The following is a 56224-nucleotide window of genomic DNA, read 5'->3' on the forward strand; positions in this document are numbered from 1 at the left end:
GCGCATCGCAAGGTATTGGATCTACGAATGAACTTTTGAATCGGGCTCTGAGAAATACGAAAGAAAAACAATCCCTTCCGAAATAGCCCTCGACAATTCCATGCTCGAACCTCCCTCACGAATCAGAGGCTTCACACAGATTCACAGATTTCAGACGTTGTCTGCCGTTAACTCACCCGATTGCCCTGCCAACCACCCTCCACCCCATTGAATCCTTATCCCGCTTCCGCTAAGAGACCGCCAAATTCCACCGATCGCGGCGGATGAAAAATTTGGCATGCCTGGATTTTCAGCATGCGCGAGACCGGAACGACAGAAGCATGGCACGCATCGTGATGAAATTCGGCGGCACGTCGGTCGCCAATCTGGAACGCATTCATAACGTTGCCCGTCATGTCAAACGTGAAGTCGAGGCTGGCCATGAGGTCGCGGTCGTGGTTTCGGCCATGTCCGGCAAGACCAATGAACTGGTCGCATGGGTGCAGGACACGCCGAAGACGGTTGGCGGCAACTCGCCTTTCTACGACGCGCGCGAATATGACGCCGTGGTCGCCTCCGGCGAACAGGTGACATCCGGCCTGGTCGCCATCGCGCTGCAATCCATGGGCATCAATGCCCGCTCCTGGCAGGGCTGGCAGATCCCGATCCGCACCGACAATGCCCATGGCGCCGCCCGCATCATGGATATCGACGGCACCGAACTGATCCGTCGCATGGGCGAAGGCCAGGTGGCCGTGGTTGCCGGTTTCCAGGGCCTCGGCCCGGACAATCGCGTCGCCACGCTGGGCCGCGGCGGCTCCGACACGTCGGCCGTGGCCATCGCCGCCGCCGTCAAGGCGGATCGCTGCGATATCTATACCGATGTCGATGGCGTATACACGACCGACCCGCGCATCGAGCCCAAGGCCCGCCGCCTCAAGAAGGTGGTGTTCGAGGAAATGCTGGAAATGGCATCGCTCGGCTCGAAGGTTCTGCAGGTCCGTTCGGTCGAGCTCGCCATGGTATTCAAGGTCCGCACCTTCGTGCGGTCGTCATTCGAGGATCCCGATGCGCCGGGCATGGGCGATTTCGAAAATCCCCCCGGCACGTTGATTTGTGATGAGGAAGAAGTCGTGGAACAGGAAGTCGTAACCGGCATCGCCTTTGCCAAGGATGAAGCGCAGATCTCGCTCAGGCGCGTCGCCGACCGTCCAGGCGTCTCGGCCGCGATCTTCGGGCCGCTGGCGGAATCGCATATCAATGTCGACATGATCGTGCAGAACATTTCCGAAGACGGTTCGCGCACCGACATGACCTTCACCGTGCCGACCGGCGACCTGGAAAAGGCGCTGCGGGTGCTCGACGGCCAGAAGGAAAAGGTCGGCTTCGATGTCATCCAGTCCGAATCGGGCCTGGTGAAAGTCTCCGTGATCGGCATCGGCATGCGCAGCCATGCCGGCGTCGCCGCCCAGGCCTTCTCGGCGCTTGCTGAAAAGGGCATCAATATCAAGGCGATCACGACATCTGAAATCAAGATTTCAATTTTGATCGATGGCGCCTATGGAGAACTGGCCGTTCGCACTTTGCATTCGGCCTATGGACTCGATAAGAAATAATAACGGCCGGGGGGCTGCGACAGTGGGTTGATTCTCTTGATCTGCAGCAGGCTCTTTCGGAATTGGAATTCAGAAGGGCGCTTTAGTGGTCAGAGACCTCGCACATGGTCCGCGCATCCTGCTGAGACGTTTGAGGGAGCTGTCGGCCGAGCCGCTGGAGCCGCAGGAGCGGCTTGACCGCATCGTCCGCCAGATTGCCGCCAACATGGTGGCCGAAGTCTGCTCGGTCTATGTGCTGCGCGCCGACGGCGTGCTCGAACTCTACGCCACCGAAGGCCTGAACAAGGAATCGGTCCATACCGCCCAATTGAAAATGGGCGAAGGTCTGGTCGGTACCATCGCTGCCTCCGCCCAGCCGCTCAATCTCTCCGACGCTCAAAGTCACCCCGCCTTTGCCTACCTGGTGAGCGGCGAAGAATTGTTCCACTCCTTCATGGGCGTGCCGATCCTGCGCGCCGGCCGCGCGCTCGGCGTGCTCACGGTGCAGAACCGCGCGCAGCGGCATTATTCCGACGACGAGGTCGAAGCCCTCGAAACCGTGTCCATGCTGCTGGCCGAAATGGTGGCCAGCGGCGGCCTGAAAAAGCTGACCAGGCCTGGCGAGGAACTCGATCTCACCAGACCCGTCATGGTGGACGGCGAAGCCTATGGCGACGGTATAGGCCTCGGCTATGTCGTGCTGCACGACCCGCGCGTGGTCGTCACCAACCTGCTGAACGACGATGTCGATCTCGAGCTCAACCGGCTCGGCGAAGCGCTGGGCTCGCTGCGCATTCACATCGATGACATGCTGTCGCGCCGTGAAGTTTCGATGGAAGGCGAGCATCGGCAGGTGCTGGAAGCCTACCGCATGTTCGCGCATGACCGCGGCTGGGTGCGCAAGCTCGAAGAAGCGATCCGCAACGGCCTGACCGCCGAGGCGGCCGTCGAGCGTGTGCAGAGCGAGACCCGCGCCCGCATGATGCGGCTGACCGACCCCTATCTGCGCGAGCGGATGCACGATTTCGACGATCTCGCCAATCGCCTGCTGCGACAGTTAGCCGGCTTCGGCGCCCACACCGCGACCGCCGACAAGTTCCCCAACGACGCGATCATCATTGCCCGCAACATGGGCGCGGCGGAACTGCTCGACTATCCGCGCGCCAATGTCCGCGGCCTGGTGCTCGAAGAGGGTGCGGTCACCAGCCATATCGTCATTGTCGCCAAGGCCATGGGCATTCCGGTCGTCGGCCAGGCGGCGGGTGTCGTGGCGCTGGCTGAAAAGGGCGACGCCGTGATCATCGACGGCGAGGATGGCAAGGTTCATCTCCGTCCCGCCCAGGATGTACAGAAAGCCTATGAGGAAAAGGTCCGTTTCCGCGCCCGCCGGCAGGAGCAGTTCCGGGCGCTCAGGTCGGTCGAGCCGCTGACGCGCGACGGCAAGCGCATCAGCCTCAACATGAATGCCGGCCTGCTGGTCGACCTGCCGCAATTGGCCGAATCCGGTGCCGAGGGCATTGGCCTGTTCCGCACCGAACTGCAGTTCATGATCGCCTCGACCATGCCGAAGGGCGAGGAACAGGAAGATTTCTATCGCAATGTCATCAAGCAGGCAGGCAACCGTCCCGTCACATTCCGCACGCTCGACATCGGCTCCGACAAGGTCGTCCCCTATTTCCAGGCGATCAAGGAAGAGAATCCGGCGCTCGGCTGGCGGGCAATCCGCCTTGCGCTCGACCGGCCCGGTCTGCTCAGGACCCAGTTGCGTGCGCTGCTGAAAGCCGCAGGGGGTACCGAGCTCAAGATCATGATCCCGATGGTCACCGAGGTCGAGGAGATGCGCAAGGTACGGGCGCTGATCCAGAAAGAGGTCCAACATCTCTCCAAGTTCGGCCATCAGCTGCCGCGCAAGCTGCAATATGGCGCCATGCTGGAAGTGCCGTCGCTGCTCTGGCAGCTCGACGAGCTGATGATGGAAGCGGATTTCGTCTCCGTCGGCTCCAACGACCTGTTCCAGTTCGCCATGGCCGTGGATCGCGGCAATCAGCGGGTTTCCGATCGTTTCGACAATCTGGGCAAGCCCTTCCTCAGGCTGCTGCGCGACATCGTCCGCGCCGGCGAACGCAATGGCACGCCGGTGACGCTGTGCGGCGAGATGGCCGGCAAGCCGATCTCGGCCATGGCGCTGATCGGCATCGGCTTCCGCTCGGTGTCGATGTCGCCGGCCTCGATCGGTCCGGTCAAGGCGATGCTGCTCGGCCTCGATGCCGGGGCGCTATCGCGCACGCTCAACGAGGTGCTGGACGACAAGACGTCCAACATACCGGTGCGGGATATCCTCAAGCGCTTTGCTGAATCGCACAATATTCCACTTTAGCTCCTGGATTTCCCTTGGCCACTTTACCCGTCGACAAGATGAAGGAACTCGAACGCCGTTTTGCGGAGGTCGAGGCGCGCATGGGCGAAGGCCCGGCGGCGGATGTCTATGTCAAGCTGGCCGCCGAATATGCCGAAAATGGAACTGCCTGACGTGCAGGAGCGCATCGAAGCGCTTGAAAAGGACCTGCTGATCGCGCTGCTGCCCAAGGATGCCGCCGACGAACGCAGCGCGATCCTCGAAATCCGCGCCGGCACCGGCGGCAACGAAGCGGCTTTGTTTGCCGGCGACCTGTTCCGCATGTATGAGCGCTATGCCTCCACCCATGGTTGGAAGGTCGAAATCCTCTCCGAAAGCGAGGGCGAAGCCGGTGGCTACAAGGAAATTATCGCCGAGATTTCCGGCCGCGGCGTGTTCTCCAAGCTGAAATTCGAATCCGGCGTGCACCGCGTCCAGCGCGTGCCGGAGACCGAATCGCAGGGCCGTATCCACACCTCCGCCGCCACCGTCGCCGTGCTTCCAGAGGCCGAGGATATCGATATCGAGGTCCGCGCCGAGGATATCCGCATCGACACCATGCGCTCCTCCGGCGCCGGCGGCCAGCACGTCAACACCACCGATTCGGCCGTGCGCATCACCCATCTGCCGACCGGCATCGTCGTCACCAGTTCGGAAAAGTCGCAGCATCAGAACCGCGCCAAGGCCATGGCGGTGCTGCGCTCACGGCTCTACGACATGGAACGCCAGCGCGCCGACAGCGCCCGTTCGGCCGACCGCAAATCGCAGGTCGGCTCCGGCGACCGGTCGGAGCGCATCCGCACCTATAATTTCCCGCAGGGACGGCTGACCGACCACCGCATCAACCTCACCCTCTATTCGCTCGACCGGATCATCGCAGGCGAGCTCGACGACGTCGTCGACGCCCTGATCGCAGACTATCAGGCAGCCGAACTCGCCCGGCTCGGCTCGGACGCATGACGACGCTCGACGAGATGATGGCGCATATCCGCAACCGCTTCGCGGTGGCGGGGATAGAGGATCCGGCAGCGGAGGCGCGCATCATTGTCGGTGGATTGCTGGACCTGGAGCGCGTCGATTTCATCACCAGGGGTGATGAACATCTTGCTTTGCAGGACGAGACCCGCATCCATGAGGCCGTCGGCCGCCGTGTAAGTGGTGAGCCGCCCTATCGCATTCTCGGCAGGCGGTCCTTCTACGGGCTGGAATTCAAGCTGAGCAAGGACACGCTCGAACCGCGTCCCGACACCGAGATTCTGGTCGACGCCGTGCTGGATGCGCTGAAAGGCCGCGAGGCCGAGCCGCTGTCCATCATCGATCTCGGCACCGGCACGGGCGCTATCGTGCTGGCGCTCCTGTCGCAATTGCCCCATGCCCGCGGCACCGGCGTCGATCTTTCGCCGGCTGCACTGGCCACAGCTAAGGAAAACGCTGCACTCAACGGCCTCGCCGACCGTTTCGAGGTGCGGCAAAGTGACTGGTTCGAAAATATTTTCGGCACCTATGATGTAATTGTCTCCAACCCCCCCTACATTGCGGGCAAGGTTATTCCATCGCTCGATCGCGAGGTGCGTGATTTCGATCCGCTTCTCGCATTGGATGGCGGCGAAGACGGGCTTGATGCCTATCGTGCGATCGCTTCCGCAGCGAAACCGTTTCTCAAGGAAAATGCGCTGGTTGCGGTAGAAACCGGGTTTGACCAGCGCCGTTCCGTCGAGGAGATTTTCCAGAATCGCGGTTTTGTCCTGACAAAAGCGTCGAAGGACTATGGCGGCAATGACCGAGCGCAGGTTTTCCGGACGGGATAGTTGAAATGACGGCGGAAAAACCTGCTTTTTTGGAGCTCTGCCGGAAGAAAGGGCTTGGAATTACCAAAAAAGCGGTCTAGGTTCCCGATCAAGCACCGGGCGGCCATCCCATGAATCTTCAAGTGGAAGAGGGATCGCCGGTTTGGGTTACCTCAGCAAATTGCCGGTTTTTTCAGGTTCGGTGCGGGACTCTGGATTTTTGGAGATTATTCCGGGATCAGCGGCGTCCAGCGGCGCTCAGGCGAAGTCTGTGCATTGGAATGAGCGAATGCGGGCAAACGCAAAATGAACATCTACATATAGGTGAGTGGATTGATGAGGCCTGGTCAACAGAAGCAGCGCAGCCGCGGCCGTAGTAACAACGGCAGCAGCGGCGGTGGCAACAACCATAACAATAACAACAACAATATGAACCGGAAGGGCCAGAATCCGCTGACGCGGACCTATGACAGTTCTGGTCCGGACGTGAAGATTCGCGGCACCGCGCAGACGATCGCCGAGAAATACATGGCGCTGGCCCGCGATGCTTCCAGCTCCGGCGACCGCGTCATGGCCGAGAACTATCTTCAGCATGCCGAGCACTACAACCGCATCATCGCCGCCGCCCAGGCCATGTACCAGGAACGGTACCAGCAAAACGACCGGCAGGATTACAGCGATCGCGACGAGGACGATACGGACGGTCAGGGCAACGATTCGTCGGGCGCCGATATGGGGCAGCCGCATATCGAGCAGCCGCAGCCGCAGATGCAGCAGTCCCGCGAGCGCGATCAGCAGCGTCAGTCGGACCGTCCGCAGCAAAACGAGCGGCCGCAGCAGCACGAACGTCAGCCTCAGCATGAGCGCCCGCCCCAACAGCAGCATGAGCAGCGCCCGCCGCGCGAACCGCGCCCGCCACGTGACAATCAGCAGCCGCGCCAGCCGCGTGAGGAGCGTCAGCCGCGCGAGGTCGTCCAGGCCGCCGAAGCGCAGCCGCAGCCCATTGTCGTCGAGCAGCCGCGCATGGAACAGCCGCGTGTGGTGGTGATCGACGAATCGACGCCGCAGCCGGTGATCGAAGGCACCCCCGCCGAAGTGCAGATCGAGGCCGAAACCTCGACGCAGGAAGCAGCCGCCGCAACGCCCGCGCGGCGCCGTGCCGCCGGCCGCCCACGCCGCACGCCGCGCGCCGCAGCCGACAAGGCCGAGGCCGCCTCGGAGACCCCGGCGGAAGTGCCGGCCGAACCGGCTGAGTAACGGACCCCCTATACTATCGGATAAAGGGCCGCGTCGCTAAGACGCGGCCCTTTGCATTTCCGGTGGGCCGTTGCCATGATCCTCCGATCCAAGGCAATCGCATGGGAGGAATGATGATGGTGACCGCCGATCTGAAAGCACTCTATACCGGGAGTGACGCGCTCGACCTGGCCGCACTGGTCAAGTCGCGAAAGGTTTCGCCGGCGGAGATGGTCGAGACGGCGATCGCGCTGATCGAAGAACACGACCCGAAACTCAATGCTGTCGTCATTCGAACCTTCGACATGGCGCGTCAGGCGGCAGTCAATCCGCCTGCGGGACCATTCTCCGGCGTGCCCTTCCTGCTCAAGAATATCGGCTCGCTGTGGAAGGATACCCCGCTGACGGCCGGTTTTCCTTTCCTGCGTGACTATCGCTGCCCGGAAGACAGCGAGCTCTCGCGTCGCATCAAAGCGGCCGGCTTCCTGCTGCTCGGCCGCACCAACACGCCCGAGGGCGGCTGGTGCATCGGTTCGGAGCCGAAAATGTATGGCCCGACGAAGAATCCCTGGAACGAGGCGATCACGCCGGGCGGATCGAGCGGCGGCGCCGCTTCCGCCGTGGCGGCACGGCTCGTTCCGCTCGCGGAGGGTTCGGATGGCGGCGGCTCGATCCGCGTGCCGTCGTCCTGTTGCGGCCTGGTCGGCCTGAAACCGTCACGCGGCCGGATCACGCTCGGCCCGCAGGTCGCTGATGCTCTCCATGGCGGCGCGCTGACCTTCTGCATCACGCGGACGGTGCGCGACGCAGCGGCCTATCTCGACGCCACCGCCGGTGGCCTGCCGGGCGATCCCTATGATGCAGCCAGGCCCGCCGCCGCATGGCTCAGCCAGATCGCCGGCGGCCCCGGTCGGCTGCGAATCGGCTATACGCTGAAACCCGCCTGGGGTGCGTCCCTCGCGCCGGAGGTAGCCGATACGCTGCTGTCGAGCTTGCGCCTCCTCGAAAACCTCGGACATATCGTCGAGGAGCATGATCTCGGCATCGAGCTCAAGCCGGTCTGGGATGACTATAACATCGTCGTCGCCGGCGAGTTGGCCGCCGAATATGAACAATTCCCGTCCATGGCCGGTCGTGACATCGCGCTCGAGGAATACGCGCTAATCAACCGCGCCATTGTCGAACGCGGCAGGGCACTTTCTGCAATCGGCCTGTCTAAGGCGATCGCCGCCAATCGGCTTGCCACGATACGGATCGCCGCCGACCTCGCGCCCTATGACATCTTCCTGACGCCGACGCTGACGCAATTGCCGCGCCCGCTCGGCTATTGGTCGATGGAGGCGGCCGATCTCGATGATTATCTCGACCGCTGGCAGGACGCCGGCTACATGTTCGCCTTCAACATCTCCGGCCTGCCGGCCATGTCGCTGCCGATGGCGGTGACTGAGAAGAATATTCCCGTCGGCATGCAGATCGTCGGCCGCCATGGCGACGAATCGACCCTGCTACGCCTGGCCCAGCAGATGGAAACCGAAGTCCAATGGCACAAACGCCGGCCACCAGGATACTGAAACGCAAAATCCCCCGCAGACGATCCCGCGAGGGATTTTGAAACAGGCTGCTATGTCGATCAGGCCGCGATGGCTTCCTGGTCGTGGAACATCTTGGCGAGGTTGAGGAAGCAGATCATGCCGTTGTCGCGAGCGATGATGCCGTCCGTGTAAGCCTTGTCGAACGAGGTGGTGATTTCGGGCGCCGGCTGCACTTCCGAACTCTTGATCGTCAGGATATCCGAAACGCGGTCGACCAGCATGCCGATGATCATGCTGCGAACCTCGGTGACGACGATGGCCGAGCGCTCGTTGGCGGCCGTCGATGGCATGCCGAGCTTATAGGCAAGATCGATAATCGGGATGACCGTGCCGCGCAGGTTCATGACGCCGACGACATCTTTCGGTGCATGTGGGATCGGCGTCGACGGCGCCCAGCCGCGGATTTCGCGGATCGTCGTCGTCTTGACGCAGAATTCCTGGTCGTGCAGACGGAACGCGATGATTTCAAGCGTATCGGTTTCGAAAATCGCGGTCGAATTCGCGTTGGCCATTCCTAAAACTCCTCCCAGCTCTCGGCTGTGTGAGCGATTGCGGCATTGCCACGGCTGGCAAGTGCCCGTGCGGGTTTCTGCGGCTTCGGCCGGGCGGGTACCGCGGCCGGCTTGGCGTCCTGTCGCATTGGGTCGGGTGCAGCTTTCAGTGGCTCGCCGGTCCTGGACGTTGCGAGCAACCGGTTGAGCGCGTCGACCTCGGTCGCCAGATTATGGCTCGCGGCGGTCGATTCTTCCACCATGGCGGCATTCTGCTGTGTGCCTCGGTCCATAGTTATAACAGCTTCGTTAATTTCCTTTAAACCGGCGGCCTGTTCGCGGGTCGATTCGACCATTGCGGCCGATATCCTGCACCTGGGCAAGCGCGCGCACTTCCTGGGCGACGGCGGCAAAGCCCCTTTTAAACTTTTCAAGCGCCCAAAATCATAAAGGGCTCGATTCGCACGCGAATCGAGCCCCTTCGTATTTTATTCCGTTCGAGCGTCGCTCAGTAGCGGACGACGACCCGGGTGCGGGCACGCCAGCCGGGCGGGCAATCGTCGATATATTTCCGGCCCCAACGGTCGCGGTAGTAGCACTGGCCCGGCTGGGCTGTCACCGCGCCGAGCACGCCGCCGATGGCGGCCCCGAGTGCGGCGCTGCGGACGTTGTTGCCAAGCAGACCGCCGATGATCGCGCCCGAAGTGGCGCCCACTGCGGCACCCTGTTCCGTCTGCGTGCAGCCCGCGACCGTCAAAGCCGCGAGAAGAACTGCAATTGCCTTATACATATAGAATGCCTCCGTCTGAATGCCGCCCACCGGACGGCTCAGGATAAGTCCCTTCTGCCCCGATCTCTCAAGTCGCCGAAGCCCAGACGCGAGCGCTAGTGAGCAAAAAAGGTCAGAATGTGAAATTGTTTCGAGGCAATAGACAAATATTTCATTAACCTTAAGGAAACGTAAACCCGAGCCCCGCATGATTGGCCGGGCGACAGGCGCCGATGTCTGGCCCCTACCCCCCGAATAGCCATGTTCATTGCGCCGTCTTGATGTCGGTCAAAGCGGCGCAGCCTTATGTATTCCAGACATAGTATGGGCTTCACCGCATATTGATGCGTTGTTACGCCGCGGAAGAGGATGAATTCATCGGGCAGGGGTTGACCGTTGGAATGATTCCAAACAAAACAGTCGGTGAATTTTGGAGACTGAGATGGAATTCGAAGCATTTTTCAAGGACGCGCTCGACGGCCTGCATAAGGAAGGCCGCTATCGTGTCTTTGCCGATCTCGAACGCAAGGCAGGGCAATTTCCCAAGGCAGTGCGCCACACCGAGAACGGCCAGCAGGAAGTGACCGTCTGGTGCTCCAATGACTATCTCGGCATGGGCCAGCATCCCAAAGTGATCGCGGCCATGAAAGAGGCGATCGATGCCTGCGGCGCCGGCGCCGGCGGCACCCGCAACATATCCGGCACGAATCACTATCACGTTCTGCTCGAACGCGAGCTTGCCGACCTGCACGGCAAGGAAGCGGCCCTGCTGTTCAATTCCGGCTATATGTCCAACTGGACCACGCTTTCGACCCTCTGTTCGAAGATTCCGGGAACAATCGTGTTCTCGGACGCCGGCAACCACGCTTCGATGATCGAAGGTATCCGCCATTCGAAATGCGAGCGCGTGATCTTCAAGCACAATGATCTCAACGACCTCGCGGAAAAACTCGCTGCCGCTGATCCCAGGGCACCGAAGATCATCGCCTTCGAATCGGTCTATTCGATGGATGGCGACATCGCCCCGATCAAGGCGATCTGCGACATCGCCGATCAATTCGGTGCAATGACCTATCTCGACGAAGTCCACGCCGTCGGTCTGTACGGCCCGCGCGGCGGCGGCATTGCCGAGCGCGACGGCCAGATGCATCGGCTTACCGTCATCGAAGGCACGCTCGGCAAGGCTTTCGGCGTCATGGGTGGCTATATTACCGGCTCGGCGGCACTCTGCGACTTCATCCGCTCGTTCGCGTCCGGCTTCATCTTCACCACCTCGCTGCCGCCGGCGATCGCTGCCGGCGCACTGGCCTCGATCCAGCATCTCAAGGCAAGCCCGTTCGAGCGCGCCCGACATCAGGACCGGGTTCGCAGGCTGCGCGCTTCGCTCGATGCTGCCGGCATTCCGCACCTCGTCAATCCGAGCCATATCGTGCCGGTCATGGTCAAGGATGCGGCCAAGTGCAAATGGATCTCCGACCTGCTGCTCGACAATTTCGGCGTCTATGTCCAGCCGATCAATTATCCGACAGTGCCGAAGAAGACCGAGCGGCTGCGCATCACGCCGGCCCCCTATCATTCAGACGCGGATATAGAACACCTCGTCAACGCGCTCCATTCACTGTGGTCGCAATGCGCGCTGGCTCGCGCCGTCGCCTGACGAAAAGAGCCTTTCATGGCTGGTGAAAGGCTCTGAGGCCGGCTTGCCTTCCGAGTGCGGATCGTCTTGAGATGATCCGCATTTTGTTTGTGGGGCAAGCATGGAATACCGCATCAATCAACTCATCGATCATGCGCTCGCGGCGAACCGCGTTACAGGCACCGTGGTCCTCGTTTATCGCGACGGCGAACCCGTCTTTCGCCGCGCCGCCGGCTTTGCCGACCGCGAGGCTAGCAAACCTGTCGGCTTCGACAGCATCTTCCGGCTCGCCTCGGTGACCAAGCCGCTGGTCGCAGCGACCGCGCTCGCCATGGTCGAACGCGGTCTGCTCAGCCTTTCGGACACGGCAGCCAGTCACTTACCATGGTTTCATCCACGCCTCGAAACCGGCGAAGTGCCTGATATCACCGTCCATAATCTCCTCACCCACACATCCGGCCTGACCTACAATCCGGCGCTCGAACGACTGCCGCCGGACATGGCGGTCAGTCTCGGCCTTTCTGACACCGACCTCGATTTCGAGGCGAATTTCAGCCGCTTGAATGCCGTGCCCCTACCCTTCCGGCCCGGCAACCAATGGGCTTACGGGCCATCGATCGACGTGCTGGGCGCCATCATTGCCAAGCTCCATGGCGGCAGCCTGGAAGAGGCTGTGGTGCACTATGTCTGCAACCCACTTGGCCTCGCCGACACCCGCTTCCATGTCACCGACCCCGAACGGCTGGCGGTGCCCTATGCCGATGCCGTTCCTGCCCCGATCCGCATGCCCGATCCCTGGACGTCGGCAGACGCCGATGGCTGGACGATTGCCTTCTCGCCGTCACGCATCTTCAATCCGAAGGCCTATCAATCCGGCGGCGCCGGCATGGCGGGCACAGCCGGCGAGATCATGACCTTCCTCGAAGCCCTGCGGCTCGGCGGCCGCGGCATCCTCAAGACCGAGACTGTGGACATGGCTTTCACCAACCGGATCGGCGCGGTCAATCGCGACGAACCCGGTGTGAAATTCGGCTATTTCGGCGCGGTGGTCGAGGACCCGACGGCGGCTGGCACACCGCAATCAAGAGGCACCATTTGCTGGGGCGGCGTCTATGGCCTCAACTGGTTCATCGACAGGGAAAATGCGCTGAGCGTGCTGTCGGTCACCAACAATGCGCTGGAAGGCTGCATGGGGGAGTTTCCGGCGCGGATCACAGAGGCGGTGTATGGGGTTTGATGGCCGGGCAACAGAGTGCGGCGTTGTGCTTGCGGCGGATCCTTCGAGGCCTAATTCCGCTTCGCGTCATTAGGCACCTCAGGATGAGGGCGTGGGTGTGGCGCTGCAGGCGCCCCAATCTCAGCTTGCCGTAAGGGTGCTTGTGGCACTCCGGTCGCCCCACTCTCCCCTAACCCTGGGCACTCTTGCGGCGCAGCCGGAAAAGCCTCGAAGGGTCCTGCCCCAGATTCCCCGGCATTCGACTCAAATCTCGCACCAGCGCGTCGGGCCTTCAGGCCGCAGCAGCCGTCCTCTCGACGATCTCACCCGCCAGCCGCCGTGCCTCTGCATCAACGGCAAACACATCCTCCATCGAGGACGCCGCTTCCACCGACACCATCGCCTCCATCACGCTCTCGGTGATCTCGGCCATGTCGAGAAAGCCCGTTCGGCCATCGATGAACGCCTCCAGCGCCACTTCCTTGGCGGCATTGAGCACCGCACCCTGCACACCACCGCGGCGCATCGCCACGCGGGCGAGCCGCATGGCCGGGAAGCGCGCCTCGTCCGGCGCCTCGAAATCGAGCCGCGCCAGCCTGGCGAAATCGAGCCGTTCGACGGCAAGGTTCGGCCGGCGTGGATGGCTGAGCGCATAGCCGATCGCGGTGCGCATATCCGGACAGCCGAGCTGCGCCAATACCGAGCCATCGGTATAGCCGACCATGGAATGGATGACCGATTGCGGATGCACGATCACCTCGATCTGCTCCGGCGCGACGGCAAACAGGTGCTTTGCCTCGATCATCTCCAGCGCCTTGTTGAACATCGAGGCGGAATCAATCGAGATCTTCAGGCCCATCGACCAGTTGGGATGGGCGCGTGCGGTCGCCGCCGTGACATTGGCCATCTGCTCGCGGCTCCAGGTGCGGAACGGCCCGCCGGAAGCAGTGAGCACGATCCGCTCCAGCGCATGCCGCTGGTTTTCCTCAAGCACCTGGAAAATCGCATTGTGTTCACTGTCGACCGGGATCAGCTTGCCGCCGCCGGCTTGGACCGCCTTCAGGAAGAGGTCCCCGGCGGAGACCAGACATTCCTTGTTGGCAAGCGCAATGTCCGCCCCGCGCTTGGTCGCGGCCAGCGTCGGCGCCAGCCCGGCCGTGCCGACGATCGCCGCCATCACCCAGTCGGACTGCATCTCCGCCGCCTCGACCAGGCCGTTCCTGCCGGCAGCAACCGCGATATCGGTGTCGCTCAAAGCATCCTTGAGATCGTGATAGCGACTGTCGTCGGCAGTAACCACAAGGCGGGCGCCCGACACCCGCGCCTGGGCAGCCAGCAGTGCGATATTGCCGTTGCCGGTGAGTGCCGCGACCTCGATCCGGTCGTCGCCCTTGAGCTGGGAGAGCACGTCGAGCGTGCTGCAGCCGATCGAGCCGGTGGAACCGAGAATGGTGATCGTGCGCGCGCTCATGTTCCCGATTGCCTTTTCGCGTCCGTCATTGCGCCCTCTCTACAGAAGCTTGCTCCGGACGGCAAGGCGGGATGCGATCACGCCGCCTTGAGCGAATCACGCCTCGATGTCGACTTGCCTGGTTTCCTTGCCGAGCAAGAGCGCGATCAGCGTCAACACCGCCATGGCGGAGAGATAGACGCCGACCCAGAACGGGCTGCCCCCGCCCATCTTCCACAGCGCTATGGCGATGAACGGCGCCACGGCGGCACCGAGGATCGACGAGACATTGTAGGAAATGCCCGAGCCCGTATAGCGGACATTGGACGGGAAGAGTTCCGGCAGCAGCGCGCCCATCGGCCCGAAGGTAATGCCCATCAGCGAAAAGCCGATGATCAGCCAGGCCATGACGCCGAACGTGCCGAGTTTCAGCAAGGGCACCCAGAGGAGGCCGAAAAGGATGATGCCGAGCGTGACATAGATCAGCGTCTTGCGGCGCCCCCATTTCTCGGCCCAGGGGCCGGAGACATAGGTGAAGATGCCGAAGAACACCACGCCGATGATCATCATCAGCACGAAGGTCGTATAGTCGTAGCCGAGGCCCGGCATTGCCGGCACCGCCGGCGGCTGCACCGCTGGCGGGTTGACTGGCGCGCGACCATAGGCCAGCGAGAACGTCGTCATCAGGTAGAAGAGAACATAGGTCGCCAGCATGTAGAACGTGCCGAGGATGACCTCCGTCGTATGGGTGGAGAACACCGCGGTGAACGGCACCTTCCTGACCTGGCCGGTGCGCACCGTCTTCTCGAAGGCAGTGCTTTCAACCAGACTCAGGCGCACCCAGAGACCGATCACCACCATGACGGCGGAGAACAGGAAGGGCACGCGCCAGCCCCAGGAGAGGAAGGCGGCAGACGGCAGAGCCGGATTGTCGGATGGCAATATGGCCGCAATGATGAGGAAGAGACCATTGGCGATGATGAAGCCGATCGGCGCGCCTAGCTGCGGAAACGTGCCGTATATGGCGCGTTTTCCCTTGGGCGCATTCTCCGTCGCCACCAGCGCCGCCCCGCTCCATTCGCCACCGAGCGCAAAGCCCTGGGCGATGCGCAGGATGACCAGCAGCAGCGGCGCGAACCAGCCGACACTCGGATAGGTCGGCAGCGTGCCGATCAGGAACGTGGCGATGCCCATGGTCAGCAGCGCGCCGACCAGCGTCGCCTTGCGTCCGTGGCGGTCGCCGAGATGGCCGAAGAAGATGGCGCCAAGCGGCCGCGCCACCATGGCCGCGCCGAACACGGCGAAGGAGGCGAGCAGCGCCGTCGTCTCATTGCCCTTCGGAAAGAACAGATGCGGGAAAACCAGCACTGCCGCCGTCGCATAGACATAGAAATCATAGAATTCGATGGTCGTGCCGATCAGGCTCGCCAGGATGACGCGCGACCGCGTATTGGCCGGAACGGCGACCGATCTCGCCGCCTCAGAAACCGATGCCATAGGCTCCCTCCATATTTTCTTGTTTAAATCTGGCCTATACCAAACGGCGAGATTGCAAAAGCGGAAATATAAGCGACCAAACAGGGCAGGCCTTCATCAACCAAAAATGCACCGAAATCCGACAAAGGCTTGATCACGGTCAAATCCCGTAACCTTCCGGGATGCTTCACCTTGTATAAGTGCTGCAAACGCGCCAATTTGAACGGCGCGGCTGAAGGGAAAGAGAGTGATGGGCCTGGGACATTATGCGGGATTTCTGAGCGGCGTCCTGCTCCTGCTGCTGATGCCGGGGCCGACCAACACGCTGATCATGACGGCCGGCGCCACCCAGCCGCTGCGGCGCATGCTGCCGATGCAGCTTGCCGAAGTCACGGCCTATAGTATCGCGGTGTCGCTGCTGCTCCTGCTTGAGGCGGCGCTGGGCAATTGGCGCTCGCTTGGCGCCGTCACCCTGAAATCGATCGCAATCGCCATCATCCTGCTGCTCGCTTACCGGCTCTGGCATCGGCGCAAATTGGCGGCAGCCGATTCCGGCACGCTGATCACGCCGAAAGCGATCTTCTTCGTCACACTCTTCAACCCGAAAAGCCTGGTCTTCGCCTTCGCCATTTTCACCCCGATCCAGACCGTCTCCGACTGGGCCGTCAAGCAGGCGCTGTTCGCCGTGCTGGTGATCGTCTGCGGCTGGGCCTGGATCGGCGCCGGCCATCTGCTGGCGACCGGCCGGCTGCGCGGCAGCAGTTTTATCCCGGCATTGTCGGCCGTGGCGCTGTGTTGCTTCGCCCTTTATCTCGGCAGCACGGTGGTCGCCGATGCTGCCGCGATAGCGGGTTGAGCTGGGAAGGATATCATTTGCCTCGCACGATCCTGACAAGCCGTGCCGTCGGCTTGCCCGCTGCGGCGTCTCTATAGTCCTGATAAGTCAGGCGACCGCTGAGATAGGCTCGCTCCATGCGACGGCAAAAGCTTTGCGGCAAGATAGCAGCGTTCATGTCGAACATCGCCGCCATGGCCTCGCGCCGATCGCCCTGATACCGGTTCATGTCGTTGATGCACTTTGCCATCACTTTGGCGCGAACATCCGGCCTCGTTCTGGCAATTTCCCTATACTTGACGAACTGCGGTTCGCTGACGACGCAGCCGGCAAGGCTCAGAGACAGGGTCGCAATGGCGACCACGTTCAAAATTCTCATCAAAAATCCCCCGATGGACATCCTCGTCTATCGGCTGCGGCTATAACGCGCAACGTGTTTGCAGAACGCGCTACACCTTTCAAAACAGGTGCGGCATTTCAGCCACCGTAAGACGAGCCAGCAGATCGGCCAAGGTTGTCGCCTCGCCGTCGCTCAGTTTCAGGCCCACGGACCGTTCCACGGCCGCAGCATAGACTGGCCACATCTGTCGGCGCAAAGCGCGCCCTTCGTCGGTGATCTCAAGCAGTTGCCCGCGTTTGTCGTCTTCACAGGGCATGCTGGCGACGAGGCCTGTCTCTCTCATGCGATCAAGCAGGCGCGATAGGTTATACTGCGCGAGCAGCAGTTTCGCTTGCAGATCGCGCGGACGCATGGGCCTGCCGCGCTCCAACTCCAACAAGACATCATACCATTCGAGCGGCGGGAGATCCGCGGCCTTCAGCGCCGTCTGCACACTGCCCATGGCAACCGCGTGGGCGCGGACCAGGCGGGTCCAGGCGAGGATCGTGACATCTGACGGTTTTGACATAGGCGCAGGATAACAGATCAATGCAATTACATCAACATTGACATATCGATGCAATTGCATCAATATACAGACAACCGGATTGAAAGGAGAAGAAGATGTCCCGACTGCCATTGCTGGTGAGCCACCACCTCTGCCCCTATGTTCAGCGCGCGGCGATCGTTGCTGCGGAGAAGGGCGTGGTGCTCGATCGTCAGGCGATTGATCTCGCCGCCAAGCCCGACTGGTTTCTGGCGCTGTCGCCGACCGGCAAGACTCCGCTGCTCCTGGTCGTTGATCGCGATGGATGCGAGCATCCGCTGTTCGAGAGCGCCGCCATAGCGGAATATCTCGACGAGACGGGCGAAGGTCCGGCGCTCATGCCCGCGGATTCGATCGCACGTGCTCGGACGCGCGCCTGGGTCGAATTCGCTTCAGCCGTTCTTGCCGACATAGCCGGATTTTATTCGGCCAGCGATCAGGCTGCGTTCGAGGCAAAACGCGAAGCGATAGTGAAGCGATTTCGCCACATCGAGCGTGAGGTCGTCGGGCCTTGGTTTGCCGGTGACCAGTTCGGCCTCGTCGATGCAGCCTTTGGTCCGGTATTTCGCTATCTCGATGCCTTCGAAACGCTGGCCGACATCTATCTTGCGGACGGTCAGCCGAAATTGGCGGAGTGGCGCAAGGGTCTGGCCAGGCGGCCAGCCGTCGCGACCGCAGTTGCCGCAGACTATCCGGAACGGCTGCGCACGTTCCTGCTCGCGCGCGGCTCGCAGCTTTCGCGCCTGATCGCCGGAGCCATGGCTTCAACGGCACTGTGACCCTGCCCGATCCCCGCCGGCATCGCCGCCTGCAGCTGCGTCGAGACGACACGCCTCATGCCTGGCGGGTCGAGCAGGTGTCGATGTCGATCGCGTCCATTCGCTTCAGCCACTGAAGGCCGTCAGCGGTTGATAAAGTTCCGGCCGCCGGTCGCGAAAAAGGCCCCAGCCGCGCCGCTTGCGCTCGACCGCATCGAGGTCGAAGGTCGCCGTCAGCACCGTTTCGCTCGCCCGATCCGCCTCGGCAACCTTTGCGCCGGTCGGATCGGCGATGAAGGAGGATCCGTAGAAGGTGATCTCGGTATTGCGTTTTCCCGCTTCGATGCCAATGCGGTTGGAGGCGATGAGCGGCACCATATTGGCGCCGGCATGGCCCTGCATCACCCGCTGCCAGTGGTCACGGGAATCGATCTCCGGATCGAGCGGTTCCGAGCCGATCGCCGTCGGATAGAAGAGGATTTCCGCACCCTTGAGCGCCATGGCGCGCGCCGCTTCCGGAAACCACTGGTCCCAGCAGATGCCGACGCCGATCGTGGCAAACCGCGTCTTCCAGGTCCTGAAGCCGGTATCGCCTGGCGAGAAATAGAATTTTTCCGTATAGCCCGGTCCGTCCGGGATGTGGCTCTTGCGATAATTGCCAAGCACCGCGCCGTCGGCATCGATGATCGCCACGGAATTGAAATAAGCCTTGCCGGCCTGCTCGAAATAGCTGACCGGAAGCACCACGCCGAGTTCGGCAGCGAGTTTGGCAAAGCGGGCGATGATCGGATTGCCATCGAACGGTTTTGCGATATCGAAAAAATCGGCGATCTGGTCCTGGCAGAAATAGGGCGTGGCGAACAGTTCCTGGATCAGCACGATCTTGGCGCCGCGCGCCGCCGCCTCCCGCACCAGCCGCTCGGCCTTGGCGAAATTGTCCTCGATATCCCAGGTGCAGGACATCTGAGTGGCGGCGACGGTGACATTGCGCATCGAATTCTCCCGGTTACCCGGCGATCTTAGGGCAGCAGCCGGCCAAGCTCAAGACGGCCAGCCCTTCCGGCGCCATGACCGACCATCTTGAAAACCTTGGCGGAATTCCTATTTCGAACGGCGAGAGGACGACCTTTCGCTTCCCCCACATTCCCGGGACGGCCCGGCTTAAAGGAGATCAAGCCGTGGCTTGGATCATTCTCGTTTGCGCAGGCCTGCTGGAAGTCGTCTGGGCCTTCTTCATGAAGAAATCGGCCGGGTTCACGCTGCTTGTACCGAGCGCAATCACAGTCGTCACCATGATCGCAAGCGTCGTGCTCCTGTCGATTTCGATGCGGAGCCTGCCACTCGGCACAGCCTATACGATCTGGACCGGCATCGGCGCGGTCGGCGCCTTCGTCGTCGGTATCGCGGTGCTCGGTGAAGCAGCGACGCCGATGCGGCTCGCCGCTGGCCTGCTGATTGTGTCCGGCATTCTGGTGATGAAGTTTTCCGCCGTCGAATAGCAGGTCATGCGGCGCTACTCCTTTTGCAGCGACGGCCCGAAATCGCCGATGTCATAGCCAAGCCGTTCGAAGTCGACGGCATAGAAGATGGCAATCCGATGCGCCGTTTCGGCTGACATCGAAATCGACTGCGTAGCGCTTCGGCGCTCCCAGGGAACATCCGTCGCATTCACCAGACCCAATCTATCCAGCCGGTCGCGAATTTGCTGGACTGCGCCGTCTTCGAAGCGGAACAATTCGAGCCCGTCGAACAGGAATTCACTTTGCGGCCGGATGTGATTGTCGCGGATGAATGGATCGCGGGCATAGCGGGCAAACATGCGCTCGACCCAGGCGTCGAAGTTGATGGCTTTCTCCCGCTCCAGAACTCGCATCTTATATTCGCTGGCCAGCCGGTCGTACGGATTGCGGACGATGGTGAAGCCGAAATCGTAAAGCGCCGGCGGAACGAGTTTCGTCAGGATCGCGGCATGGAAATGCTGCGGCGTACATGGCAGATCCGGGATCAGGGCGCTGTAGCGCAATGCCTCGACGCCACCGCAGGTCTTGAGCATGGCCTCGACGCTCGTGCCCCCGGTCTTCGGGATATGCACGAAAAGCAGGATCCTGCCACCGAAGCGGAAAAGCGGCATGACCTAGCCTTTCTGCCGCGCATGGTCCGGCGGCTGGCCTGTCGCCCGCCGGAGATGGGCGAGCAGCCCCTCCACCAATGCATCGAAGGTAACCCGGCAGCGTGGTGACGTCCGCATGTCCTCGTGCATTGCCACCCAGGTTCCGAGCGACATTTCGAAATCCGGCAGCAGCCGCACCATATCGGGATCGTCCTCAACCAGTCCCACCTGGCAGAGGCCGATACCGCCGCCCCTGCGGATGGCGGCCAGCTGCGCCAGGTTGCTGTCCGTCCGGAAGGTAAAGCGTATGTCATCCAGCATCGGATAGCGCTTGGCCATGGCGCGGATATAGGCTTGCTGGCGATCGAAGCCTATCAGGCGGTGGCCAAGCGCCTGATCGAAATTCTCGGGCGTGCCATGGCGATCGAGATAGCGGCGATGCGCAAACAGGCCGAGCGGCAGCTGGCCGATGCGGCGCACCACCAGCGCCTCCTGCGATGGTTCGGCCATGCGCACCGCGATATCCGCCTCGCGATTGAGGATGTCCTCCACCAGGTCGGTGGTCGAAAGCTCGATCTGCAGATCGGGATAGTCATCCTGCAGACGCGCCAGGATCGGCGGCAGCACCTCGACCCCGATCACCTCGCTGGCGCTGATCCTGACCGTGCCGCTGACGCGGCCGGCATCGTCGGCGGCCGTGCGCAGCAGTGCGGCCGTGGTCGAGGAGAGGATCTCGGCAAAAGGCTTCAGCGCCACCGCAGCCTCTGTCGGCAGCAGGCCTTGCGGCGAGCGGGTGAAGAGCTGCCGGTCGAGCGCCTGCTCCAGGCCTTCGATATGCCGGCCGACCGTCGGCTGGGTCAGGCCGAGCTCGCGCGCCGCGGCCGAAAGGCACCGTGCTCCAGCACGGCCAATAAGGTCCGGTAAAAATCCCAGCTCGGTTCAGCCATAAATTTCCGTATAGCCATTCAACGGATTTCGACAATTTTGTTTATCGCCTTTCACGTTCATTGTCATCTCACCAACCACGGAGAACGACAATGACTGCTCAAAACTCTTCCAGGATCGCCCTTGTCCTCGGCGCCACCGGCGGCATCGGCGGCGCTGTCGCCAAGACCCTCGCCGCCCGCGGCTGGACGATCCGGGCGCTTCACCGCCATGCCACAGCCCAGCAGGCCAAGGAGCCGGCGTATGACTGGCGGCAGGGCGATGCCATGGTCGCGGCAGATGTGCTGGCCGCCGCCCGAGGCGTCGACGTGATCGTCCATGCCGTCAACCCGCCCGGCTATGTCCGCTGGGGTGAGCTGGTTCTGCCGATGATCGACAACACGATCGCCGCGGCGCAGGCGACCGGCGCCCGCATCGTGCTGCCGGGCAATGTCTACAATTTCGGGCCGGACGCCTTCCCGATCCTCTCCGAGGAAAGCCCGGAATATCCGCAGACCAGGAAAGGTGCGATCCGGAYGGAAATGGAAGCACGGCTGAAGCGTGCCGCCGACACGGGAACACCTGTCATTGTCGTCCGCGCCGGCGACTTTTTCGGGCCGGGTGCGGCCAACAACTGGTTCTCGCAGGGGCTGGTCACGGCCGGCAAGCCGGTCAAGTCGGTCATGTATCCCGGCAAGTCAGGCGTGGGTCATCAATGGGCCTATCTGCCTGATGTTGCCGAGACCATGGCACGGCTCATCGAGCGCGGCAGCGCGCTCGACAACTACGCCGCCTATCACATGGACGGCGTCTGGGATCATGACGGCCGGCAGATGATCGGCGCCATCGAAAAGGCGATCGGCCACAAGGTCAAGATCCGCGCTTTCCCCTGGTTCGTGGTCCCGGCGCTGGCCCTGTTAATCGCGTTTTTCCGCGAGGTCTGGGAGATGCGCTATCTCTGGAAACAACCGATCCGGATGGACAATGCCAAGCTCGTCGCCGAACTGGGCGAAGAGCCGCACACGCCGATCGACAAGGCCGTCCACGATACGCTGTCCGCCTTCGGCTGCCTCGACAACAAGGCCGCGTCGAAAAACGGGCGGCCCGAGCAGGTCATGTTTCTTGCATGATCACCGTCAGGCGCCCGTCCGCTTCGGCTCGCGCGACGAGTTTCACATAGTGAGAGACGCTACGATGTGGCGTCTCCGCCGCATGCTGATGGGTGGCGGTGATCACCATGACATCGGCGCCGGCCGCCTCCGCCGCGGCAATCCCGGCCGGTGCATCCTCGAATACAAGGCAGTCGGCAGCCGAGACGCCAAGCCTTGAGGCGGCCGCGAGAAACCCATCAGGATTGGGTTTGCCGCGCGTCACATCTTCCGCAGTGACCATCACATCCGGCGCCGGAATGCCGGCCGCATTCATTCTTCGCATAGCGAGCTCGAGTGTCGCCGAGGTCACCACCGCCCAGCGATCGCGCGGCAGCGACTTCAGGAATGCGACGACGCCATCGATCGCCACGACGCCATCCACGTCTTCCAATTCTCCACGCTCGACCCATTTGACCTCCGCGTCGAGATCGATATCCGCCAGGTTCTGCCGGCGAATGGTATCGGCCGCTCGGACGCCATGGATGGTCGGCAGGAAGCGCTCGACATCGATGCCGTGGCGCGTTGCCCAGGCGCTCCAGACGCGCTCGGCGGCGGCGATGGAGCTCAGGAGCGTGCCGTCCATGTCGAACAGCAATGCGGCATAGGATTTCTGCGAGAATGTCATCGTTTTTTCCGGCTCAGTGTCTCCGCACTGGCTGGACGGCCTGGGCGACAAAGTCAACCCGTCGAGACGCGATAAGTCCGGCATGACGCTTCGGCAAAAGGTGATTTTTGCCGGCTCATTAAGCATGTCGGTAAAATCGCGAACCTCTTGGTCACCCAGGGAACAGGTTGGAAAGGCAAGATTAGTATTTGCTGAATATGATCGCTGCAAGGGCCGTCATTTTATCAACGGTCCACTAGGAAACAGTTCGATGAAAGACATCGTCGCAGCCAAGGAAATCATCGCTTTCGCTATCGTCGCTCTCTTGACGATCTCGACTGGTGCCCTGGCCTTCACCGGCAGTGCCACCTCCGCCAGCGCAGAAAACACCGTCATCACCCGCCTCGGCTAAGCCGAGCCGAGAGCAACACACCGACGACGATCAGCCTGAGACTACCGTCGAATTCCCGTTACGAGCGGAGCGCCATCGAGGCAATCCCCCTCCGCTTCCAAGGTCTCCAAAAAGCTTCTCGACGAAGCGATCGACCACCGCTCCCAAACTTCATGCCAATCCGAAAGCCGCACCGCCGGGCTTTCTGCATCTCATAAAAGCACCCGCGCTCTGATCGACACGCTTCATCGATCGGAATTCTTAGACGCGCCGGCAGCAAAGGTCGTGACGAAGTCATCGACCTCCTGGGCCAGCCGCGTCGGCGGCAAGCCGACAAAACGACCTTCGAGACTGATGTTGATCACGCCATGCACGGCGCCGAACAGGGTGCGCGCACGAATCGACCGCGCTTCATCGCTCAGACCCGGCTGCAACTCATGCAGCGGCTCCGCAATAAGATCCATGAGATGCAGATGTTGCTCGAGATGCCATTGCGGCGGCGTCCCGTCATCGGGAAGCCGATGCTCGAACAAAGCTTTCCAGAGATTACGATGCGCGATGGCGAAATCGAGATATTTGCGGGCGAGATTGCGCAGCCGGTCGGTCGGCGGACTGTCCTTTACAGCGGAAATCGCCAGAGACTGCTCCAATGCCGCGAGCGTCAGCGAATTGACGTGGACCACCAGTTCGTCGAGATCGGCAAACACCGTATAGAGCCCGCCCAGCGCACATTGCGCGTCCTGCGTGACGTCACGGGCACGCAGCGACGCCAGCCCATCGGCAGCGATCCGGTTGCGCGCAGCCTCGATCAGGCGCGTGCGCAGATCCTCCCGCTTCAATTCCCGTTTTCCTGTCATTAACCAATCTTCTGCGTTTGTGAACGATGTTCAGAATAAATCTTGAACATCGTTCGTATTTCTGTCAAAACCATTTCGTGAACATCGTTCATAAACGGAGACAGGAAAATGTTCAAACAGATTCTGACCCTCATACGTGGCCAGGCTTTCGAAGCCGAACAGCAGTTCGTCGATCGTCACGCCCTGCCGCTTCTGGCCCAACAAATCCGCGAAGCGGCCGACGCCATCCAGACCGCCAGGCATGCCGTCGCCATGGCGATTGCCCAGAGCCAGCAGGAAGAGGCACAGCACCGCGCCCTCGCCGCCAGGATGAAAGACCTGGAAGAGCGCACCATCGCGGCGCTCGAACAGGGCAAGCACGCCCTGGCGCGCGATGCCGCGGAAGCCATCGCGCTGATCGAAACGGAGTGCGAAACCTCCGTGAAAGCGCAGGCGCAGTTTGCCGCCGAGATTTCCAAGCTGCAGGCCGTCGTCCTCGCTTCCGAAATGCGGTTGCGCGAACTCAAGCGCGGCGAACGGCTGGTGCGGGCCACCGAAAGCACCCAGCGCCTCAGCCACGCCATGCCCGAAGGTCTCGCGACCTTGCGCGACGCCGAGGAAACCCTGGAACGCCTGCGTCGTCGCCAGCAGCAAGTCGACCTGACCGCAGCGGCCCTGGCCGGCATGGACGGCGCGGTCGATCCGGCCACGATCATCGACAGGCTGGCGGAAGCCGGCTGCGGCACGCCTCTGCGCCGCTCTGCCGACGATGTGCTTGCCCGTCTCAGATCGCGAATGAACCCCGGCACTTGAACGTCTTCAACTCAATCGAAGGAACACGACTATGAATGAAGGTTTCCAGAAACATTCCCCGGCTTGGATCAGCTTTTCTTATTTGAGCTTCGGCGTCGCCGCACTCATGCTGGCGCTCGGCATCTACCTGATGCCGCTCGACCTTTGGGGCAAAGGCTATCTCACCATGGGTATTCTGATGCTGGTCCAGACGACGGTGAATGTCACCAAGACGCTCAGGGACAATCAGGAGGCGGAAAAACTGATCCGCAAGGTCGAAGACGCCAAGACGGAAAAGCTGCTCTTCGGCATCAAAGGCACCGACGCGAATTAACAAGTCTTAACCACACCACAGAGTTGTTGAACGCAGAAAGATTTGCGTAACCAACTCTGTGGCTTTCTCTCCCGACACCGAAAGGGAAGCCCGATGCAACGCAATCTCATGACGTCGAAGAAGTTCGCGCCGCTGTTCTGGACGCAATTCCTCACCGCGTTCAACGACAATTTCCTCAAGAACACATTGGTGTTCCTGATTCTCGTGCAGATGAGCGCCTCCGATGGCGAAGCACTGGTGACCCTTGCCGGCGTGATCCTGATCGTGCCCTTCCTGCTGTTTTCGGCCATCGCCGGCGAACTCGCCGACAAATATGACAAGGCAAAAATTGCCGAACTCCTGAAGCGCTGCGAAATCGCGGTCGCGGCGCTCGCCGTCATTGGCCTCGCTTTCTCCTCGATCTGGGTCCTGATGCTCTCTCTGTTCGGCTTCGGCGTCGTTTCATCGCTGTTCGGCCCGATCAAATACGGCATCCTGCCCGATCACCTCGAGCGCAAGGAATTGCCCAAGGCCAATGCCTGGATCGAGGGCGGCACCTTCATTGCCATCCTTTCAGGCACCATCACTGCCGCCTTTGCCTTTGAAAAAGGCGGCAACGTGCTGGTGTTCGGTGCAATGATGATGGGCCTTTCGGTGATCTGCTGGCTGTCGAGCCGGATGATTCCTGCGACCGGTCGCAAGGCGCCGGACCTCGCCATCGACAGGAACGTTATCCGTTCGAGCTATAATCTCGTCACGGAAATCCGCCATGACAAGCGGCTCTGGCGCTCGGCTCTGATGAACTGCTGGTTCTGGCTCGTTGGCGCCTTCGTGCTCTCCATCCTGCCGCCCATGGTCAAGGAACTGCTCGGCGGCTCGGAAATCATCGTACCCGTCTATCTCACCGTTTTCGCTATTGCCGTTGCCGTCGGCTCGGCGATTGCCGCCTGGATGTCAGCCGGTCGCGTCGTCCTGCTGCCAGCCCCGGTCGGCACCGCTCTGCTTGCCGTCTTCAGCCTCGATCTTGCCTGGAATCTCTGGGGCCTGCATTCCGCAACCCATGCGACTGATATCAGTGCCTTCTTCGCCGGTCCGAACACCATCCGCGTCGCCATCGACCTTGCCGGCCTCGCGCTCGCCGGCGCCTTTGTCGCCGTACCGACCTTCGCAGCGCTGCAGACCTGGGCGCATGAAGACCATCGTGCCCGCGTCATCGGCGCTGCCAATGTGCTGTCGGCGCTGTTCATCACCGTTGGCCTCGGCATTGTCGCCGGCTTGCAGAAGCTTGGTCTGACTATCCCTGAAATCCTCATCGGCTTGGGCGTGATCAATCTTGTCGTCGCCTGGGCGATGCTCAAGACCCTGCCGACCAACCCGTTCCGCGATTTCATTTCCATCCTGTTCCGGGCCTTCATGCGGCTGGAGGTCGATGGGCTGGAGAACATCAAGAAGGCCGGTCCGGCACCGATCATCGCGCTCAACCATGTCAGCCTGCTCGACGGCGCGCTGGCGCTCGCCATCACCGAGGAAGAGCCGGTCTTTGCGGTGGACTATAAGATCGCCCAGGCTTGGTGGGTTAAGCCCTTCCTGAAATTCGCCAAATTCCTGCCGCTCGACCCGACCAAGCCTATGGCGACCCGGTCGTTGATCAAGGTGGTCCAGGATGGCCATCCGATCGGCATTTTCCCGGAGGGACGGCTGACCGTCACCGGCACGCTGATGAAGGTCTATGACGGCGCCGCCATGGTGGCCGACAAGACCGGCGCCATGGTCGTGCCTGTCCGCATCGACGGCCTGGAAAAGAGCTATGCCTCCTATATGAACGACGGCAAGATCCGCCGCCGCTGGTTCCCCAAGGTCAAGGTCACCGTTCTCGAACCGGTCAAGCTGGAAGTGCCTGCCGAACTCAAGGGCCGCAAGCGTCGCACCGCCGCCGGTGCCGCCCTCTACAAGGTGATGTCGGACCTGATGTTCCGGACCTCGGACACGTCCTCCACGCTGCTGGAGCGTGTCGTCGATGCTGCGCAGGAATACGGCATGAAGAAGCTCGCCGTCGAGGATCCGGTCACCGGCAAACTCACTTACTCCAAGCTGCTCACCGGTGCCGCCGTGCTCGGCGCCAAGTTCCGCACGATGTTTGCCGAGGACAATATCGGTGTCATGCTGCCGAATGCCAATGGCGCTGCCGCCACGATCCTGGGGCTGATGACAGCGGGCAAAGTGCCGGCCATGCTGAACTTCACCGCCGGTGCCGCCAATATTCTTTCGGCCTGCAAGGCGGCAAAGGTCGAGCATGTGCTGACCTCCCGCGCCTTCGTCACCCAGGCCAAGCTTGGCCCGGTGGTCGAGGAACTGCAGAAGCAGGTGAAAATCGTCTGGCTCGACGACCTCCGCGCCCAGGTGAGCCTGTTCGACAAGATTCGCGGCCTCCTTCACAAAGCCCGACCACTGGTGAAGCGTGCGCCCGACGATCCGGCCGTGATCCTTTTCACCTCGGGCTCCGAGGGCACGCCGAAAGGCGTGGTGCTGACCCACCRCAACATCCTGTCCAATGCCGCCCAGGCCGCTGCCCGCATCGATTTCCACAGCGGCGACAAGGTGTTCAACATCCTGCCGGTGTTCCATTCCTTCGGCCTGACGGCCGGCACGATATTACCGCTGATCTCGGGCGTGCCGGTCTATTTCTACCCGTCGCCGCTCCACTATCGCGTCGTGCCGGAACTGATCTACATTTCCAATGCCACGATCATCTTCGGCACAGACACTTTCCTCAACGGCTATGCCCGGACCGCGCATCCTTATGATTTTCGCTCGATCCGCTACATTTTCTCCGGCGCCGAGCCGGTAAAAGCCTCGACCCGCGAAACCTATATGGAGAAATTCGGGCTGCGCATTCTCGAAGGCTATGGCGTTACCGAAACCGCGCCGGTGATCTCGATCAACACGCCGATGTACAACAAGTCGGGCACGGTCGGCAAACTCCTGCCCGGCATGGAATGGAAGCTCGAAGCGGTGCCCGGCATCGACGAGGGCGGACGCCTCTATGTCCGCGGCGCCAATGTCATGGCCGGCTATCTCCGGGCTGAAAATCCTGGCGTCATCGATCCCCCGGCGGATGGCTGGCATGACACCGGCGATATCGTCACTGTCGACGAAGACGGCTTCGTCAAGATCCGCGGCCGCGCCAAGCGCTTCGCCAAGATCGGCGGCGAGATGATCTCGCTGGCAGCAGTCGAAACCCTGGCCGCCGAGTTCTGGCCCGGGCAGTTGACCGCAGTCAGCGCGATGCCCGACGCCAAGAAGGGCGAACGGCTGGTGTTGTTGACGGAAGCGCCGAACGCCACCCGCGCCGACTTCCTCGCCTTCGCCAAGTCCAGGGGCGCCTCGGAGATGATGGTGCCGGCCGAAGTGCGGGTCGGCAAGGTTCCTGTCCTGGGCACCGGCAAGGTGGATTTCGTCGCCGCGCGGAAATTGGTGGAGGAGATGACGGCGGCAGCGCAAGCGGCGTAAGCGCGAATGTGATGGCGGAATGCGCGGCAGGCCGGACCTGCCGCGCTGCCTGGCACCCGTAGCGCCTTAAGCCCCCTATCGTGAACAAGCCATTATTGGGAGCTATCGCTTGTGGCTCACCCCCCTCTRCCCTGCCGGGCATCTCCCCCTCAAGGGGGGGAGATTGGATGGCGCACCGCCCTGCCCAACACAAGCGTTTCAAACCCGGCCCTCGACAAATATTTGAGCCAAGGCTCGTGCCTTTGCCCAATCTCCCCCCTCGAGGGGGAGATGCCCGGCAGGGCAGAGGGGGGTATGCGGTCAAACGCAATTGCCCGACCCTTCATCACCACGCTCAAGTCTACAGCCAGACCATCAATCGCTCTTCCTCAGCGTCTTCGTCTGTTCCAGCAGCCATTCCCTAAACAGCTTGATTTTCAGCATGTTCCTCCGATCGGTCGCATAGACAAGCCAGTAGCTGTGGCCATCCGAACCCTCGATCGGGAACGGCTGGATCAGGCGGCCATCGGCAACATGCGCCTGATACAGATTGCGCGTCAGTATGGCGACGCCCTGTCCGGCAATCGCGGCCACCGCTTCATAGAATTGCGCCCCCAGCATCGGGCCGGGCCTGACTCGCTCCGGCCTGTATTCGCTTCCAACGGCTTTGAACCAGACGGTCCACCAGGGATCGGTATGGCCGAGAATCGGGATTTTGTAGAGATCGGCGGGCTCCCTTATACCGCCGACGCTGTCCGCAAGCCGGGGGCTGAGCATGGGCGTATAGTTCGACTTGAACAAAAAGTGCGACGTCAGCCCGGCCCACTCACCCGCGCCGACGCGAATACCGATATCGATTTCCTCCTTTGTGAGATCGATCATGCGGTTGGACGTGTCGAGGCGGACGGCAATGTCGGGATGGGCTTGCTGGAACAGGCCCAGCCGCTCGGACAACCAGTTCGAGGCGAAGGTCTGCATGGTGGTGATCGACAATTGCCCGGCTGCCCCATCCCGGGCGGACCGGTAGGCTTCCGACAGCAGCGAGAAAGCCTGCGTCGCCCGACTGGCAAGAGCGTCACCGGTTTCCGTCAATGTGACTTGCCGTGCTTTCCGGATGAACAGCGGGGCGCCGACGCGCTCCTCCAGCACCTTGATCTGGTAGCTGACGGCAGCCTGGGTCATTCCCAGTTCTTCCGCCGCCCGCGTGAAATTGCCCAGGCGCGCAGCGGCTTCGAACACGCGGATCGCAGGGAGCGGCGGTAGCTGCCAGACCATAGATCGATAAAGCCCCCTTATGAATGCTGYCCGATCTTCGATTGGAAAGAACGCGACACTGCGCGGATACTATCCTCGATCAACACCGTTCGAAAAGGCTCATTCCGATGAATTTGCTCGCCGCATCGCCGAAGCAGTCGGCACTGACCAGACTTGCCGCCGTCCTCCTGACCGGCCTCTCCAAGGTCTCGATCACCCGATCAAGGACCCGTTACGTCAACCTCGGCGAGTTCCCGCTGCATCTCCAGCGCGACATGGGTTTTCTCGACGGCCAGCAAACGCCTGCCAGCAGCGCGCGCGACACAGGCGGCACCTCCCCGCATGATTTTCTGCGATAGGTCATCGCAGCTCACATGAAAACGTGTGCACTTTCCGGGCTGAATCTCAATGACACATCCTGCCCGACCGCGAGGCCGGCCAGYGCCCCATGGCCAAACGGCAGACGCACCGAGACCGGCTGTACACCCTTGGGCTCGACCAGAACATGGATGTTGTTGCCGAGGAATGTCAGGTCGCGCACGACGCCGCCAAACGCGCCGGGAACCAGGCCCGCTTCCAGCTCTATACGCTCCGGACGCAGCAGCAACGACGCCTTGCCGCTTTCCGCCTTGGCCCCATGCATCGGCACGCCTGCGACAACGGTCCCGTCCGGAAGCACGACCCGCGCCTGCTTGCCGTCTGTCGCATCGATCCTGGCGTCGATGAAATTGCTGTCGCCGATAAAGCCGGCGACGAAGCGGGTTGCGGGGTTGGCATAGAGCTCTTTACCAGTGCCGATCTGGTCGATCTCGCCCTGACTGAACACAGCGATGCGATCGGAAAGCCTCAGTGCCTCCTCCTGGTCATGGGTGACATAGAGGATGGTGACGCCGGTTTCCTGGTGGATGCGGCGGATCTCAAATTGAATTTCCTCGCGCAGCTTCTTGTCGAGCGCCGAGAGCGGCTCGTCCATCAAGAGCACCGGCGGATTGTAGATCAGTGCCCGCGCCAGCGCGACGCGCTGCTGTTGGCCGCCGGACATCAGCGCCGGCTTGCGGTCCTCGAAACCTTCGAGGCGCACGAGTTTCAGCGCAGCCTTGACGCGCTCGGCGATCTCGGCCTGCGGCCGGCGGCGGATGCGCAAGGGAAAAGCCACGTTCTCGCCGACCGACAGATGCGGAAACAGCGTGTAGCGCTGGAAGACCATGCCGATATTGCGCTTGTGGGAGGGCGTTGCCAGTAGGGACTTGCCGTTGAGCAGGATATCGCCCTCGCTGGGGTCCTGGAAGCCGGCAAGGATATAGAGTGTCGTCGACTTGCCCGAGCCCGAAGGGCCGAGAAAGGTCATGAACTCGCCTTCGGCAACATCCATGGTGACATTCTTGATCGCCGTGACCGGGCCATAGACCTTGCGGAGGCCGCGAATGCTGAGAAAGGATTCGCTCATGCTTTTCGTCCCTTGCGGAAGAGCGCCGCCACGATCATCAGAAGGATGGTGAAGGCGATAAGAAGTGTGGAAGCGGCGGCGATCACCGGCGTCAGGTCCTGTCGAAGCGTCGACCAGATCTTGACCGGCAGCGTCTGCAATGTCGGGCTGGCCATGAAGATCRCCAGCACCACCTCGTCCCAGGATGCGAGGAAGGAGAAGATCGCGGCGCCGAAAATGCCGTGGCTGATCGCCGGCACTGTCACCCGGAGCCGCGCCTCCCAGGGGCTGGCGCCGCAAAGCACGGCCGCATCCTCGATCGACTTGTCGAAGCCATCGAGCGCATTGCCGATGGAGATGATCGAGAACGGCAGGGCGATCAGGAGATGGGCGATGACAAAGGCAATCGTCGTGCCGGCAAGGTTTAGCCTGAGGAAGAGCGCGTAGAGTGCGACCGCAAGCACGACGACCGGCAGGATCATCGGCGTCAGGAACAGCGCGCGGAGCACATCCCGACCAACGAACGTGCCGCGATTGAGGCCGAGCGCGGCGAGAAAGCCGATCACGACGGAGAGAACGGTGACGATGGCCGCAATTTTGAGGCTGGTCAGCGCCGACAGGAACCAGCGCGGATCGGCGAATAGCTCCTGGTACCAACGGAAGGTCCACGACGGCGGCGGAAAGATCAGCCATTGCGACGAACCGAACGACAGGGCCGCGATGAACACGATCGGCAGGATCAGGAACAGGCAGACGACGACCACCAGCCCGACCAGGAATATGCGAAGTCCGCCAAGCTTGTCGAAATCGAGCAGCATCGCCTACCTCGCCTTGTTGGGATTGACGAAGCGCAGCTGCACCGCATAGAGCGCCAGCGTCACGACCAGCAGCACCAGTGCTGCGGCCCCGCCCATGCCCCAGTTGACCAGCGACTGCACGAACTGGGCGATCAGTTCCGCCAGCATCATATTGGCCGTACCGCCGAGCAGGGCCGGAGTGACGAAATAGCCGAGCGACATGACGAAGACCATGAGCGCCCCAGCAGCGATGCCGGGCAACGACAAAGGCAGCAGGACACGGAAAAAGCACTGCGCCTTGTTGGCGCCGCAGAGCGCGGCTGCCCGCAGCGTTGCCGGATCGATCGAGCGGATGACGCCCATCAACGGCAGGATGACGAAAGGCAGCATGATATAGGTCATGCCAATGGTGACCCCGACCAGGTTGTTGACCAGCGCCAGCGGCTGGTCGATCAGGCCGAGGCCGATCAGAGTCTTGTTGATCACGCCGGTGCGCTGCAAGAGCACCATCCAGGCATAGGTGCGCGCCAGAAGATTGGTCCACATCGACAGGATGATGATCGCCAGCACCAGCCGCGACCAGCGCTCCGGCATGATGGCGAGCAGCCAGGCGACCGGATAGCCGATCAGGACCGAGATGAGGGTGACCAGGCCGGCCACGGTGAATGTATTGAGGAAGACCCTGAGATAGGTGGTCGAACCGAGAAGCTCGGCATAGTTCTGCAAGCCCGGCTGCGGCTCCAGCACGCTGCGCAGCAGCAGCATCAATACCGGCACGACGAAGAACAGCGCGATCAGCACCAGCGCCGGCAGCACATAGCTGAAACTGCCATTTCGCCTGCGCTCGACGCTTGTGCCCGCAATCACTGCTGAAGTGGCCATAGGATCATGATCCAGAAAGAGGGTGCGAGCGGGCCGGCAACCGGCCCGCTCCGGTTCAAATTACTTGGCCTGCCAAGCATACCAGCGGGTGCCGATCTCGTCGCGATGATCCGCCCAGTAATCCATGTCGGCATTGACCTGGGTATCGGCCTGCATGTCCGGCAATGTCTGGCGAATCTTGCCATCCATCAGCGTGTTGGAGTCGAGATTGGTCGGGGCATAGCCGGTCGTGGTGGCGAACTGCGCCTGCGCCATGGCGCTGGTGGCATTGGCGATGAATTTCATCGCCGCAGCCTTGTCCTTGGCGCCCTTCGGCACGACGAGCGCGTCGGCTGCGGTGATGTTGTTGGTCCAGGATGTCTCGACATTGACGCCGGTCGCGGCCAGCGCGGTCAGGCGGCCGTTCCAGAACGAGCCGAACGGTGCTTCGGCGGAAGCCAGCAACTGCTGTGACTGGGCACCGCTATCCCACCAGACGATGTCGGACTTGATCGTGTCGAGCTTCTTGAAGGCGCGCTCAAGATCGAGCGGATAGAGCTTATCCGCCGGCACGCCGTCGGCCAGCAATGCTGCCTCGATCACACCGGGCGCAGACCACTTGTAGAAGGCGCGCTTGCCGGGGAATTTCTTGGTGTCGAACAGGTCGGCCCAGGTTTTCGGGCAGTCCTTGATGGCGTCCTTGTTGCAACCGATGACGAAGGAATAATAGAAGCTGCCGACCGAATAGTCTGTGACGAAGCGCGGGTCGAGCTTGGACTTGTCGATGACCGAGAAATCGAGCTTTTCCAATAGGCCCTTCTTGCCCGCCTGCACGGCATAGTCGCCTTCGACGTCGACGACGTCCCAGGTCACGTTACCGGCCTCGACCATGGCCTTGATCTTGCCGTAGTCGGTCGGGCCGTCCTGGGTGACGTTGATCTTCGTTGCTTCGGTGAAGCTCTCGGCCCAATTGGTCTTCTGCGCATCCTGGGTGGTGCCGCCCCAGCTGGTGAACACCATGTCTTCGGCACGCGCCATGCCGGCAAAGCCGAGTGTGGCGGTGAGAAGTACGATCGCAATCCTATTTTTCATGTTCCCTTTTCCTTTTTGCTTGGTCGTCTGGTTGTCGTTAGGCAGGCTTGGTCCCGCCGAGCGGCGAAAAGGCCGCCGGCGTCATGATCTTGCTTTCCGCAGTGACGATGAGGTCGCGGATATCAGGCAGGAAAGCCTGCCATTCCGGATCGGCAGCGAGGCGGGCACGCCGCGCCTGGCGATCATCGAGGCTCACAAAACCCCAGATGTGGACGATCTCGTTGATCGGCCCGATCTCAGACGAGAAGTAGCCGACCAGATTTCCCAGATGCTTCTTCTGGATGGCGATGCCGATTTCGCCGACCACTTTGAGATAGTCTGGAATGGCGCCGTTCTTCAGCCTGTAGGTGCGGATCTCGTAGAACATGGCGTCACCTCATCACGAAGGGATCGGGGAATGGATCGTCGGATGTCCTGAGCCAAACCGTCTTGGTGCGGGTAAAATCCAGCGCCGCCGCCAGGCCGCCCTCGCGGCCGTGGCCCGACTGGCCGTAGCCGCCGAAGGGCGCAATGGGCGAAACGGCGCGGTAGGTGTTGATCCAGACGATGCCGGCGCGGATCTTTTTGACCATGCGATGCGCGCGGGTGAGGTTCTGGGTAAAGACGCCGGAGGCAAGACCGTAGCGGGTGGAATTGGCCAGTTCCACCGCCTCTTCCTCGTTGGCGAATGAGATGACCGACAGGACCGGACCAAACAGCTCGGTCTCGACCGACGGTGCGTTGACGCCATCGCAGTCGAGAATGGTCGGCAGATAGTAGAAGCCATCCCCCTCCCCGACTTGGCCGCCCGTCACCACCTTGGCCCCGGCATTGATCGACGCGGCGACCACTTTTTCGATACCGTCGCGCTGGCGGCGCGTGCAGAGCGGGCCGACCTCGGTCGCCATCTCAAGCGGCGAGCCGATACGGATCGCTTCGGCCTTGGCCTTCAGCATCGCCGCGAAGCGATCCTTGATCGATGCCTCGACGATGAGGCGTGAGCCGGCAACGCAGCTCTGCCCGGTCGCGGCGAAAATGCCGGCGACCTGGGCATTGGCCGCACTTTCGAGATCGGCATCGGCAAAGACGATGAACGGCGACTTTCCGCCGAGTTCCAGCGACGTGCTGGCGAGATTGTCCGCCGAATTGCGCACCACGTGCGCCGCTGTCGAGGGACCGCCGGTAAAGGCTATATGGGCAACGCCGGGATGGCGGGTCAGAGCGCTGCCGCAGGACGGGCCGAAGCCGGTGATGACATTGACGACGCCCTTGGGGAAACCGGCCTCGTCGATAAGGCGGGCGAATTCGAGCAGCGGCGCCGGGCCATCCTCGGAGGCCTTGACCACCAGCGTGCATCCAGCGGCCAGCGCCGGCCCGACCTTGACCGCGGCGAGAAACAGCTGGCTGTTCCACGGCACGATCGCGGCGACCACGCCCACGGGCTCGCGGCGCGTCCAGACATCCATGTCGGCCTTGTCGATGGCGAGCGTCGCGCCCTCGATCTTGTCGGCAAGGCCGGCATAATAGCGATAATAGTCGGCCACATAGGCGATCTGTGCCGAGGTTTCGCGGATGATCTTGCCGGTGTCGCGGGTTTCCAGTTCAGCCAGCCGCGGAGCGTTCGCCTGGACAAGGTCGGCGAGGCGGTAGAGCAGCTTGCCACGCGCGCTTGCCGTCATTGCCGGCCAGGGTCCGCTCCAGAGCGCCCGCTCCGCGGCCTTGACGGCGCGGTCGACATCATCTTCCCGCGCCTCGGGCATCGATGCCCATGCAGCACCCGTCGCAGGATCGACCGAGTCGAAACGGGCTGAACCGTCTTCGAATGTGCCGTCTATGAATTGCTGAAAGCTCTGCATGACCGCCTCACTGGAATGCCGGCATGACATCGGCGATGAAACGTTCGAGCGACGCCTTCTTGCGCTCGAAACTCATGCCGCTGTCGATCCAGAGGGAATATTCGTCATAGCCGAGGTCCTCGTAGACCTTGAGCCGCCTGATGACTTCGGAGGCGTTGCCGATCGGCATGTTGGCCATCATCGTCTCGGGCGCGAGGTTGGGATTGGCGTTCAACTCCTCCTCGGTCAACTGCTCGATCAGCCCCTGGCTGATCGGCCGCTGGTTTTTGAACCAGGCGAAGAAATAGTTGTAATAGACGCTCAATTCCTTTGCCGCCTGGGCGATATCGGCCTGGTCGCTGCCGACATAGGTGTGGAGCAGCAGCATGATCTTCGGCCGGGCAATATCGGGCGCCTTGGCGCAGGCCGCGGTGAACCGCTCCATCAGGCTGGCGATTTCGGCTTCGCCATTGGCCAGCGGCGTGCACTGGACATTGCAGCCATTGGCAACGGCGAATTCATGACTGTTGGGATCGCGCGCCGCCACCCAGATCGGCGGATGCGGCTGTTGCAACGGCTTCGGCGCCGAGGTGGTGGCCGGGAATTTCCAGAACTCGCCGTCATGGGCATAGTCACCCGCCCACACACCTTTGACTGCCGGGATCAATTCGCGCATGCGCTGGCCGGCGCCCCAGGCATCCAGGCCCGGCAACAGCCGCTCATATTCGAAACTATAGGCGCCGCGGGCGATGCCGATATCGAGCCGGCCATCGCTGATGATGTCAGTCATTGCCGCTTCGCCGGCGAGCTTGATCGGGTGCCAGAACGGCGCGATCACCGTGCCGGTGCCGAGGCGGACATTCTTGGTGCGGCGCGCCAGATCGGCGATATTGACGAACGGGTTCGGCGCGATGGTGAAATCCATCGCATGATGCTCGCCGGTCCAGATCGCGTGCATGCCACCCTTGTCGGCTATGTCGCAGAGCGCAATGAACTCGTCGTAGAGCTCTTTGTGGTTCTGGCTTGCATTCAGCCGCTCCATATGGACGAACAGCGAGAATTTCATGACTTACCCTTTCGTGGCCACGGCATGCACCCGGCCCTTATCCTGATCGCCGAAATAAATGCCGAAATTGCCCAGCATGCTTTCCGCAGAATAGCGCTTCACAAGCTCGCGCACCGCATTGTCGGCGATGTCGGCGACCGGAAGCGCCTGCACCGGAAACAGTCTTCCCGATTTCGGTTCGCCCGCACCGAGCGTCGCGCGATAGACGACATGCTGGCGGCCGGTCTTGGTGTCCTCGTAGACCGAGTAGAGAAGCCCGGTCTGGCTGGTGAGCCCGATCTCATCGGCGGCATAGTTTTCTAACGCCTCGATGCCATCGGTTTCGCCCTTTTCGACGAAAGGCAATGTCCAGCCGCCCTTGCCATCGTCGACCAGCAGGATTTCACCATCCCGCTCCGCGACAATGCCAAGCAGGAGACTTCCATCTGTATTGGCGAGCAGCGTCTTCTCGGCCAATGCCGGCGTGAAATAGCCGCCGCGCGCATAGCCGAGGCCGGTCTTGCCGGTATTCTCGACGCCTTCGATCTTGCCGAGCAGGATCACGTGATCGCCGGCATCGACGAGCTGATGCATCGAACAGTCGAACCAGGCGGCGACATCGGCGAAGACCGGCGAGCCGAAYGGGCCTGTCTTCCAGTTGACCGCCGCGAAGCGATCTTCGACCGGCCGCGCAAAGGTATTGGAGACGTCCTTCTGCCCTTCGGAGAGGATGTTGACGGCAAAGCCTTTTGCCGTGGTCAGCGTCTGGTAATTTCGCGAGGTCTTGGCGAGGCAGACGAGCAGCAGCGGCGGATCGAGCGAAACGCTGGTAAAACTGTTGGCCGTGAAACCGATCGGCGCTCCGTCCTCGGTCGTCGTGGTAACCACGGTCACGCCCGTCAGGAACGCGCCGAATGCATCACGCAAGGCTCTGGGTTCAAACGTCATTCCCCACCTCCCATGTCAACCAGTCGGCCAAAGCCGCGTTCACGTGTTCCGGCGCGGTGAGATTGACCATGTGACGATGGCCATTGATCACCACGGATTTTCCATGCGCCGCTGCGGCGGCCATGTCTTGCGCCATTTTCGGCGTTGAATTCAGGTCGCCATCACCGGTGAGAAACAGCGCCGGACAGGCGACGCGAGCCCAACAATCCGAATAGACCGAATCCCCTGTCGCGAATGCCCGATAGGCGGTCGCATAGCCGGCAGCGTCGACGGCCTGCAGCAGGTCATGCACCAGCCGATAGGCGTCGCTCGTCGTCTCCTCGGGGGAAAACCAGCGTTCCAGCGGCGCTTCGCGATCGAAGAAGCCGCTGACGATTTCATCGGCCCGCGCCTCGACCGCCTCGCGTGCCCCGGTGCTGCGCTTGTGCACACCATTCAACAAGGCCACGCGGCGTATCTTCTCCGGCGCTGTCGCCACGATGCCGGTCGCAATCAATGCGCCCATGGAATGGCCGGCAACATTGACCCGGCCAAGATCCATCTCGTCGAGGAACCGGTCGAACCACGCGACGAAATTGGAAAGCTGCGGCGGCCTGCCAAGCGGCGCGGAAAGACCGTGGCCCGGCAGATCGACCGCGATCACCCGGCATTGGGATGCGAGCGCATCGATCTGCGGTCCCCAGGCTTCGATGCGCATGCCCACGCCGTGGATAAGGACGAGCGTCTCGTCGCCCTCTCCGCACTCGACATAGGCAGCGCCCGAAACTGTCTTAGACCGCTGCAGGGTTTGCAACATCGTGGCCCAACTCCCTAAGGTCCTGGTAACGGTCGCCGATGCGATGATGCGGGCGGCCGCCGATCGAAGCACCCAATGCTATGACGATCTCATTGGCCGCCGGCGCATCCGGGATGGCGCATTGGATCGTCAGGTAGTGCGACCGCCGGCCTTCGTCGTTCTTGTCCATCAGCGGGATCATGATCGGCGCATTGGCCGGGCCGCGCGTATTGCAGAAGGCGAGATAGGATTTGGCGCCGACCGCCGAACGGTAATGATTGCCGAAGCGCAAAGTGTGGATCAGCGCCGAGGCATGCTCGACCTCACCGTCGAGACCAACCACCGCCGACTTGCCATAGCCTTCCACCACGGCGCCGGAGCCGGCCGTGTCAATGATCATCCTGGTCAGCAACTCACCCAGTACCGGAGCGACAGCATGGATTTCCGGCTTCAGGTCTTCGACGAAGCCGCGCCCCGCCCAGGGATTCTTCACCACCGCCATGGCCGCAATCAGCTTCAGCGGTACCGGCGCCTCGCGGCCGCCTTCGATCAGCGTGGTTTCCACGTGCAGCAAAGTCTTACGGATGGTCGCCGCCACGGTATCCTCCTGTCCATTTGTCTCCTCATATGTTGGTATACCATAAGACCGAGTGTCAAGACTTGTGCAAAAAAAAATTTAGGGCTACACAAAGCCATGACCAAGACCGTCGAGAATCTTGCGGCCCTCCGCATCGAAACCCCGCCCGTAACCCTTCGGGAAATAGCGCTCGACCGCATGCGCCGCGCCATCATTGCCGGCCTGTTCGAGCCGGGAGCGCGGCTTGTGGAGCGCACGCTCTGCGACCAACTCGGCGTCTCCCGATCCGTCATCCGCGAAGTGATCCGCCATCTCGAGGCGGAGGGATTGGTGGAGATGCTGGCCAAGCAGGGGCCGATCGTCGCCCGCCTCAGCTGGGACGATGCGCGGCAGATCTACGACATCCGCGCCGCGCTCGAATCAACCGCGGTAGCCGACTGCGCCCGGGTGGCCGACGAGAAGATCAAGACGAGGCTGCGGCAGGCGCTCGATGAGCTCGACCGCTGCTCGCAGCAGAATTCCCCGCCCGGCATTCTCGACGCCACGACGGAATTCTATTCGATCATCTTTGAAGCAAGCGGCCACAATATCGCCTGGGAGATCGTTAGCCGGCTCAATGGCCGCATCTCACGTCTGCGCGTCATGACGCTGTCGACGACAAACCGGACAACCTCAGGCCCGGCGCAGATCCGCGAGATCTTCGCCGCCATCGACCGCAATGATCCCGAAGCCGCTGCGGAGGCTTGTCGCGCGCATGTCACTGTCGCTGCAGGCATCGCCCAGACCCTGTTGAAAGGGAGTGAGCCAAAAAGCTAGAAATATGTTTTACATCGCGTCTGGTCGAGCGAAACGCGCCTCAAGTGCAGCACCAAAGCCCAGAACCTCTTCGTCGGCGAAACGCCTGCCGACAATCTGCAGGCCGACAGGTAAGCCATTGGTCGCGCGGCCGACTGGAAGCGATAGCGCCGGCAGCTGCGGCAGCATGTTGAATGGGCAGGTCAGATCCAAACCCTTGAACCGCCCATCTGGCAGGTCAACAACATAATCATCGTCGGTTTCGGTCACCAATGGCGCGGTGATGGCGCAGGTCGGGCAAAGCAGCGCGTCGTAATTCTCGAAAATCCCGGCCATGTCGCGCCACATGGCGGTGCGCAGCAGTTCCACCCGTTTATAGGTCGTGGCGTTGAAGCTCAGGCCGCGCTCGATCATCGAAACGACATTCGGATCCATGCGGTCGCGATAGGTGGCGATCGTGTCGCCGAAATAACCCGACATGAACACGCACCAGAGATCGAACCACTCGTCGTTGACGGCGCGCGACCAGTGCATCGGCACCTCGTCGACGATCGCTCCCGCCCTCCGCAATTCGTCCACCGCATTGCGGATCGACGCCTCGACCTCGGGCTGGATATGATAGTAACCGAGATCCATCGACAGCGCGAACCGCCGATCCTCGACACTCCGCGCCACCTTGGCGGGATCGAAGCCGATCGGAAGGGACGAAATATCCTCGTCGTTCGGACCGCAGGCAACCATCATAAACGCCGTCGCATCATCCACGCTGCGCGCCAACGGCCCGAAATGGGAGATATTGTCGAACACACTTGGCAAGATGGTCATCGGGATACGCCCGAGACTGGGCTTCAGTCCGACAGTGCCACAAAAGGCCGCCGGAATGCGCACCGAGCCGCCCATGTCAGTGCCTTCAGCGAACGGCACGACGCCAGTGGCCACCGCCACCGCCGAGCCGCCGGAGGAACCGCCGGAGGTCCGTTGCGGATCGACAGGATTGCGCGTGATGCCCCAGCGGGGGCTGTTGGTGAAGCTCGAATAGGCAAATTCCGGTGTCGTCGTCTTGCCAATCAGGATGGCGCCTGCCGCCTGTAAACGGCGGATGCAAAGGGCCGTTTTCGCCGGCACCCAGTCGCCTCTGGTCCACGAGCCGAGTGTCGTCACATCGCCTTCGGTCGGCGTCAGGTCCTTGGCGGCGAAGGGAACTCCGGCCAGCGGTCCGGCCGCCTCGCCGCGTGCTATCTTCGCATCGGTTTCGCGCGCCGCGACCATCGCCTTTTCTTCGCGAATGAGGGCGAAGGCGTTCAAGGTGGCATTGATCGCCCGCGCCCGACTGAGTGACTCGCTTACTACGGTTTCGGCCGTAAAGGCCCCGTCGCGGATGCCGCGGGCGATCTCGGTTGCCGAGAGGTCGAGCGGATGCCCGACTTCGGTCGTGGTCATCGGCTTGTTCATAGGCTCATCCCATCACTCGATTGTTGCATTTCCCACCGAAAGCGCGCTTGCTGCAAGAGCCGCCGCGCACCAGACCTGCCCAGAGACAACCAATGCATTCCGCCCCAAAACCGCCGCGCCGGACGCCTGCCTTCGACGCCTGGAACGCAGCGCTTGCGCATGCAGCAAATGCCATCGGCGCGCGCGGCTTTCCGGATGCCCTGGCTTCTGCGCTCCGCCTGATCTCGCCGTTCCAGATGATGAACGGCTTCATCTATTCCCCCAGTGGCCACGCCTTCGATCTCTATAATGAGAAGATCGTCGCCGATCGGTCGATCATCGTCGACCGCTACCTCGCCGGCGCTTTCCTGCTCGACCCGTTCTACGATGCAGTCAGGAAGAATGGAACGCAGCGGATGATTGTCATGCGCGATATCGCACCCGACGATTTCCGGCAGACCGAATATTACCGGCAGCATTATGCGACGACCGAGATCATCGACGAGATCGGCTTCGTCCTGCGGCTCGAGAGCGATTTTCTTGCCGTCCTGTCGTTGTCGCGGACCGGCGACGCGCCGCTGTTTTCCGATGGCGATCTCGAGCAGCTGAGGGCGGCCTATCCGATCGTCTGTGCATTCGGTGAACGTCACTGGCGGCATGTGCCGAGCCTGTCCCTGGACATCAAGAACGCCGCGCCGGCGGCCCGGATTGAGCATCCCCTGCTGACAAAACGCGAGCTGGAGATTGTGACGCTGATCCTCAAAGGGCATTCCAACCTCTCGCTCGCCGCCGTGCTCGGACTATCTATGAATACGGTCAAGGTCCATCGCCGCCAGATCTACGCCAAGCTCAACATTTCCAGCCAGGCGGAGTTGTTCCGCGTGTTCATGGCGTGAGGCCCGGCCGAAACCGGGCCTCATTTACCCTTACTCGGCGAAATCCATCTCGGGAGGCGCGGCCTGGAAGAACCGGGTCAGGTAAGCGAGATAAGCAATGCCGATGACCAGCCAGATCAGACCGAGGATCTTGGCATTGCTGTCGAGATTCCAGAGCAGGAAGAGGTCGCAGACCGCCGCCAGGACCGGAATGACCAGACCGACAATGGCGCCGAGCGGCTTCACCTGGCCGTCACCCCGGAGATAGAGTGCGATCACCGAGATATTGACCGCGGTGAACGCCAGGAAGGCACCGAAATTGATGAACGACGTGGAGGTCGTGACATCCATGGTCAGGGCCAGCAGGCCGACAATGCCGACCAACACCAGGTTGAGCAGCGGAGTGTGCCACTTGGCGTCGAGTTTGCCGAAGAAACTGGACGGCAGCACGTTGTCGCGGCCCATGGCGTAGAGCAGGCGGCCGACACTGGCCTGGGCGGCAAGACCGGAGGTGAACTGTGCCACGACCAGCGTCGCCAGGAAGACTGTCACGAACACATCGCCGCCGATCGCCTTGGCGATCTCGGTTGCGGCGGCATCGACCGACATAAACGTGCCGCCCGGATGGGCAAGCTGGGTGAAATAGGCCGAGACGACGAAGATCAGGCCGCCGGCCAATGCGGTGATGAGGATCGCCCGCGGCATGGTGCGCTTGGCATCCTTGGTTTCCTCGGTCAGCGTCGAGACCGCATCGAAACCAAGGAAGGAATAGGCGGCAATCGCTGCTCCGGCGATCGATGCCGAGAACGGCACGCCGGCGGTGAAGAAGGGTTTTGCGGAAACCAGTCCGCCAGGACCGTTGGCAGCGATCACATAGCGGACCGCGAGGAAGACGAAGGCAACCAGGATCGCCAATTGCACGACCATCAGGATCAGATTGACGCGATTGGCAAAGGCAATGCCGACGACATTGACCACGGTTGTCAGCAGAATGAAGCCGATGATCCAGACCCAGGCCGGTATCGTCGGAAAGGCCGAAGTCAGGTAGGCCGCGCCGATCAGCCAGATCACCATCGGCAGGAAGAAATAATCGAGCAGCACCGCCCAGCCGACGAGAAAGCCGATGCTGGGGCTGATCGACTTGCGGGCATAGGTATAGGCAGATCCGGCGACGGGATAGACCCGCGCCATGACACCATAGCTGATCGCGGTGAGCAGGATCGCCCCCGCCGCCACGAGATAGGACATGGCCGTGGTGCCCTGGCTCGTCGAGGCGAGCGCCCCGAACGTGCCGAAGACGATCATCGGCGTCATATAGGCAAGGCCAAAGAGCACGACGGACCAAAGTCCGAGCGCGCGGTCAAGTTTCACGGGATTCGTCATGTTGTTCGCCTCTTCGCTCCGTTTATTATTGTGACGAAAACATGACGGAAGACGTCCGGGCCGAACATAACCCCAAGGTACTATCCGGTGGCGAGCAGGGTGACGGCATTTGACGCGAAGACCCACGCCAACTTGCAGGGTCGAGCCCTCGTCTCGACCCGCGCTTCACCGGCCGCCGGCTATAGAGCTGAAAGCGCTGTCGCGATGCCAGGCGTCGATACGACGAAAGACAGTCCAAGTTTACTGTTCAACAGTGTTGCCAGCCGTTGCCGCGGCGGGCGCCGACGTTGTTTCCCCATCCCCTCTATGCGCCCGCCCAGCGAGATCACTTCGCCACTGTTGACGGCTGCCCTTCTCGGAAAAGCTCTTCGCGGACAGGAGATGCGCCCATCGATCAAATTGGCAGCTTGTCATAGCCTATGGCCATCGCGGCACACATGCGTCATCATCGTCTCATATGTGGCATGAAAGGAACCGGAATGCTCCTGCAAGGCGACGAACGAGCCGAAATCCTTGTTGGCAAGTCGGGTTCGGTGGGACATATCAGCCTCAATCGACCGAAAGCGCTCAACAGCCTGACACTCGGCATGGTGCGCTCGATCGAAGCGACGCTCGATTCCTTCGAGACGGATCCCGGCGTGGCGCTCGTGCTCGTCACCGGCGAGGGCGACCGGGGGCTCTGCGCGGGTGGCGATATCCGGATGATCTATGAGAGCGGCAAAGCCGGCACGCCGCTCGCGGAGACTTTCTGGCGCGAGGAATATCGTCTCAACAGCCGCATCGCCCGTTTTCCGAAACCCTATGTCGCGATCATGGACGGCATCGTCATGGGGGGCGGTGTTGGTATTGCCGCACACGGCAGCCACCGGATCGTTACCGATCGGACAAAGCTCGCTATGCCGGAGACCAGCATCGGCTTCTTCCCGGATGTCGGCGCGACCTGGCTGCTGTCGCGGCCCAACCGCGAATGGGGCACTTATCTCGGCCTGACCGGCACGACGGTCGGCGCCGCCGCAGCACTCGCCGCGGGGATGGCCGACTGGCATGTGCCGCATGCGCGGCTRGAAGCTTTGGCCGCAGCACTTTCCGCCCTGCCGCCGGAAAGCCAGAGCGATCGGATCAACGACGTCCTTGCCGAATTTTCAACCCCGCCTATTCCGGATGTCACGGAGGACATGCGCGCGGTCGTCGAAGACGCCTTTGCCCGCCTCACTGTCGAAGACATTATTGATGCTCTCGCTTGGACATCCGGCGAATTTGCCGCCTCCACCGGTGCTCTCCTTACCACCCGCTCGCCGACCTCGATGAACGTCACGTTGCGGCTGCTCCGCCAAGCGCGCGCAAGCAAAAACCTCGACGCCTGCCTGGCAATGGAATTCGCCGCCACACATGCCGTGCTGAAAAGCCCGGATTTCTACGAGGGCATCCGGGCCGCGGTGATTGACAAGGACCGCAATCCGAAATGGGCGCCTGGCGCGCTGGCCGAGGTCGACCAGAATGTGATCGATTCCTATTTCGCACCGCATCCGCGCCCACTTTTCGAGCAATGACAAGGGAGGACATCAAATGGCGACCATAGCTTTCATCGGTCTCGGAAACATGGGTGGGCCAATGGCCGCCAACCTGGTCAAGGCAGGGCACACAGTGCGCGGCTTCGATCTCTCCGAGTCCTCGCGCAAGGCTGCGGCCGGCATGGGCGTCGCCGACACTGGCTCACTCCCCGACGCTGTCAGTGATGCCGACATCATCATCACCATGTTGCCGGCGGGCACGCATGTCGTCGCGGTCTGGAGCGAGCTTGCCGGCCTCGTCCGGTCCGGCATGCTGATGATCGACTGCTCGACCGTGGATGTCGCGAGCGCCCGCAAGGCGCATGCGATCGCCGCAGATACCGGCTGTGCTTCGCTCGATGCGCCGGTCTCCGGCGGCACCAGCGGTGCGGCAGCCGGGACGCTGACCTTCATGTGCGGCGGCGCCAAGGATGCCTTTGACCGCGCCGAGCCGGTTCTCGCCCAGATGGGCCGGCGCATCATTCATTGCGGCGAGGCCGGCACGGGCCAGGCGGCCAAGATCTGCAACAACATGATCCTCGGTATCAGCATGCTCGGCGTCTGCGAGGCCTTCGTGCTCGCCGAAAAACTCGGCCTGTCGCATCAGGCGCTGTTCGACGTCGCCTCCACCTCATCAGGGCAATGCTGGTCGATCAACACCTATTGCCCCGTGCCAGGCCCGGTGCCGACCTCACCCGCCAATAACGGCTACAAACCCGGCTTCGCCGCGTCGCTGATGCTGAAAGACCTTCGCCTCTCGCAACAGGCCGCCATGGCGACGGGCACGACGACGCCGCTCGGCGCGCAGGCAGCACAACTCTACAGCCTGTTCAACAATGACGGCCATGGCAACGAGGATTTCTCCGGCGTCATCAATTTCATCCGCGGCGGTGCGGCAAAATAGGGAGCAGTGTGACGGTTTTTGCTCGTTCGTCGCCCGGGCAACCAGGTTTCCCTGCAGGCGACGCCGTGGTAATGAAAACAGTGCCTATCTCAGGCGCCGCGATGTGCAACACGGCTGCGGATCGGCACCCGGACACTTCGCCGCCGGCGAGACATGCTCCGTTCCAGGCTTGCTAAGGGCAAGCCGTGGCAACGACGGGAGAAACCGATGCCAGAAGACCTTGTCGTTCGCCGCGAAGCGCATATTTCCGCACCGCCCGCTGCAGTGTTCGCGCTCCTCACCGACCCTGAAAAAATCCTGAGCTGGATGGGAACCGCGGCCGAACTCGACCCTCGGCCTGGAGGATTGTATCTGCTCAACGTGACCGGCAAAAAATTCGCCCGTGGCTCTTTCCGGGAAGTGGTGCCGGTACATCGCCTTGCCTACAGCTTCGGCTGGGATGGCGACGAGGAGGTGCCGCCGGGTTCGGGCTTGGTCGAAATCGACCTGACCGAATTGCCCGATGGCACGCTGCTCCGCTTGACGCACAGCGGGCTGCCCAATGCCGAACAATGCGCCAACCATGCAAAAGGCTGGGCGCACTATCTCGGCCGCCTGACCGAGACTGCTGCAGGCCGCGATCCGGGGCCTGATGTCGTCCCCGGCAGGCATTAGAGCATGTCTAATGGTTTTTCGAGCGTGACGCGGTGACAGCCGCTGATCGGCATGGCATGGTCGCGGCATGGATCTGCCCGCGCCTCTTGCCTGGCTGGTGGACGAGGCCGGCGCCTCATCCAGCCCCGAACAATTTTTGGCTCAACTCGGCGGCTTGCTGCTGGCCGATGGCTTGCCATTGGCCGGCGGGGCACTCAGCCTCGCCGTACCGCATCCGATCATCGCCCGCCGCACCTGGCTTTGGCGGGCGAACACCGGCGCGGTGATCGAGGCGCTGGGCTTTGCCGGCAATCCGCTCAGCCAGGCCGGGCGCGACTGGCTGGCAGGGATCGGTGCGGTGCAGACTGACACGACGCCGCGGACTTCGGATGGCGCCATGCTGGAATGGGCCTGGGCCGGCCCGGTCGGCGCCGCCGAGATCGATCGGCTGCGTCAGGCGACCCGTTTCGCTGCCACCCCTTTGGCGGCTTTGACCGCACGTGCCGCTCTGACCGCACTGCTCGAAGCCTATCTCGGCCGGCGCAGCGCCGCCCGTGTGCAGGCCGGAGCGCTGAGCCGCGGCAGCGGCGAGACCATCCGCGCCGCACTGCTATGTGCCGATCTGCGTGATTTCACCGCGCTGTCCGAGGTGACCCAACCGGACGCGATGATCGCCAATCTCGACGCCTGGTTCGACCGCGTCGCCGGCGCGGTACATGCCTTCGGCGGCGAAGTGCTGAAATTCATCGGCGATGGCGTCTTGGCGATCTTCCCGGTCACCGGCACGCTTGGCCAAGCCTGTGATGCCGCCTTGCGCGCCGTTGCCGCCGCCCGGGCCGGCATGGCTCATCTAGACACGGTACGGCGCGCCGAAGGGCTGCCACCGCTGCCATTCGGCGCCTCGCTACATTGCGGCGAGATCCTGTGGGGCAATATCGGCGCGGCCAACCGGCTGGATTTCACCGCCATCGGCCCCGCAGTCAACCTGGTCAGCCGGCTCGAAGGCCTGTGCAGGCCGCTCGGCCACAACGTGCTCGTCTCCGGCGCGGTCGCGGCGGAGACGGCGATGCCTTTGATCCCATTGGGTGAGCACAAGCTGCGCGGCATAGCCGAACCCTGCGCGGTCTACACCTTGCCGGAGAATTGAACCGGTCGCGATGTCACCGATTGTCGGCCAGGATCATCGCCGCCGCCTTTTCCGCAATCATGATGGTCGGCGAGTTGGTATTGCCGGATGTGATGGTCGGCATCACTGAGGCGTCGGCGATTCTGAGCCGGGCAAGCGCCCGCAATCTCAGGCGCGGATCGACGACGCTCTCACCATCGGCGCCCATGCGGCAGGTGCCGACCGGATGAAAGATCGTGGTGCCCACGTCACCCGCAGCGCGTGCCAGCTCTTCGTCCGTCTCGAAGGCCGGCCCGGGCTTGAACTCCATCGGGTTGTAGCGTGCGAAGGCCGGCTGGGCGGCGATCCTGCGCGTCAGCCGGATCGAACGGATGGCAACCTGGCGATCCGCTTCGGCCGAAAGATAATGCGGCCGGATCGCCGGCTGGATGGTGAAGTCGGCGCTCTTCACATGTACCGAGCCGCGGCTTTCGGGGCGGAGATTACAAACGCTTGCCGTGATGGCCGGAAAGCTGTGCACCGGCTCGCCAAAACGCTCCAGCGACACCGGCTGAACATGATATTCCAGATCGGGCGTCTCCTTCTCCGGTCCGGAGCGGGTGAAGATGCCGAGCTGGCTCGGGGCCATCGCCATCGGCCCGGAGCGGCGCAGTGCATATTCGAGCGCGATCATTGCCTTGCCCGTCAGCCGGCTGGCTTTCTCGTTGAGTGTCGGAATGCCCGTCACCTTGTAGGCCAGGCGCAGCTGAAGATGGTCCTGCAGGTTCTCGCCGACGGCTCTTACTTCTGCCGTCACACCTATCCCCGCCTGCTGCAGCACCTCACCGCGACCGATGCCGGAGAGTTCGAGGATGTGCGGCGAGCCGATCGCACCGGCGCAAAGCACGGTCTCTTTCCTCGCGCTGAACCGCTTCACCGCACCGTCGTGGAGAACCTCGACCCCCGTCACGGCACCATCTTCGATCAGGAGCCGCCTTGCCTGCGCCTTGGTCTGCACGGTCAAATTGTTGCGCTTCATGGCGGGCCGGAGAAAGGCCTTGGCCGTGTTCCAGCGAATGCCCGAGCGCTGGTTGACATCGAAATAGCTGGAGCCTTCATTGTCGCCGCGGTTGAAGTCGTCGGTTTTCGGTATGCCGGCCTCGTAGGCGGCCTGCTGGAAGGCGTCGAGAACAGCCCAGCGGACACGGGCTTTTTCGACGCGCCACTCTCCGCCGGAGCCGTGCATCGCGTCGGCGCCGCGATAAAAATCCTCCGAGGCGCGGAAATGGGGCAACACATCGTCCCAGCCCCAGCCTTCGCAGCCGAGCTGCCGCCAATGGTCGTAATCGCGCGACTGGCCGCGCATATAGATCATGCCGTTGATGGAAGAACAGCCGCCCAGAACCTTGCCGCGTGGGTAGCCGATGGCGCGACCGTTCAGACCCGCCTCGCTCTCGGTGGTGAAGCACCAGTCGGTGCGGGGATTGTTGATGCAATAGAGATAGCCAACCGGGATATGAATCCAATGGTAATTGTCGCTGCCACCCGCCTCCAGCAGCAACACGCGGTTGCCCGAATCCTTAGACAGGCGATTGGCAAGCACGCAGCCGGCGCTGCCCGCGCCGATGACGACATAATCATAGTCTTCCATTGCATTACCGCCGGTGTTGGAAGCCGAGCCAGCGGCCGACCCTCGAAGCATAGAACTCGCCGATGATACCGCGCCGGAACAAGAGCACGCAAACCATGAACACTACCCCGGTGATGATCGTCACCGGAAATTCCGATGTCGCCAGATAGTTTTCCAACGATCCGACAAGGCCGGCGCCGACAATCGGGCCGATCATCGTGCCGATGCCGCCGAGCAGCGTCATCAGGATCACTTCGCCGGACATCTGCCAGGCGACATCCGTCAACGTCGCGAACTGGAAGACCAGTGCCTTGACGGCGCCGGCAAGCCCCGCCACCGCCGCCGACATGACGAAGGCGCCGAGCTTGTAGCGCGCCACCGAATAACCGAGCGAAGTGGCGCGCGCCTCGTTGTCGCGGATCGATTTGAGGATCATGCCGAAGGGTGAGTTGATGAAACGCCAGATCACGCCGATCCCGATCAGGAAGACAGCCAGTACGAAGAAATACATGGTGAGCGGCGCATTGAGATCGATGAAGCCAAACAGATGCCCGCGCGGCACGGACTGGATGCCGTCCTCGCCCTCGGTCAGCGGCGACTGGACGCAGAAGAAATAGAACATCTGCGACAGCGCCAGCGTGATCATGGCAAAATAGATGCCCTGGCGGCGGATGGCGAGAAAGCCCATCACCAGGCCGAGAAAGGCGGCACCGGCGGTACCGAGCAGGATCGCCAGTTCCGGCGGCAATCCCCACGACTTGACGGTATAGGCGGTGATATAGGCCGCACCGCCGAAGAAGGTCGCATGTCCGAACGACAGGAGCCCGGTATAACCGAGCAACAGGTTGAAGGCGGCGGCAAACAGCGCGAAGCAGAGCAGCTTCATCAGGAAGACGGGATAGAAATAATAGGGCGCGATCAGCAGCAGGAGGAGCAGGATGATGATCAGCGCAGGCTGCACGTAGCTGGTCCTGCGCTTGTCCATGCCTGCGGCCGCAATGGAGTTTTCCGTCATCCTACACATCCCGCCCGAAAAGGCCCGCGGGCCGGACAAGAAGCACCACGACCATGATGACGAAGATCACGATATTGGATGCCTCCGGATAGAAGACTTTGGTCAAGCCCTCGGCAATACCGAGCACATAGCCGGTAACGATCGCGCCCAGCATCGAGCCCATGCCACCGACCACGACCACGGCGAAGACGACGATGATGATATTCGATCCCATCAGCGGCGACACCTGATAGATCGGTGCCGCCAGCACGCCGGCAAAGGCCGCGATGGCCGCACCCAGCCCATAGGTCGCCGTCAGCAGCACCGGCACATTGACGCCAAAAACCTGCACCAGCAGCGAATTCTCCGTCGCGGCCCGCAAGTAGGAACCGAGCTTGGTCTTCTCGATCAGGAGCCAGGTGCCGATGCAGACGACGAGCGACATCGCCACCACCCAGGCGCGGTAATTGGGCAAGAACATGAAGCCGAGATTGGTGCCGCCCATGAGCGCAGCGGGCGCCGCATAAGGCTGGCCGGAAGAGCCATAAATGTAACGGAACGTGCCTTCGACCGCCAGTGCCAGGCCGAAGGTGAAGAGCAGACCGTAGAGCGGATCGAGATCATAGAGCCGGCGCAGGAAAAGGCGTTCGACTGCCGCGCCGAGCACGCCGACGATCAGCGGCGCCAGGATCAGCGACAGCCAGTAGCCGATGCCGAGATAAGCGAGCAGCAGATAGGCAACGAAGGCGCCGAGCATATACTGGACGCCATGAGCGAAATTGATCACCCGCAGCAGGCCGAAGATGATCGCCAGCCCCAGGCTGAGCAGCGCATAGAACGAGCCGTTGATCAGCCCGATCAGCAACTGGCCGAGGAACGCTTGGATGGGAATGCCGAAAATCATCGTCATACGCCCAGCACCTTGTGCAATGTGTCCATGCGCGCCGGCAGATCGGCGACCGGAAACTCCGCCACCGTCCGCCCATGGTCCATCAGGTAGAACCGGTCGGCAATGCGGCTGGCAAAGCGGAAATTCTGCTCGACCAGCAACACGGCCATGCCGCGCTCCTTCAGCATCTTCAAAACCTCACCGATGCGCTGGATGATGACGGGCGCAAGGCCCTCCGTCGGTTCGTCCAGAATGAGCAGCCGCACGCCGGTGCGCAGGATGCGGGCAATCGCCAGCATCTGCTGTTCGCCACCCGAAAGCCGCGTGCCCGGACTGTTGCGCCGGTCATGCAGATTGGGGAAGAGCTCGAATATCTCGTCGACCGTCATGCCGCCCTTGGCGACCACGGGCGGCAGCATCAGGTTCTCTGCGACCGAAAGCGTGGCGAAGATGCCGCGCTCCTCCGGCACGAAACCAATGCCGTGACGGGCGGTGCGATGCACGGCGACCCGCATCATGTCGGCGCCACCAAAAGCGATGCGACCCTTGCGTTTGCGCACCATGCCGACAATCGAGCGCAGCGTCGTGGTCTTGCCGACACCGTTGCGGCCAAGGATCGTAACCGTCTCCCCCTCGCCGACGCTCATGTCGACGCCGTGCAGGATATGGCTCTCGCCATACCAGGAATTCAGCCCTTGGACATCGAGAAGTGCCGCCATATCAAGCCTCCTCCGAGCCCATATAAGCTTCGCGCACCCGCGGATCCCTGCTGACGCTCTCATAAGCGCCTTCGGCAAGGATCTCGCCGCGTTGCAGCACGGTGACGTGATGGCAGATATCGGCGACCACGGACAAATTGTGCTCGACCATCAGCACGGCCCGGCTACGCGCTACATCGCGGATCAGATCGGCGATCCGACCGACATCCTCCTGGCCCATTCCGGCCATCGGCTCGTCGAGCAGCAGCACTTTCGGATCAAGCGCCAGCGTCGTGGCGATTTCGAGCACGCGCTTGCGGCCGTAGGACAGATCGGCGGCGATCACGTCGCGTTCCACGGTCAACCCGACCGCCGCGAGAAGTTCCTCGGCGCGATCATCCAGCAAGCGCAGCGCCGAAAGCGGCCGCCAGAACTGGTGTGCCAGGCCATTGGGCCGCTGCAACGCCACGCGCACATTGTCGAGCACGCTCAAATGCGGGAAGACAGCCGATATCTGGAACGAACGCACCAGCCCCATCCGCGCCACCTTGTCCGGCGCGAGCCCGGTAATGTCGGCGCCGAGCAGCGTGATCCGGCCCCTCGTCGGCTGCAGGAACTTGGTCAGCAGATTGAAAACCGTCGTCTTGCCCGCGCCGTTCGGTCCGATCAGCGCATGCACGCGGGCATCATATATGTCGAGGTTGACGTCCTTGACGGCGGTAAAGCCGCGGAAGTCGCGACGCAGCTCCCGGGCGGACAAGACCACCCGGGACGCGTCATTCACTGCATCAGCCGCGCTAACCATTTGCCGGCTAAGTTTCTACTTGACCAAGGGGCAGCCGCTCTTGGCGGGATCGATATAGGCCTCCTTGCCGGGTATGGTGGCGAGCACGTTGTAATAATCCCAAGGCTGCTTGCTTTCGGACGGTTTCTTGACCTGCAGCAGATACATGTCATGGATCATCCGGCCGTTGGGGCCGACGGTGCCGCCGCGGCCGAACACGTCATCGACAGGCATTTCATGCAGCACCTTGGCGACGGCTTCGGTGTCGTCGGTGCCGGCCTTCTGCACCGCTTTCAGATATTGCAGCACCGCCGAATAGGTGCCGGCATGGATCATGTTCGGCATCTTGCCGGTGCGGTCGAAGAAGCGCTTGCCGAACTTGCGGCTTTCGTCGTCACGATCCCAATAATAACCTTCGGTCAGCGTCAGGCCCTGCGCGGCCTCCAGCCCGAGGCCATGCACTTCGGCGAGCGTGAACAGCAACGCGGCCAGATGCTGGCCACCCTGGGTAAGGCCGAATTCGGATGCCTGCTTGATGGCATTGGCCGTATCGAGGCCGGCATCGGCAAGCCCGACGACCTTGGCGCCGGAGGATTGCGCCTGCAGCAGGAAGGAGGAGAAATCGGTGGTGCTGAGCGGATGCCGCACCGAACCGAGAACCTTGCCGCCATTGGCCGTGACGAAGTCGGTGGTCTGCTTTTCCAGCGAATAGCCGAAGGCATAGTCGGCCGTCAGGAAGAACCAGGTGTCGCCACCCTGCTTGACGAGCGCGCCGCCGGTGCCGACGGCAAGCGCATGCGTGTCATAGGCCCAATGGAAGCCATAGGGGCTGCAGGCCTTGCCGGTCAGGTCTGTGCTGGCCGCACCGGTGATGATGTCGATCTTCTTCTTGTCCTTGGCGATCGCCTGCACCGCGAGCGCCACCGAGGACGTCGTCAGCTCCATGATCGCATCGACCTGCTGGGTGTCGTACCATTGGCGCGCGATGTTGGAGGCAATGTCCGCCTTGTTCTGGTGATCGGCATCGACCAGTTCGATCGGCGCACCAAGCACCTTGCCGCCAAAGTCCTCGATTGCCATCTTGGCAGCTTCGACCGAGGATTTGCCGCCGAAATCGGCATAGACGCCGGATTGATCGTTGAGAATGCCGATCTTGACTTTGCCGTCGGATATGCCGCCGGCGAGGGCTGCCGTCCCGCTTGCAAGCAACAAGGCCAGGGACGCAATAAGGGTATTTCGCATCATGTCTCTCCCAGAGATTTGCGATCGCAGAGTGGTTCACTCACGGACAGCCATGCCCCTCAACACGGCTGCCAAAACCATGATCTGGTAAAACGGTGACCGATGCAAGCGATTGTGCGGCGGATCGCAACCTTTGTTCATGATTGCACAAAGCCTCGGAGCGTCGTGGCTTGCGACAGGCTTTGTGACGGTCTGCGCATCCCGGCGAGGTCGGCGATGCAGCCTCGCCGCCCCAAGCCAGCTACTTTTGCGCGCGGTCGATTTGGTGTATGGGAACGCCGGCCGCGTGCAGAAGCCGCCCAGAGGATTGGTCATGATTACCCAGGATACGCTCCTCGAATGGGGCTTCAAACGGGCAGGATGGCTCGAAGATGCCGTGCGTGAAGCCAATGAAGCGGCAAACGCCGGCATGAGCGAGGCCGACATCCGCGAATTGCTCAGCGCGATGCAGCCATCGCCGGCCGAAATGCAGCCGATGCGGACCAATTCGCTGCCGCTCAGCGACTTTCTCGAAGACAGCGTCGAGAACGAGACCGAACGCGAAAACCACCGCGCTGTCATCGAGCATATGGATATCCTGATGCGCACTCCGGTGGTCACCGCGGCCGCGGTAATGCCCGACGCCTGTCCTTCAGACCGCGCGCCGGGCACAATCCCGATCGGCGGCGTCGTGGCGTCGCGGGCAATTCATCCGGGCATGCATTCGGCCGATATCTGCTGCTCCGTGGCGGTTTCGATCTTCAAGCGCCGCGAAGACGCCGGCAAGGTGCTGGATGCAGCCCAGAAAGTCACGCATTTCGGCGCCGGCGGACGCAAGGATGTGGATGCGCTTCATCCCAAGGAGCTGCATCAGTTGATCGGAGGCTTCGGCGCCAATCCGTTCCTGCAGGGGCTGGAAGACTACGCCAAATTCCATTTCATGACCCAGGGAGACGGCAACCATTTCCTCTATGTCGGCGAGCTCGCTTCGACCGGAGAAATGGCTGTCGTCACGCATCACGGTTCGCGCGGCTTCGGCGGCCAGCTTTACAAGCGCGGCAAGGCCGCCGCCGAACGCCACACGGCGATCCATGCGCCACGGGTCCCCGCGCACAATGCCTGGATCGAACCGGAGAGTGAGCAGGGCGAGAATTATTGGAACGCCCTACAGGTGGCGCGCGAATGGACGAAGCTCAACCACTTCGCCATTCATGACGCGCTGGCAGCAAAACTCGGCATCAAGGTCATGGGACGGTTCTGGAACGAGCACAATTTCGTCTTCCGCAAGTCCGACGGCCTGTTCTACCACGCCAAGGGCGCCACGCCGGCCTATCGCGGCTATGCCGCCGACGCCTCCGGACAGATGCTGATCCCGCTCAACATGAGCCAGCCGATCCTCATCGCCGCGCCGACGGACAGCGCCGACCCTGATGCCGGCATCGGCGGTTTCGCGCCGCACGGCGCCGGCCGCAACATGAGCCGCAGCGCTCATGCCAAACGACTGGCGGCGGAATTCGGCGACGACCGCGGCCTTGGACCGAATGCCATCAAGGCGATCGTTGAGCGTGAAACCAAGGGCATCGACGCGCGCTTCTTCACCGGCGTGCCCGATGTCAGCGAACTTCCCAGCGCCTACAAGAATGCCGACCAGGTCACGGCTGCGATCGAACGGCACAATCTTGCGCGCATCGCCGACACGATCAGGCCACTCGGTTCGATGATGGCCGGCGAGATGAACTGGAACCGCAGGCGGTAATTGCCGCCTGTGTCAAAAAAGCTTGCCGTGCCTTACGGCACCATGCACACATCAGATCGTGTTAAAAACCGCTTCTCCCGACCATTATCGAGCGAGAACATGCCGCCGCGGCCGGGTACGACGTCGATCGTCAGATCCGTCCCCTTCCACACCTCGTATTGCGGGCCGCTGATATAGAACGGCACGCCGCCGATATGGCCGAGCAGCACGTCGCGGTCGCCGACGATGAAGTCATT

At 62.1% G+C, this 56224-nt stretch carries 54 protein-coding genes and 2 pseudogenes (1 of these 56 cut by a window edge); 24 read left to right on the forward strand and 32 right to left on the reverse strand.

All coding sequences use genetic code 11. The features are described from left to right. Positions 1-320 precede the first annotated feature (320 nt). The 6 genes and pseudogenes from AC1DYF_RS32480 (at position 321) to AC1DYF_RS32505 (ending at position 8563) form a co-directional block, all read left to right on the forward strand. Complete coding sequence (locus tag AC1DYF_RS32480) at positions 321-1595, forward strand: aspartate kinase (protein ID WP_477881985.1); 1275 nt, start codon at positions 321-323, stop codon at positions 1593-1595. A gap of 85 nt (positions 1596-1680) precedes the next feature. Further along, positions 1681-3951 carry a phosphoenolpyruvate--protein phosphotransferase gene (gene ptsP / locus AC1DYF_RS32485; protein ID WP_477881987.1) on the forward strand — a complete coding sequence of 757 codons (2271 nt, stop codon included), beginning with the start codon at positions 1681-1683 and terminating at the stop codon, positions 3949-3951. 14 nt (positions 3952-3965) lie between these two features. Then, positions 3966-4929: pseudogene (gene prfA, locus AC1DYF_RS32490) on the forward strand (peptide chain release factor 1). Next, positions 4926-5777: a peptide chain release factor N(5)-glutamine methyltransferase gene (gene prmC, locus AC1DYF_RS32495; protein ID WP_477881988.1), complete on the forward strand. Its 852-nt coding sequence runs from the start codon at positions 4926-4928 to the stop codon at positions 5775-5777. Before prfA ends, prmC begins: the two are co-directional and overlap by 4 nt. Positions 5778-6092: 315 nt before the next feature. Beyond that, positions 6093-7013 carry a DUF4167 domain-containing protein gene (locus AC1DYF_RS32500; protein WP_477881989.1) on the forward strand — a complete coding sequence of 307 codons (921 nt, stop codon included), beginning with the start codon at positions 6093-6095 and terminating at the stop codon, positions 7011-7013. Positions 7014-7129: 116 nt separating this feature from the next. Further along, complete coding sequence (locus tag AC1DYF_RS32505; protein WP_477881990.1) at positions 7130-8563, forward strand: amidase; 1434 nt, start codon at positions 7130-7132, stop codon at positions 8561-8563. A gap of 59 nt (positions 8564-8622) precedes the next feature. Here the strand turns inward: AC1DYF_RS32505 and AC1DYF_RS32510 are convergent, their stop codons facing one another. The 3 genes from AC1DYF_RS32510 to AC1DYF_RS32520 form a co-directional block, all read right to left on the reverse strand. Continuing rightward, entirely contained in the window at positions 8623-9096 is a 474-nt protein-coding gene (locus AC1DYF_RS32510; RefSeq protein WP_477881992.1) for a chemotaxis protein CheW, read from the reverse strand. 2 nt (positions 9097-9098) lie between these two features. Then, positions 9099-9431, reverse strand: a complete 333-nt coding sequence (locus AC1DYF_RS32515) for a hypothetical protein (RefSeq protein WP_477881994.1) — start codon at positions 9429-9431, stop codon at positions 9099-9101. Positions 9432-9583: 152 nt separating this feature from the next. Next, entirely contained in the window at positions 9584-9865 is a 282-nt protein-coding gene (locus tag AC1DYF_RS32520; protein ID WP_477881995.1) for a YMGG-like glycine zipper-containing protein, read from the reverse strand. A 421-nt stretch (positions 9866-10286) separates the two neighbouring features. Here AC1DYF_RS32520 and hemA point away from each other — a divergent pair, with 421 nt between their 5' ends. Then, entirely contained in the window at positions 10287-11501 is a 1215-nt protein-coding gene (hemA, locus tag AC1DYF_RS32525) for a 5-aminolevulinate synthase (protein ID WP_477881997.1), read from the forward strand. A 100-nt stretch (positions 11502-11601) separates the two neighbouring features. Further along, complete coding sequence (locus AC1DYF_RS32530; protein WP_477881999.1) at positions 11602-12717, forward strand: serine hydrolase domain-containing protein; 1116 nt, start codon at positions 11602-11604, stop codon at positions 12715-12717. 271 nt (positions 12718-12988) lie between these two features. On the opposite strand, the gene dxr is transcribed toward AC1DYF_RS32530, so the two are convergent. Together dxr and AC1DYF_RS32540 are read right to left on the reverse strand one after the other, a co-directional pair. Beyond that, the gene (dxr, locus tag AC1DYF_RS32535; RefSeq protein ID WP_477882000.1) at positions 12989-14167 is read right to left on the reverse strand and encodes a 1-deoxy-D-xylulose-5-phosphate reductoisomerase; all 1179 of its coding nucleotides are present in this window, start codon (positions 14165-14167) and stop codon (positions 12989-12991) included. A gap of 96 nt (positions 14168-14263) precedes the next feature. Then, positions 14264-15643, reverse strand: coding sequence for an MFS transporter (locus AC1DYF_RS32540; RefSeq protein ID WP_477882001.1), 1380 nt, complete (start codon positions 15641-15643; stop codon positions 14264-14266). A 229-nt stretch (positions 15644-15872) separates the two neighbouring features. On the opposite strand from AC1DYF_RS32540, the gene AC1DYF_RS32545 reads away from it, so the two are divergent. Continuing rightward, positions 15873-16478 (forward strand): LysE family translocator, encoded by a 606-nt coding sequence (locus AC1DYF_RS32545; protein WP_477882002.1) that lies wholly within the window; start codon positions 15873-15875, stop codon positions 16476-16478. Between the two features lie 13 nt (positions 16479-16491). On the opposite strand, the gene AC1DYF_RS32550 is transcribed toward AC1DYF_RS32545, so the two are convergent. Next, a complete protein-coding gene (locus tag AC1DYF_RS32550; RefSeq protein WP_477882003.1) occupies positions 16492-16836 on the reverse strand; it encodes a hypothetical protein in 345 nt (114 codons plus the stop codon). Positions 16837-16915: 79 nt separating this feature from the next. Beyond that, positions 16916-17476: a MarR family winged helix-turn-helix transcriptional regulator gene (locus AC1DYF_RS32555; RefSeq protein WP_477882004.1), complete on the reverse strand. Its 561-nt coding sequence runs from the start codon at positions 17474-17476 to the stop codon at positions 16916-16918. Here AC1DYF_RS32555 and AC1DYF_RS32560 point away from each other — a divergent pair. Next, positions 17461-18162: a glutathione S-transferase family protein gene (locus AC1DYF_RS32560; RefSeq protein WP_477882005.1), complete on the forward strand. Its 702-nt coding sequence runs from the start codon at positions 17461-17463 to the stop codon at positions 18160-18162. The genes AC1DYF_RS32555 and AC1DYF_RS32560 overlap by 16 nt on opposite strands. 105 nt (positions 18163-18267) lie before the next feature. Here the strand turns inward: AC1DYF_RS32560 and aguB are convergent, their stop codons facing one another. Continuing rightward, a complete protein-coding gene (gene aguB / locus AC1DYF_RS32565; RefSeq protein ID WP_477882006.1) occupies positions 18268-19134 on the reverse strand; it encodes an N-carbamoylputrescine amidase in 867 nt (288 codons plus the stop codon). Positions 19135-19319: 185 nt separating this feature from the next. Between aguB and AC1DYF_RS32570 the strand changes: the two genes are divergently transcribed. Next, positions 19320-19640, forward strand: coding sequence for a DMT family transporter (locus tag AC1DYF_RS32570; RefSeq protein WP_477882008.1), 321 nt, complete (start codon positions 19320-19322; stop codon positions 19638-19640). Between the two features lie 14 nt (positions 19641-19654). On the opposite strand, the gene AC1DYF_RS32575 is transcribed toward AC1DYF_RS32570, so the two are convergent. Next, complete coding sequence (locus AC1DYF_RS32575; protein WP_477882010.1) at positions 19655-20272, reverse strand: sulfotransferase family 2 domain-containing protein; 618 nt, start codon at positions 20270-20272, stop codon at positions 19655-19657. Positions 20273-20275: 3 nt separating this feature from the next. Beyond that, positions 20276-21198, reverse strand: a pseudogene (locus AC1DYF_RS32580) (LysR family transcriptional regulator). A gap of 90 nt (positions 21199-21288) precedes the next feature. Between AC1DYF_RS32580 and AC1DYF_RS32585 the strand changes: the two are divergent. Continuing rightward, complete coding sequence (locus tag AC1DYF_RS32585; protein WP_477882011.1) at positions 21289-22305, forward strand: NAD-dependent epimerase/dehydratase family protein; 1017 nt, start codon at positions 21289-21291, stop codon at positions 22303-22305. Here AC1DYF_RS32585 and AC1DYF_RS32590 read toward each other — a convergent pair. Continuing rightward, the gene (locus tag AC1DYF_RS32590) at positions 22289-22951 is read right to left on the reverse strand and encodes an HAD-IA family hydrolase (protein ID WP_477882013.1); all 663 of its coding nucleotides are present in this window, start codon (positions 22949-22951) and stop codon (positions 22289-22291) included. The two genes, AC1DYF_RS32585 and AC1DYF_RS32590, sit on opposite strands and share 17 nt — an antisense overlap. Before the next feature lie 250 nt (positions 22952-23201). On the opposite strand from AC1DYF_RS32590, the gene AC1DYF_RS32595 reads away from it, so the two are divergent. After that, positions 23202-23342, forward strand: a complete 141-nt coding sequence (locus AC1DYF_RS32595; protein WP_477882014.1) for a hypothetical protein — start codon at positions 23202-23204, stop codon at positions 23340-23342. Positions 23343-23566: 224 nt separating this feature from the next. Here the strand turns inward: AC1DYF_RS32595 and AC1DYF_RS32600 are convergent, their stop codons facing one another. Next, positions 23567-24178, reverse strand: coding sequence for a TetR/AcrR family transcriptional regulator (locus AC1DYF_RS32600; RefSeq protein WP_477882015.1), 612 nt, complete (start codon positions 24176-24178; stop codon positions 23567-23569). A 108-nt stretch (positions 24179-24286) separates the two neighbouring features. Between AC1DYF_RS32600 and AC1DYF_RS32605 the strand changes: the two genes are divergently transcribed. The 3 genes from AC1DYF_RS32605 to AC1DYF_RS32615 all read left to right on the forward strand — a co-directional run bounded on the left by AC1DYF_RS32605 (position 24287) and on the right by AC1DYF_RS32615 (position 28772). Then, complete coding sequence (locus AC1DYF_RS32605; RefSeq protein WP_477882016.1) at positions 24287-24970, forward strand: PspA/IM30 family protein; 684 nt, start codon at positions 24287-24289, stop codon at positions 24968-24970. A 31-nt stretch (positions 24971-25001) separates the two neighbouring features. After that, positions 25002-25283 carry a YiaA/YiaB family inner membrane protein gene (locus AC1DYF_RS32610; RefSeq protein WP_477882017.1) on the forward strand — a complete coding sequence of 94 codons (282 nt, stop codon included), beginning with the start codon at positions 25002-25004 and terminating at the stop codon, positions 25281-25283. Positions 25284-25376: 93 nt separating this feature from the next. Beyond that, positions 25377-28772: an acyl-[ACP]--phospholipid O-acyltransferase gene (locus tag AC1DYF_RS32615; protein WP_477882018.1), complete on the forward strand. Its 3396-nt coding sequence runs from the start codon at positions 25377-25379 to the stop codon at positions 28770-28772. Positions 28773-29126: 354 nt separating this feature from the next. Here AC1DYF_RS32615 and AC1DYF_RS32620 read toward each other — a convergent pair whose 3' ends face one another. Beyond that, positions 29127-30026: a LysR substrate-binding domain-containing protein gene (locus AC1DYF_RS32620; protein ID WP_477882020.1), complete on the reverse strand. Its 900-nt coding sequence runs from the start codon at positions 30024-30026 to the stop codon at positions 29127-29129. Positions 30027-30133: 107 nt separating this feature from the next. Here AC1DYF_RS32620 and AC1DYF_RS32625 point away from each other — a divergent pair, with 107 nt between their 5' ends. After that, positions 30134-30364, forward strand: a complete 231-nt coding sequence (locus tag AC1DYF_RS32625; protein WP_477882021.1) for a hypothetical protein — start codon at positions 30134-30136, stop codon at positions 30362-30364. Positions 30365-30375: 11 nt separating this feature from the next. Here AC1DYF_RS32625 and AC1DYF_RS32630 read toward each other — a convergent pair whose 3' ends face one another. The 10 genes from AC1DYF_RS32630 to AC1DYF_RS32675 are packed head-to-tail and all read right to left on the reverse strand — an operon-like array spanning position 30376 to position 39361. Beyond that, positions 30376-31452 (reverse strand): ABC transporter ATP-binding protein, encoded by a 1077-nt coding sequence (locus AC1DYF_RS32630; RefSeq protein WP_477882023.1) that lies wholly within the window; start codon positions 31450-31452, stop codon positions 30376-30378. Beyond that, positions 31449-32249, reverse strand: a complete 801-nt coding sequence (locus AC1DYF_RS32635; protein ID WP_477882024.1) for an ABC transporter permease — start codon at positions 32247-32249, stop codon at positions 31449-31451. The genes AC1DYF_RS32630 and AC1DYF_RS32635 overlap by 4 nt, the downstream gene beginning before the upstream one ends. A 3-nt stretch (positions 32250-32252) precedes the next feature. Beyond that, the gene (locus tag AC1DYF_RS32640) at positions 32253-33110 is read right to left on the reverse strand and encodes an ABC transporter permease (protein WP_477882026.1); all 858 of its coding nucleotides are present in this window, start codon (positions 33108-33110) and stop codon (positions 32253-32255) included. 60 nt (positions 33111-33170) lie between these two features. Continuing rightward, a complete protein-coding gene (locus tag AC1DYF_RS32645) occupies positions 33171-34181 on the reverse strand; it encodes an ABC transporter substrate-binding protein (protein ID WP_477882027.1) in 1011 nt (336 codons plus the stop codon). Positions 34182-34218: 37 nt separating this feature from the next. Beyond that, positions 34219-34548 carry an NIPSNAP family protein gene (locus AC1DYF_RS32650; protein ID WP_477882029.1) on the reverse strand — a complete coding sequence of 110 codons (330 nt, stop codon included), beginning with the start codon at positions 34546-34548 and terminating at the stop codon, positions 34219-34221. Between the two features lie 4 nt (positions 34549-34552). Then, positions 34553-36016, reverse strand: coding sequence for an aldehyde dehydrogenase (locus tag AC1DYF_RS32655; protein ID WP_477882030.1), 1464 nt, complete (start codon positions 36014-36016; stop codon positions 34553-34555). A 7-nt stretch (positions 36017-36023) separates the two neighbouring features. Then, positions 36024-37061 (reverse strand): LLM class flavin-dependent oxidoreductase, encoded by a 1038-nt coding sequence (locus AC1DYF_RS32660; protein WP_477882032.1) that lies wholly within the window; start codon positions 37059-37061, stop codon positions 36024-36026. A gap of 3 nt (positions 37062-37064) precedes the next feature. Then, positions 37065-37988 (reverse strand): flavin reductase, encoded by a 924-nt coding sequence (locus tag AC1DYF_RS32665; RefSeq protein ID WP_477882033.1) that lies wholly within the window; start codon positions 37986-37988, stop codon positions 37065-37067. Further along, entirely contained in the window at positions 37978-38784 is an 807-nt protein-coding gene (locus AC1DYF_RS32670) for an alpha/beta fold hydrolase (protein ID WP_477882034.1), read from the reverse strand. Before AC1DYF_RS32670 ends, AC1DYF_RS32665 begins: the two co-directional genes overlap by 11 nt. Then, positions 38759-39361: an amino acid synthesis family protein gene (locus tag AC1DYF_RS32675; RefSeq protein WP_477882035.1), complete on the reverse strand. Its 603-nt coding sequence runs from the start codon at positions 39359-39361 to the stop codon at positions 38759-38761. The genes AC1DYF_RS32670 and AC1DYF_RS32675 overlap by 26 nt, the downstream gene beginning before the upstream one ends. A 96-nt stretch (positions 39362-39457) precedes the next feature. Between AC1DYF_RS32675 and AC1DYF_RS32680 the strand changes: the two genes are divergently transcribed. Next, entirely contained in the window at positions 39458-40156 is a 699-nt protein-coding gene (locus tag AC1DYF_RS32680) for a GntR family transcriptional regulator (protein WP_477882036.1), read from the forward strand. A gap of 9 nt (positions 40157-40165) precedes the next feature. Here the strand turns inward: AC1DYF_RS32680 and AC1DYF_RS32685 are convergent, their stop codons facing one another. Further along, complete coding sequence (locus AC1DYF_RS32685) at positions 40166-41587, reverse strand: amidase (RefSeq protein WP_477882037.1); 1422 nt, start codon at positions 41585-41587, stop codon at positions 40166-40168. 92 nt (positions 41588-41679) lie between these two features. Between AC1DYF_RS32685 and AC1DYF_RS32690 the strand changes: the two genes are divergently transcribed. Next, positions 41680-42462, forward strand: a complete 783-nt coding sequence (locus AC1DYF_RS32690; RefSeq protein ID WP_477882038.1) for a helix-turn-helix transcriptional regulator — start codon at positions 41680-41682, stop codon at positions 42460-42462. A 30-nt stretch (positions 42463-42492) separates the two neighbouring features. On the opposite strand, the gene AC1DYF_RS32695 is transcribed toward AC1DYF_RS32690, so the two are convergent. After that, positions 42493-43824 (reverse strand): APC family permease, encoded by a 1332-nt coding sequence (locus tag AC1DYF_RS32695; protein ID WP_477882039.1) that lies wholly within the window; start codon positions 43822-43824, stop codon positions 42493-42495. Between the two features lie 479 nt (positions 43825-44303). Between AC1DYF_RS32695 and AC1DYF_RS32700 the strand changes: the two genes are divergently transcribed. The 4 genes from AC1DYF_RS32700 to AC1DYF_RS32715 all read left to right on the forward strand — a co-directional run bounded on the left by AC1DYF_RS32700 (position 44304) and on the right by AC1DYF_RS32715 (position 48058). Further along, positions 44304-45374 (forward strand): enoyl-CoA hydratase/isomerase family protein, encoded by a 1071-nt coding sequence (locus tag AC1DYF_RS32700; protein ID WP_477882041.1) that lies wholly within the window; start codon positions 44304-44306, stop codon positions 45372-45374. A 16-nt stretch (positions 45375-45390) separates the two neighbouring features. Further along, the gene (gene mmsB, locus AC1DYF_RS32705) at positions 45391-46278 is read left to right on the forward strand and encodes a 3-hydroxyisobutyrate dehydrogenase (RefSeq protein ID WP_477882042.1); all 888 of its coding nucleotides are present in this window, start codon (positions 45391-45393) and stop codon (positions 46276-46278) included. Positions 46279-46485: 207 nt separating this feature from the next. Next, a complete protein-coding gene (locus AC1DYF_RS32710; RefSeq protein WP_477882044.1) occupies positions 46486-46932 on the forward strand; it encodes an SRPBCC family protein in 447 nt (148 codons plus the stop codon). A gap of 67 nt (positions 46933-46999) precedes the next feature. Further along, positions 47000-48058, forward strand: coding sequence for an adenylate/guanylate cyclase domain-containing protein (locus AC1DYF_RS32715; protein ID WP_477882045.1), 1059 nt, complete (start codon positions 47000-47002; stop codon positions 48056-48058). Positions 48059-48071: 13 nt separating this feature from the next. On the opposite strand, the gene AC1DYF_RS32720 is transcribed toward AC1DYF_RS32715, so the two are convergent. From AC1DYF_RS32720 to AC1DYF_RS32745, 6 genes are read right to left on the reverse strand one after another with little or no spacing between them, the layout of a single operon-like run. Beyond that, positions 48072-49667: a GMC family oxidoreductase gene (locus tag AC1DYF_RS32720; RefSeq protein ID WP_477882046.1), complete on the reverse strand. Its 1596-nt coding sequence runs from the start codon at positions 49665-49667 to the stop codon at positions 48072-48074. A gap of 4 nt (positions 49668-49671) precedes the next feature. Then, positions 49672-50631, reverse strand: a complete 960-nt coding sequence (locus AC1DYF_RS32725; RefSeq protein WP_477882088.1) for a branched-chain amino acid ABC transporter permease — start codon at positions 50629-50631, stop codon at positions 49672-49674. A 31-nt stretch (positions 50632-50662) separates the two neighbouring features. Further along, complete coding sequence (locus AC1DYF_RS32730) at positions 50663-51550, reverse strand: branched-chain amino acid ABC transporter permease (protein WP_477882048.1); 888 nt, start codon at positions 51548-51550, stop codon at positions 50663-50665. Next, a complete protein-coding gene (locus AC1DYF_RS32735; protein WP_477882049.1) occupies positions 51547-52248 on the reverse strand; it encodes an ABC transporter ATP-binding protein in 702 nt (233 codons plus the stop codon). The genes AC1DYF_RS32730 and AC1DYF_RS32735 overlap by 4 nt, the downstream gene beginning before the upstream one ends. Before the next feature lies 1 nt (position 52249). Beyond that, positions 52250-53032, reverse strand: a complete 783-nt coding sequence (locus tag AC1DYF_RS32740) for an ABC transporter ATP-binding protein (RefSeq protein ID WP_477882051.1) — start codon at positions 53030-53032, stop codon at positions 52250-52252. A gap of 15 nt (positions 53033-53047) precedes the next feature. Next, entirely contained in the window at positions 53048-54253 is a 1206-nt protein-coding gene (locus AC1DYF_RS32745; RefSeq protein WP_477882053.1) for an ABC transporter substrate-binding protein, read from the reverse strand. 313 nt (positions 54254-54566) lie between these two features. Here AC1DYF_RS32745 and AC1DYF_RS32750 point away from each other — a divergent pair, with 313 nt between their 5' ends. After that, positions 54567-55988: an RtcB family protein gene (locus tag AC1DYF_RS32750; protein ID WP_477882055.1), complete on the forward strand. Its 1422-nt coding sequence runs from the start codon at positions 54567-54569 to the stop codon at positions 55986-55988. A gap of 32 nt (positions 55989-56020) precedes the next feature. Here the strand turns inward: AC1DYF_RS32750 and AC1DYF_RS32755 are convergent, their stop codons facing one another. Then, positions 56021-56224, reverse strand: the 3' portion of a protein-coding gene (locus tag AC1DYF_RS32755; RefSeq protein ID WP_477882057.1) for a DUF779 domain-containing protein. The gene runs 147 nt beyond the window's last position; 204 of the gene's 351 nt are visible here — the last part of the coding sequence; the start codon falls outside the window, past its right edge; the stop codon is at positions 56021-56023.

Source organism: Rhizobium sp. P2_G9 (genome assembly GCF_056403475.1).

What these genes read in the sequence shown, in the direction of transcription:
- AC1DYF_RS32480 (WP_477881985.1), top strand. Translation starts at nt 321, where the DNA reads ATGGCACGCATCGTGATGAAATTCGGCGGCACGTCGGTCGCCAATCTG.
- prmC (WP_477881988.1), top strand. Translation starts at nt 4,926, where the DNA reads ATGACGACGCTCGACGAGATGATGGCGCATATCCGCAACCGCTTCGCG.
- AC1DYF_RS32500 (WP_477881989.1), top strand. Translation starts at nt 6,093, where the DNA reads ATGAGGCCTGGTCAACAGAAGCAGCGCAGCCGCGGCCGTAGTAACAAC.
- AC1DYF_RS32505 (WP_477881990.1), top strand. Translation starts at nt 7,130, where the DNA reads ATGGTGACCGCCGATCTGAAAGCACTCTATACCGGGAGTGACGCGCTC.
- AC1DYF_RS32510 (WP_477881992.1), bottom strand. Translation starts at nt 9,096, where the DNA reads ATGGCCAACGCGAATTCGACCGCGATTTTCGAAACCGATACGCTTGAA.
- AC1DYF_RS32515 (WP_477881994.1), bottom strand. Translation starts at nt 9,431, where the DNA reads ATGGTCGAATCGACCCGCGAACAGGCCGCCGGTTTAAAGGAAATTAAC.
- AC1DYF_RS32520 (WP_477881995.1), bottom strand. Translation starts at nt 9,865, where the DNA reads ATGTATAAGGCAATTGCAGTTCTTCTCGCGGCTTTGACGGTCGCGGGC.
- hemA (WP_477881997.1), top strand. Translation starts at nt 10,287, where the DNA reads ATGGAATTCGAAGCATTTTTCAAGGACGCGCTCGACGGCCTGCATAAG.
- AC1DYF_RS32530 (WP_477881999.1), top strand. Translation starts at nt 11,602, where the DNA reads ATGGAATACCGCATCAATCAACTCATCGATCATGCGCTCGCGGCGAAC.
- dxr (WP_477882000.1), bottom strand. Translation starts at nt 14,167, where the DNA reads ATGAGCGCGCGCACGATCACCATTCTCGGTTCCACCGGCTCGATCGGC.
- AC1DYF_RS32540 (WP_477882001.1), bottom strand. Translation starts at nt 15,643, where the DNA reads ATGGCATCGGTTTCTGAGGCGGCGAGATCGGTCGCCGTTCCGGCCAAT.
- AC1DYF_RS32545 (WP_477882002.1), top strand. Translation starts at nt 15,873, where the DNA reads ATGGGCCTGGGACATTATGCGGGATTTCTGAGCGGCGTCCTGCTCCTG.
- AC1DYF_RS32550 (WP_477882003.1), bottom strand. Translation starts at nt 16,836, where the DNA reads ATGAGAATTTTGAACGTGGTCGCCATTGCGACCCTGTCTCTGAGCCTT.
- AC1DYF_RS32560 (WP_477882005.1), top strand. Translation starts at nt 17,461, where the DNA reads ATGTCCCGACTGCCATTGCTGGTGAGCCACCACCTCTGCCCCTATGTT.
- AC1DYF_RS32555 (WP_477882004.1), bottom strand. Translation starts at nt 17,476, where the DNA reads ATGGCAGTCGGGACATCTTCTTCTCCTTTCAATCCGGTTGTCTGTATA.
- aguB (WP_477882006.1), bottom strand. Translation starts at nt 19,134, where the DNA reads ATGCGCAATGTCACCGTCGCCGCCACTCAGATGTCCTGCACCTGGGAT.
- AC1DYF_RS32575 (WP_477882010.1), bottom strand. Translation starts at nt 20,272, where the DNA reads ATGCCGCTTTTCCGCTTCGGTGGCAGGATCCTGCTTTTCGTGCATATC.
- AC1DYF_RS32590 (WP_477882013.1), bottom strand. Translation starts at nt 22,951, where the DNA reads ATGACATTCTCGCAGAAATCCTATGCCGCATTGCTGTTCGACATGGAC.
- AC1DYF_RS32595 (WP_477882014.1), top strand. Translation starts at nt 23,202, where the DNA reads ATGAAAGACATCGTCGCAGCCAAGGAAATCATCGCTTTCGCTATCGTC.
- AC1DYF_RS32600 (WP_477882015.1), bottom strand. Translation starts at nt 24,178, where the DNA reads ATGACAGGAAAACGGGAATTGAAGCGGGAGGATCTGCGCACGCGCCTG.
- AC1DYF_RS32605 (WP_477882016.1), top strand. Translation starts at nt 24,287, where the DNA reads ATGTTCAAACAGATTCTGACCCTCATACGTGGCCAGGCTTTCGAAGCC.
- AC1DYF_RS32610 (WP_477882017.1), top strand. Translation starts at nt 25,002, where the DNA reads ATGAATGAAGGTTTCCAGAAACATTCCCCGGCTTGGATCAGCTTTTCT.
- AC1DYF_RS32620 (WP_477882020.1), bottom strand. Translation starts at nt 30,026, where the DNA reads ATGGTCTGGCAGCTACCGCCGCTCCCTGCGATCCGCGTGTTCGAAGCC.
- AC1DYF_RS32625 (WP_477882021.1), top strand. Translation starts at nt 30,134, where the DNA reads ATGAATTTGCTCGCCGCATCGCCGAAGCAGTCGGCACTGACCAGACTT.
- AC1DYF_RS32640 (WP_477882026.1), bottom strand. Translation starts at nt 33,110, where the DNA reads ATGGCCACTTCAGCAGTGATTGCGGGCACAAGCGTCGAGCGCAGGCGA.
- AC1DYF_RS32645 (WP_477882027.1), bottom strand. Translation starts at nt 34,181, where the DNA reads ATGAAAAATAGGATTGCGATCGTACTTCTCACCGCCACACTCGGCTTT.
- AC1DYF_RS32650 (WP_477882029.1), bottom strand. Translation starts at nt 34,548, where the DNA reads ATGTTCTACGAGATCCGCACCTACAGGCTGAAGAACGGCGCCATTCCA.
- AC1DYF_RS32655 (WP_477882030.1), bottom strand. Translation starts at nt 36,016, where the DNA reads ATGCAGAGCTTTCAGCAATTCATAGACGGCACATTCGAAGACGGTTCA.
- AC1DYF_RS32660 (WP_477882032.1), bottom strand. Translation starts at nt 37,061, where the DNA reads ATGAAATTCTCGCTGTTCGTCCATATGGAGCGGCTGAATGCAAGCCAG.
- AC1DYF_RS32670 (WP_477882034.1), bottom strand. Translation starts at nt 38,784, where the DNA reads ATGTTGCAAACCCTGCAGCGGTCTAAGACAGTTTCGGGCGCTGCCTAT.
- AC1DYF_RS32680 (WP_477882036.1), top strand. Translation starts at nt 39,458, where the DNA reads ATGACCAAGACCGTCGAGAATCTTGCGGCCCTCCGCATCGAAACCCCG.
- AC1DYF_RS32685 (WP_477882037.1), bottom strand. Translation starts at nt 41,587, where the DNA reads ATGAACAAGCCGATGACCACGACCGAAGTCGGGCATCCGCTCGACCTC.
- AC1DYF_RS32690 (WP_477882038.1), top strand. Translation starts at nt 41,680, where the DNA reads ATGCATTCCGCCCCAAAACCGCCGCGCCGGACGCCTGCCTTCGACGCC.
- AC1DYF_RS32695 (WP_477882039.1), bottom strand. Translation starts at nt 43,824, where the DNA reads ATGACGAATCCCGTGAAACTTGACCGCGCGCTCGGACTTTGGTCCGTC.
- mmsB (WP_477882042.1), top strand. Translation starts at nt 45,391, where the DNA reads ATGGCGACCATAGCTTTCATCGGTCTCGGAAACATGGGTGGGCCAATG.
- AC1DYF_RS32710 (WP_477882044.1), top strand. Translation starts at nt 46,486, where the DNA reads ATGCCAGAAGACCTTGTCGTTCGCCGCGAAGCGCATATTTCCGCACCG.
- AC1DYF_RS32715 (WP_477882045.1), top strand. Translation starts at nt 47,000, where the DNA reads ATGGATCTGCCCGCGCCTCTTGCCTGGCTGGTGGACGAGGCCGGCGCC.
- AC1DYF_RS32720 (WP_477882046.1), bottom strand. Translation starts at nt 49,667, where the DNA reads ATGGAAGACTATGATTATGTCGTCATCGGCGCGGGCAGCGCCGGCTGC.
- AC1DYF_RS32725 (WP_477882088.1), bottom strand. Translation starts at nt 50,631, where the DNA reads ATGGACAAGCGCAGGACCAGCTACGTGCAGCCTGCGCTGATCATCATC.
- AC1DYF_RS32730 (WP_477882048.1), bottom strand. Translation starts at nt 51,550, where the DNA reads ATGACGATGATTTTCGGCATTCCCATCCAAGCGTTCCTCGGCCAGTTG.
- AC1DYF_RS32735 (WP_477882049.1), bottom strand. Translation starts at nt 52,248, where the DNA reads ATGGCGGCACTTCTCGATGTCCAAGGGCTGAATTCCTGGTATGGCGAG.
- AC1DYF_RS32740 (WP_477882051.1), bottom strand. Translation starts at nt 53,032, where the DNA reads ATGGTTAGCGCGGCTGATGCAGTGAATGACGCGTCCCGGGTGGTCTTG.
- AC1DYF_RS32745 (WP_477882053.1), bottom strand. Translation starts at nt 54,253, where the DNA reads ATGCGAAATACCCTTATTGCGTCCCTGGCCTTGTTGCTTGCAAGCGGG.
- AC1DYF_RS32750 (WP_477882055.1), top strand. Translation starts at nt 54,567, where the DNA reads ATGATTACCCAGGATACGCTCCTCGAATGGGGCTTCAAACGGGCAGGA.